The sequence below is a fragment of the Sphingobium sp. TA15 genome (genome assembly GCF_037101235.1).
Taxonomy (GTDB): domain Bacteria; phylum Pseudomonadota; class Alphaproteobacteria; order Sphingomonadales; family Sphingomonadaceae; genus Sphingobium; species Sphingobium indicum.
Window position 1 is genome coordinate 1794124 of record NZ_AP025355.1, and the last position, 56777, is coordinate 1850900.

Annotated in this window: 51 protein-coding genes, 1 tRNA gene and 2 pseudogenes (2 of these 54 only partly in view); 34 read left to right on the top strand and 20 right to left on the bottom strand. The window is 64.1% G+C overall.

Annotated features, from left to right (window positions below; translation table 11 throughout):
* The 10 genes from Sj15T_RS08915 to Sj15T_RS08960 form a co-directional block, all read left to right on the top strand.
* Positions 1-494: the 3' portion of an alpha/beta hydrolase gene (locus Sj15T_RS08915; protein WP_007684191.1), read on the top strand. The gene continues 175 nt to the left of window position 1, outside the view; 494 of the gene's 669 nt are visible here — the last part of the coding sequence; the start codon falls outside the window, past its left edge; it ends in the stop codon at positions 492-494.
* Positions 495-644: 150 nt separating this feature from the next.
* Positions 645-836 (top strand): YezD family protein, encoded by a 192-nt coding sequence (locus Sj15T_RS08920; protein WP_007684190.1) that lies wholly within the window; start codon positions 645-647, stop codon positions 834-836.
* Between the two features lie 176 nt (positions 837-1012).
* Positions 1013-3496, top strand: a complete 2484-nt coding sequence (locus Sj15T_RS08925) for a TonB-dependent receptor (protein WP_013040692.1) — start codon at positions 1013-1015, stop codon at positions 3494-3496.
* Positions 3497-3662: 166 nt separating this feature from the next.
* Positions 3663-4535: a 3-methyl-2-oxobutanoate hydroxymethyltransferase gene (gene panB / locus Sj15T_RS08930; RefSeq protein WP_013040693.1), complete on the top strand. Its 873-nt coding sequence runs from the start codon at positions 3663-3665 to the stop codon at positions 4533-4535.
* A gap of 74 nt (positions 4536-4609) precedes the next feature.
* The gene (locus Sj15T_RS08935) at positions 4610-5308 is read left to right on the top strand and encodes a tetratricopeptide repeat protein (protein WP_013040694.1); all 699 of its coding nucleotides are present in this window, start codon (positions 4610-4612) and stop codon (positions 5306-5308) included.
* Between the two features lie 8 nt (positions 5309-5316).
* Positions 5317-6666 carry a PQQ-binding-like beta-propeller repeat protein gene (locus Sj15T_RS08940; RefSeq protein ID WP_193377918.1) on the top strand — a complete coding sequence of 450 codons (1350 nt, stop codon included), beginning with the start codon at positions 5317-5319 and terminating at the stop codon, positions 6664-6666.
* Positions 6667-6811: 145 nt separating this feature from the next.
* Positions 6812-8182: a ribosome biogenesis GTPase Der gene (gene der / locus Sj15T_RS08945; protein ID WP_007684185.1), complete on the top strand. Its 1371-nt coding sequence runs from the start codon at positions 6812-6814 to the stop codon at positions 8180-8182.
* A complete protein-coding gene (locus tag Sj15T_RS08950; RefSeq protein WP_013040696.1) occupies positions 8169-8384 on the top strand; it encodes a sulfurtransferase TusA family protein in 216 nt (71 codons plus the stop codon). The genes der and Sj15T_RS08950 overlap by 14 nt, the downstream gene beginning before the upstream one ends.
* Before the next feature lie 73 nt (positions 8385-8457).
* Entirely contained in the window at positions 8458-8901 is a 444-nt protein-coding gene (locus Sj15T_RS08955; RefSeq protein WP_013040697.1) for an Hpt domain-containing protein, read from the top strand.
* 142 nt (positions 8902-9043) lie between these two features.
* A complete protein-coding gene (locus tag Sj15T_RS08960) occupies positions 9044-10063 on the top strand; it encodes an LLM class flavin-dependent oxidoreductase (RefSeq protein WP_041385995.1) in 1020 nt (339 codons plus the stop codon).
* On the opposite strand, the gene Sj15T_RS08965 is transcribed toward Sj15T_RS08960, so the two are convergent.
* Positions 10031-11152 (bottom strand): acyltransferase, encoded by a 1122-nt coding sequence (locus Sj15T_RS08965; RefSeq protein ID WP_007684181.1) that lies wholly within the window; start codon positions 11150-11152, stop codon positions 10031-10033. The two genes, Sj15T_RS08960 and Sj15T_RS08965, sit on opposite strands and share 33 nt — an antisense overlap.
* A gap of 147 nt (positions 11153-11299) precedes the next feature.
* Here Sj15T_RS08965 and Sj15T_RS08970 point away from each other — a divergent pair, with 147 nt between their 5' ends.
* Entirely contained in the window at positions 11300-12952 is a 1653-nt protein-coding gene (locus Sj15T_RS08970; RefSeq protein ID WP_041386494.1) for an ATP-binding protein, read from the top strand.
* A 4-nt stretch (positions 12953-12956) separates the two neighbouring features.
* Here the strand turns inward: Sj15T_RS08970 and Sj15T_RS08975 are convergent, their stop codons facing one another.
* The 6 genes from Sj15T_RS08975 to Sj15T_RS09000 form a co-directional block, all read right to left on the bottom strand.
* Positions 12957-14408 carry an MATE family efflux transporter gene (locus Sj15T_RS08975; RefSeq protein WP_013040701.1) on the bottom strand — a complete coding sequence of 484 codons (1452 nt, stop codon included), beginning with the start codon at positions 14406-14408 and terminating at the stop codon, positions 12957-12959.
* Between the two features lie 85 nt (positions 14409-14493).
* The gene (locus Sj15T_RS08980) at positions 14494-17304 is read right to left on the bottom strand and encodes a valine--tRNA ligase (RefSeq protein WP_013040702.1); all 2811 of its coding nucleotides are present in this window, start codon (positions 17302-17304) and stop codon (positions 14494-14496) included.
* Positions 17305-17385: 81 nt separating this feature from the next.
* A complete protein-coding gene (locus Sj15T_RS08985; protein WP_013040703.1) occupies positions 17386-19443 on the bottom strand; it encodes a S9 family peptidase in 2058 nt (685 codons plus the stop codon).
* A 219-nt stretch (positions 19444-19662) separates the two neighbouring features.
* Complete coding sequence (locus tag Sj15T_RS08990) at positions 19663-20154, bottom strand: DUF2497 domain-containing protein (protein ID WP_013040704.1); 492 nt, start codon at positions 20152-20154, stop codon at positions 19663-19665.
* Between the two features lie 69 nt (positions 20155-20223).
* Complete coding sequence (locus Sj15T_RS08995) at positions 20224-21690, bottom strand: TolC family outer membrane protein (protein ID WP_013040705.1); 1467 nt, start codon at positions 21688-21690, stop codon at positions 20224-20226.
* A gap of 20 nt (positions 21691-21710) precedes the next feature.
* A complete protein-coding gene (locus Sj15T_RS09000; RefSeq protein WP_007684154.1) occupies positions 21711-22343 on the bottom strand; it encodes a protein-L-isoaspartate O-methyltransferase in 633 nt (210 codons plus the stop codon).
* A gap of 200 nt (positions 22344-22543) precedes the next feature.
* On the opposite strand from Sj15T_RS09000, the gene Sj15T_RS09005 reads away from it, so the two are divergent.
* Positions 22544-22617 (top strand) — tRNA-Cys (locus tag Sj15T_RS09005).
* Between the two features lie 473 nt (positions 22618-23090).
* Here the strand turns inward: Sj15T_RS09005 and Sj15T_RS09010 are convergent.
* Complete coding sequence (locus tag Sj15T_RS09010; protein ID WP_013040707.1) at positions 23091-24770, bottom strand: amidohydrolase; 1680 nt, start codon at positions 24768-24770, stop codon at positions 23091-23093.
* Between the two features lie 297 nt (positions 24771-25067).
* Positions 25068-27947 carry a TonB-dependent receptor gene (locus tag Sj15T_RS09015; RefSeq protein ID WP_013040709.1) on the bottom strand — a complete coding sequence of 960 codons (2880 nt, stop codon included), beginning with the start codon at positions 27945-27947 and terminating at the stop codon, positions 25068-25070.
* Between the two features lie 51 nt (positions 27948-27998).
* Between Sj15T_RS09015 and Sj15T_RS09020 the strand changes: the two genes are divergently transcribed.
* Positions 27999-28748 (top strand): hypothetical protein, encoded by a 750-nt coding sequence (locus Sj15T_RS09020; RefSeq protein ID WP_148225555.1) that lies wholly within the window; start codon positions 27999-28001, stop codon positions 28746-28748.
* Between the two features lie 85 nt (positions 28749-28833).
* On the opposite strand, the gene pcaD is transcribed toward Sj15T_RS09020, so the two are convergent.
* The 5 genes and pseudogenes from pcaD to Sj15T_RS09045 form a co-directional block, all read right to left on the bottom strand.
* Complete coding sequence (gene pcaD, locus Sj15T_RS09025) at positions 28834-29622, bottom strand: 3-oxoadipate enol-lactonase (RefSeq protein WP_013040711.1); 789 nt, start codon at positions 29620-29622, stop codon at positions 28834-28836.
* A 65-nt stretch (positions 29623-29687) separates the two neighbouring features.
* Positions 29688-29768: pseudogene (locus Sj15T_RS09030) on the bottom strand (succinyl-CoA--3-ketoacid-CoA transferase); the annotation flags it as partial.
* 9 nt (positions 29769-29777) lie between these two features.
* Complete coding sequence (locus tag Sj15T_RS09035; protein ID WP_013040713.1) at positions 29778-30668, bottom strand: dioxygenase; 891 nt, start codon at positions 30666-30668, stop codon at positions 29778-29780.
* Positions 30669-30689: 21 nt separating this feature from the next.
* Positions 30690-30980, bottom strand: coding sequence for a muconolactone Delta-isomerase (gene catC / locus Sj15T_RS09040; protein WP_013040714.1), 291 nt, complete (start codon positions 30978-30980; stop codon positions 30690-30692).
* A gap of 3 nt (positions 30981-30983) precedes the next feature.
* Positions 30984-32150 (bottom strand): muconate/chloromuconate family cycloisomerase, encoded by a 1167-nt coding sequence (locus Sj15T_RS09045; protein WP_041385997.1) that lies wholly within the window; start codon positions 32148-32150, stop codon positions 30984-30986.
* A gap of 100 nt (positions 32151-32250) precedes the next feature.
* Between Sj15T_RS09045 and Sj15T_RS09050 the strand changes: the two genes are divergently transcribed.
* The 5 genes from Sj15T_RS09050 to Sj15T_RS09070 all read left to right on the top strand — a co-directional run bounded on the left by Sj15T_RS09050 (position 32251) and on the right by Sj15T_RS09070 (position 36544).
* A complete protein-coding gene (locus tag Sj15T_RS09050; RefSeq protein WP_013040716.1) occupies positions 32251-33162 on the top strand; it encodes a LysR family transcriptional regulator in 912 nt (303 codons plus the stop codon).
* A 123-nt stretch (positions 33163-33285) separates the two neighbouring features.
* On the top strand, positions 33286-34536 hold the full coding sequence (gene andAc / locus Sj15T_RS09055; protein WP_013040717.1) for an anthranilate 1,2-dioxygenase large subunit AndAc: 1251 nt from the start codon (positions 33286-33288) through the stop codon (positions 34534-34536).
* A complete protein-coding gene (locus tag Sj15T_RS09060; protein WP_013040718.1) occupies positions 34533-35009 on the top strand; it encodes a nuclear transport factor 2 family protein in 477 nt (158 codons plus the stop codon). The genes andAc and Sj15T_RS09060 overlap by 4 nt, the downstream gene beginning before the upstream one ends.
* 10 nt (positions 35010-35019) lie before the next feature.
* The gene (locus tag Sj15T_RS09065) at positions 35020-35328 is read left to right on the top strand and encodes a non-heme iron oxygenase ferredoxin subunit (protein WP_013040719.1); all 309 of its coding nucleotides are present in this window, start codon (positions 35020-35022) and stop codon (positions 35326-35328) included.
* Position 35329: 1 nt separating this feature from the next.
* Entirely contained in the window at positions 35330-36544 is a 1215-nt protein-coding gene (locus tag Sj15T_RS09070) for an FAD-dependent oxidoreductase (protein ID WP_013040720.1), read from the top strand.
* A 141-nt stretch (positions 36545-36685) separates the two neighbouring features.
* Here Sj15T_RS09070 and Sj15T_RS09075 read toward each other — a convergent pair whose 3' ends face one another.
* Both Sj15T_RS09075 and Sj15T_RS09080 read right to left on the bottom strand, forming a co-directional pair.
* Positions 36686-37696 carry an AraC family transcriptional regulator gene (locus tag Sj15T_RS09075; protein ID WP_148225556.1) on the bottom strand — a complete coding sequence of 337 codons (1011 nt, stop codon included), beginning with the start codon at positions 37694-37696 and terminating at the stop codon, positions 36686-36688.
* A 388-nt stretch (positions 37697-38084) separates the two neighbouring features.
* Positions 38085-38264 (bottom strand): annotated as a pseudogene (locus Sj15T_RS09080) (transposase); the annotation flags it as partial.
* Positions 38265-38578: 314 nt separating this feature from the next.
* On the opposite strand from Sj15T_RS09080, the gene Sj15T_RS09085 reads away from it, so the two are divergent.
* The 8 genes from Sj15T_RS09085 (at position 38579) to Sj15T_RS09120 (ending at position 45196) form a co-directional block, all read left to right on the top strand.
* A complete protein-coding gene (locus Sj15T_RS09085; RefSeq protein WP_013040723.1) occupies positions 38579-39235 on the top strand; it encodes an isochorismatase family protein in 657 nt (218 codons plus the stop codon).
* A 45-nt stretch (positions 39236-39280) separates the two neighbouring features.
* The gene (locus Sj15T_RS09090; RefSeq protein WP_013040724.1) at positions 39281-40102 is read left to right on the top strand and encodes an alpha/beta hydrolase; all 822 of its coding nucleotides are present in this window, start codon (positions 39281-39283) and stop codon (positions 40100-40102) included.
* Positions 40103-40124: 22 nt separating this feature from the next.
* The gene (locus Sj15T_RS09095) at positions 40125-40373 is read left to right on the top strand and encodes a XapX domain-containing protein (protein WP_013040725.1); all 249 of its coding nucleotides are present in this window, start codon (positions 40125-40127) and stop codon (positions 40371-40373) included.
* Entirely contained in the window at positions 40370-42298 is a 1929-nt protein-coding gene (locus Sj15T_RS09100) for an amidohydrolase (RefSeq protein ID WP_013040726.1), read from the top strand. Before Sj15T_RS09095 ends, Sj15T_RS09100 begins: the two co-directional genes overlap by 4 nt.
* 57 nt (positions 42299-42355) lie before the next feature.
* Positions 42356-42541 carry a hypothetical protein gene (locus Sj15T_RS09105; RefSeq protein ID WP_013040727.1) on the top strand — a complete coding sequence of 62 codons (186 nt, stop codon included), beginning with the start codon at positions 42356-42358 and terminating at the stop codon, positions 42539-42541.
* Positions 42542-42612: 71 nt separating this feature from the next.
* Positions 42613-43041 carry a DoxX family protein gene (locus Sj15T_RS09110; protein WP_013040728.1) on the top strand — a complete coding sequence of 143 codons (429 nt, stop codon included), beginning with the start codon at positions 42613-42615 and terminating at the stop codon, positions 43039-43041.
* Positions 43034-44395 carry an alginate export family protein gene (locus tag Sj15T_RS09115; RefSeq protein WP_013040729.1) on the top strand — a complete coding sequence of 454 codons (1362 nt, stop codon included), beginning with the start codon at positions 43034-43036 and terminating at the stop codon, positions 44393-44395. Before Sj15T_RS09110 ends, Sj15T_RS09115 begins: the two co-directional genes overlap by 8 nt.
* Positions 44396-44500: 105 nt before the next feature.
* Positions 44501-45196 (top strand): YoaK family protein, encoded by a 696-nt coding sequence (locus Sj15T_RS09120; RefSeq protein ID WP_013040730.1) that lies wholly within the window; start codon positions 44501-44503, stop codon positions 45194-45196.
* Positions 45197-45336: 140 nt separating this feature from the next.
* On the opposite strand, the gene Sj15T_RS09125 is transcribed toward Sj15T_RS09120, so the two are convergent.
* Complete coding sequence (locus Sj15T_RS09125) at positions 45337-45948, bottom strand: TMEM175 family protein (RefSeq protein ID WP_253720655.1); 612 nt, start codon at positions 45946-45948, stop codon at positions 45337-45339.
* Positions 45941-46870 (bottom strand): LysR family transcriptional regulator, encoded by a 930-nt coding sequence (locus Sj15T_RS09130; RefSeq protein WP_013040732.1) that lies wholly within the window; start codon positions 46868-46870, stop codon positions 45941-45943. Before Sj15T_RS09130 ends, Sj15T_RS09125 begins: the two co-directional genes overlap by 8 nt.
* 111 nt (positions 46871-46981) lie before the next feature.
* Between Sj15T_RS09130 and Sj15T_RS09135 the strand changes: the two genes are divergently transcribed.
* The 4 genes from Sj15T_RS09135 to Sj15T_RS09150 all read left to right on the top strand — a co-directional run bounded on the left by Sj15T_RS09135 (position 46982) and on the right by Sj15T_RS09150 (position 52315).
* The gene (locus Sj15T_RS09135; protein ID WP_013040733.1) at positions 46982-47680 is read left to right on the top strand and encodes a pirin family protein; all 699 of its coding nucleotides are present in this window, start codon (positions 46982-46984) and stop codon (positions 47678-47680) included.
* A gap of 302 nt (positions 47681-47982) precedes the next feature.
* Positions 47983-50247 carry a TonB-dependent receptor gene (locus Sj15T_RS09140; protein ID WP_013040734.1) on the top strand — a complete coding sequence of 755 codons (2265 nt, stop codon included), beginning with the start codon at positions 47983-47985 and terminating at the stop codon, positions 50245-50247.
* A 5-nt stretch (positions 50248-50252) separates the two neighbouring features.
* Positions 50253-50822 carry a hypothetical protein gene (locus Sj15T_RS09145; protein ID WP_041385999.1) on the top strand — a complete coding sequence of 190 codons (570 nt, stop codon included), beginning with the start codon at positions 50253-50255 and terminating at the stop codon, positions 50820-50822.
* The gene (locus Sj15T_RS09150; protein ID WP_013040736.1) at positions 50819-52315 is read left to right on the top strand and encodes a PepSY-associated TM helix domain-containing protein; all 1497 of its coding nucleotides are present in this window, start codon (positions 50819-50821) and stop codon (positions 52313-52315) included. Before Sj15T_RS09145 ends, Sj15T_RS09150 begins: the two co-directional genes overlap by 4 nt.
* 119 nt (positions 52316-52434) lie before the next feature.
* Here the strand turns inward: Sj15T_RS09150 and Sj15T_RS09155 are convergent, their stop codons facing one another.
* Both Sj15T_RS09155 and Sj15T_RS09160 read right to left on the bottom strand, forming a co-directional pair.
* Complete coding sequence (locus Sj15T_RS09155) at positions 52435-53778, bottom strand: ATP-binding protein (protein WP_013040737.1); 1344 nt, start codon at positions 53776-53778, stop codon at positions 52435-52437.
* Complete coding sequence (locus tag Sj15T_RS09160) at positions 53775-54491, bottom strand: response regulator (protein WP_013040738.1); 717 nt, start codon at positions 54489-54491, stop codon at positions 53775-53777. The genes Sj15T_RS09155 and Sj15T_RS09160 overlap by 4 nt, the downstream gene beginning before the upstream one ends.
* Positions 54492-54649: 158 nt before the next feature.
* Between Sj15T_RS09160 and Sj15T_RS09165 the strand changes: the two genes are divergently transcribed.
* The 4 genes from Sj15T_RS09165 to Sj15T_RS09180 all read left to right on the top strand — a co-directional run.
* Entirely contained in the window at positions 54650-55135 is a 486-nt protein-coding gene (locus Sj15T_RS09165) for a hypothetical protein (RefSeq protein WP_013040739.1), read from the top strand.
* A 69-nt stretch (positions 55136-55204) separates the two neighbouring features.
* Positions 55205-55630, top strand: a complete 426-nt coding sequence (locus Sj15T_RS09170; RefSeq protein WP_013040740.1) for an EF-hand domain-containing protein — start codon at positions 55205-55207, stop codon at positions 55628-55630.
* Between the two features lie 2 nt (positions 55631-55632).
* Positions 55633-56442, top strand: coding sequence for a sterol desaturase family protein (locus Sj15T_RS09175; RefSeq protein ID WP_013040741.1), 810 nt, complete (start codon positions 55633-55635; stop codon positions 56440-56442).
* A gap of 14 nt (positions 56443-56456) precedes the next feature.
* Positions 56457-56777, top strand: the start of a protein-coding gene (locus Sj15T_RS09180; RefSeq protein WP_013040742.1) for a dienelactone hydrolase. Its footprint extends 603 nt past the window's final position; 321 of the gene's 924 nt are visible here — the first part of the coding sequence; the start codon lies at positions 56457-56459; its stop codon lies off the right edge, out of view.

A 56777-nucleotide genomic window follows, 5' to 3' on the forward strand; every position in this document is an offset into this window, starting at 1 on the left:
GGCTGGACGCGGCGATCCGGGCGGCGGACGGGCCGATCGTGCTGGCCGCGCACAGCCTGGGCTGCCTGGCCGTCGCATGGTGGGGCGCTTTGCAGAGCCAGGCCTATGGCTGGCCGGTGACGGGCGCGCTGCTGGTGGCGCCGCCCGATTGCGACCGGATGGAAACGCCCGAGACGATCGGCGGCTTCGGCCCCACGCCCCGCGCCCAACTGCCCTTTCCCTCGATCGTCGTTGCGAGCCGCAACGATCCCTATATCTTCTTCGAACGCGCCCACAGCATCGGCAAGAATTGGGGCAGCAGCTTCGTCGACGCCGGCTATTGCGGCCACATCAACGCGGAATCGGGCCTGGGCGAATGGCGCTTCGGCCAGGCGCTGCTGGAAAAACTGATCGACAATGCGCATGAGCAGGCCTCTGCAATGCGCCAGTTACGCCCCGCCATCCCGCTGGCGCATCAGGAGCGGCGATGGGCGGCGCTGCAGGTCAACGGCTGAAGTTATCGCATCGTTTCCGCGGAAAACCGGCCCTTCGACAGGCTTTCCGCACGATGCTTCCGGGGCGCGACAAGAGAAACTTGAGCGCCCCTTATATTTGCTTTTTTGTCTATCAATATAGTTGAGATAAAGAGCGGCTAAGAGGTGTTTATGAGTGAAAACCGATCCATTGAATTCGCCCGCAACGGCCGCAGCGACGGGCAGCGCCACGACATCGCCGCCAGCATCGAAAAGGTGCGCAGCGTGCTGGAGGCGCTTCGTTTCGGGTCCGTCACGCTGACCGTGCACGACGCGCGCGTCGTGCAGATCGACGTGACGGAAAAGACGCGGCTCACCGCCTGAAACAATAGCGGGGGCGCAAGGAAGATTCAGGGTTGCTGAACAAGGCCTGCAACAAGGGGCCGAATAACAGGTGGCAAGGGGTGGGCCACATTTTCCATTCCCAGACCAACGGCTTTGAGCGGACCACCGCAGAGGCCGCGATCAACATTCACCGGACATCCGGAAGGGGAATTACCATGATTGCGCGTTTTCTGTGGCTCGCCGGCGTGGCGAGCGCATCCATCATCGCGTCCAATGCGTCCGCGCAGGACGCGCCTCAGCCCGCCGCCGACAATAGCGAAAGCGCCGAGCAGGCCACCGGCCGGGGCGAAGTGATCATCGTCACCGCCCGCCGCCGCGCCGAAACCGCGCAGGAAGTGCCGCTGGCGATCTCCGTCATCCGGGGCGACAGCATAGAGGCGACCGGCAATTTCAACGTCGTGAAGCTCCAGCAACTGGCGCCGACGCTTCAGGTCTACACCACCAATCCGCGCAACACGTCGGTCAACATCCGCGGCCTGGGCGTTCCCTTCGGCCTGACCAGCGACGGCTTCGAACAGGGCGTCGGCATCTATGTCGACGACGTCTATAACAGCCGCGTCGCCGCCGCGACCTTCGACTTCCTGGACGTCGCCCAGGTCGAAGTGCTGCGCGGCCCGCAGGGCACGCTCTACGGCAAGAACACCACGGCGGGCGCGATCAACATCACGACCAACCAGCCGACCTTCGATTTCGAAGCGCGCGCCGAACTGACCGTCGGCAACCTCAACTACAAGCAGGCGAAGGCCGCCATTTCCGGCCCGCTGTCGGACACCGTCGCCGCCCGCATCGCGGTGGCCGCGACCAGCCGCCGGGGCACGCTGTACAATGTGACGAGCCAGCGCTGGATCAACGAGCAGGACAATCTGGGCATTCGCGGCCAGTTGCTGTTCAAGCCCAACGACGATTTCAGCATCACTTTGTCGGGCGACTACAGCAAGCAGGACCCGGAATGCTGCGGCACCGTGTTCGTGCGGGTGGGCACGACCCAGCGGCCGATCACGCGCCAATATGATGAGTTGGTCAAGGCGATCAACGCCAATCCCAACCCTGCCTTCCCCGGCCGCAACTATGCGGTGCCCAGCCGCAATCCCTATGACCGGCTGACGGACCTGGACAGCAGCCTGAACGCGGGCAACAAGATCGGCGGCGTGTCGGCGCGGATCAAATGGGATGTCGGCCCCGGCACGCTGACCTCCGTCACCGCCTGGCGCTTCTGGGACTGGAAGCCGGAAAATGACCGCGACTTCACCGGCCTCTCGATCGTGTCCAAATCGCAGAACCCTTCGCAGCAGGACCAGTATAGCCAGGAATTCCGCTATAATTACGAAAGCCAGAAGATCGACTTCGTGGTCGGCCTGTTCGGCTTCAAGCAGCGCATCGACACCCAGGGAACGGAACAGCAGGGCGCGGACGCCAGCCGCTGGAGCCTGACCGGCGCGAATGCGGGGAATCCGAGCATCCTGCAGGGCCTGACCGCCAGCAACACGCAATGGCTCAAGAGCACCAGCGCGGCGCTGTTCGGCCAGCTGAGCTGGAAGGTGACCGACGCCCTCACCATCCAGCCCGGCGCCCGCCTGAACTACGACAAGAAGTCGGGCTTCTATCAGCGGATTGTCACCAACGGCCAAGGCCAGGCCATTTCGTGCGTCACGACGCCGGGCAACCCCCTACCGTCGGTGCTGGCGGCCCAGTGCGGCGTCTACCAGCCGCAGATCAGCGCCCCTTCGGACAGCGCCTGGAATTTCACCTACGACTTCAACGTCAATTACAAGATCGCGCAGGACGTCCTGGCCTATGCGACCTACGCCAAGAGCTTCAAGACGCTGGGCATCAACCAGAACGGCTTGCCGCTCAACGCCGACAATACGGTGAATTTCGATGCGGGCACGGTGAAGCCTGAGTCAGTCAACCACTATGAAATCGGCCTCAAGACCCAATTCTGGGACCGCCGCGCCACCTTCAACCTCACCGCCTTCCGCACGGAGATCAAGAATTTCCAGGCGACGGTGAATGGCGGACAGTTCGGCACGGTGCGCGGATACCTCGCCAATGCGGAAAAGGTGCGGTCGCAGGGCATAGAGGCGGACTTCAAGGTCGTCGTCAGCGATCGCTTCACCGCCTATGCGAACGGCGCTTACACCGACGCCAAGTACAAGAAGTTCACCAATGCCCCCTGCCCGCCCGAACTGTCCGGGGGCACGTTGCAGCCGGCCAATCAGCCCGCCGATTATTCCAATGCGGGTGTTCCCAACACCCTCAGCCCGCGGGCATGCGACATCTCCGGCGACCGCCTGCCCGGCGTGTCGAAATGGGCCTTCTCCTACGGTGCGGAATATAACATTCCGGTCACGCTGCTGGACAAGGATGGCCAGGTCTATCTGGGCGTTGACGGCAATTATCGGTCGCATTGGAACTCCAACGCCTCGCCGTCCATCTATACGGAGGTGAAGGGCTATGCGCTGACCAACTTCCGCGCCGGTTTCCGGGGCGAAGGGTTCGACATCTTCGGCTGGGTCCGCAACGCCTTCGACGTGAACTATATCGAAAATCTCCAGGTCGCGCCGGGCAATACCGGCCTGATCGCCGGCCAGCCTGGCGACCCGCAGACCTGGGGCGGAACGATCAAATTCTCCTTCTGACCTTTTGAAAGAGGTTCACCCCCTGCGGGGAGCGGCACGGCCCTGTCGCTCCCCGCATTTTTCGGGTTCGATGTCAGGATGACGTGCTCCTGCCTGCGCAGGAGCACGTCACTTCCAACATATCGCCCGATTTGCGCCCGCCGCCGCTCTACGGTAGAGCGCAGCCATGTCCACGACCTTCACGCTCGACACGTCGACCAGCCGCGCCAATCCCACGCCCGCGCCGATGAAGCGCCTGACCGTGCCCGCCATCCAGCGGCGCAAGGCCGGGGGCAGGACGGAACAGCCGCTGGTCATGCTGACCGCCTATACGGCGCGGCAGGCGCAGATTCTCGATCCGCATTGCGACATGCTGCTGGTGGGCGATTCGCTGGGGCAGGTGATCTACGGCCTTCCCTCCACCCTGCCGGTCACGCTCGACATGATGATCGCCCATGGCGCGGCCGTTGTGCGGGGCAGCTATCACAGCGTCGTGCTGGTCGACATGCCCTTCGGCAGCTACGAAGCCTCCCCGCAGCAGGCCTTCGCCAGCGCCAGCCGCGTCATGGCCGAAACCGGCTGCGCGGGCGTGAAGCTGGAGGGCGGCGCGGCGATGGCCGAAACCATCGCCTTCCTCAGCCAACGCGGCATTCCCGTGATGGCGCATATCGGCCTCACCCCCCAGGCGGTGAACGCGCTGGGCGGCTATGGCGCGCGCGGCAAGAGCCGGGAGGAGCATGACAAGATCGTCTCAGACGCCCGCGCCGTGGCGCAGGCGGGCGCCTTCGGCATGGTGCTGGAGGGGGTGATGGAGGAGATCGCCGTCACCGTCACCGACAGCGTCGACGTGCCGGTGATCGGCATTGGCGCATCGGCCCATTGCGACGGGCAGGTCTTGGTGGCGGAGGACATGCTGGGCATGTTCGAACGGGTGCCCCGTTTCGTGAAACGCTACGAAAATATCGCGGAAACCATCGGCAACGCCGCCGCCCAATATGCGGCGGATGTCCGGAACCGGCACTTTCCGACCGAAGATCAGGTCTATCGGCCCAAAAAGTAAGTTGCGCGGGAAGCCTGCGCCGCTAAAGATCGCGCCTTCCGCGTGCCTTTTCTGACGAATTTCTGGAGACCCAAGTGGCCCTGACGCCGCAAAACAGCGAAGCCTTCATGCGCGAGGTGGACGAGGCCGTTCGGCAGGACCAGTTGCTGACCTTCTGGCAGCGCTTCGGCCGCTGGATCGTCGCGGCGGTGATCATCGGCCTCGCGGCCTTCGCCGGCTGGCTCTACTGGCAGCATTACACGAAGACGCAGTCGCAGGCCGTGTCGGAGGAAATGGACAAGGTGATCGCCACGGCGGTCGGCGGCGGCACGCCCGAGGCCAAGGAACTGGACAAGTTGACCCAGGCCAGCCAGCCCGGCTTCCGCGCCTCCGCCCTGCTGGTGAAGGCGGGCACGGCGGCGCGCAAGGGCGACAGCAAGGCCGCCATCGCCGCCTATAAGGCGATGGCCGACGACGCTTCGCTCGACCGGCCCTATCGCGACCTGGCGCTGATCCGCCAGACCACGCTGGAGTTTGAAACCCTCCAGCCGCAGCAGGTGGTCGACCGGCTGAAGCCCCTTGCCGTCGAGGGCGCGCCGTGGTTCGGCAGCGCCGGGGAACTGGTCGCCATCGCCTATATGAAGATGCGCAAGCCCGACCTCGCCGGGCCGCTGTTCGCCGCCATGGCGAAGGACAAGGACGTGCCCCAGTCGATCCGTTCACGCGCGCGACAGATGGCGGGCTTATTGGGTGTGGATGCAGTCGAAACGCCGGTCGCGGCGGGACAGGAATGATTGGGCGCATGGGAATGCACAGCATGACGAAATTTTCGGGCGCCGGTCGCGCCGTGACCGTTGCCATGATGATCGCCCTGCTTGCGGGATGCGGCATCGTCGGCGGCAAGAAGGGCGGCCCCAAGACCCCGGTGGTCGGCAAGCGCACCTCGATCCTCAGCAATGAACAGGGGGTGGAGGTCGACCCGACGCTGGCCGACGTGCCCGTGACCCTGCCCGAACCCTATGTGAACGACCAATGGTCGCAGCCGGGCGGCAGCCCCGCCAAGACCATGGGCAATCTGGCGCTGGGCGCTTCGCCCGCGCGGGCATGGACCGTGTCCATCGCGGGCAGCACGCCGCAGGCGCGCCTCGCCTCCGCTCCGGTGGTGGTGGGCGGCAAGCTCTATGTGATCGACGCCGATGCGCGGGTGATCGCGTTCGACGCGAACAGCGGCGCGAAGCTGTGGCAGACCCCGCTCCCCGCCGCGGGCAGCGGCCGCGCCCTGTTCGGCGGCGGCGTCAGCGTCGTCGACGGAAAGCTCTATGCCAGCACCGGCATCGGCGATGTCGCGGCGATCGACGCGAACACAGGCGCCATCCTGTGGAAGAAGCGCCCCGGCGGTCCGCTGCGCGGCGCGCCGACGCTGGCCAACGGCCATGTCTATGTGATGGGGCAGGACAACCAGATCTTCGCCCTCAACCAGAGCGACGGCGAAGTGCAGTGGACCGACAGCGGCACGCTGCAAGTGACCGGCATCTTCGGCGTGGCCGCCCCGGCCGCCGCGCAGGGCACGGTGATCGCGGGATACAGTTCGGGCGAACTCACCGCCTATCGCTATGAAAATGGCCGGACGCTGTGGGGCGACGCCCTGTCGCGCACCAGCATCTCGACCGCCGTGGCGACGCTGACCGACATCGACGCCGATCCGGTTATCGACCGGGGCCGGGTCTTCGCCATCGGCCAGGGCGGCCGCATGGCAAGCTATGAACTGGTGAGCGGCCAGCGGCTTTGGGAAATCAACATCGCGGGCATCTCCACCCCCGCGGTCGTGGGCGAATGGGTGTTTGCGGTGACGAGCGACGCGAAGCTGCTCTGCGTCGCCCGCGCCACGGGCAGGATTCGCTGGATCAGCCAGCTTCGCCGCTGGGAAAAGGAAAAGAAGAAGGACAAGGCGATCCGCTGGACCGGGCCTGTGCTGGCGGGCGGGCGGCTGGTGCTGGTGTCGACCCATGGCGACCTCAACTATGTCGATCCGACGACGGGGAAGATTCAGGCGGAAATCGATCTCGACCGGCCGATGTCGCTGTCGCCGGTGGTGGCGAACAACACGCTCTATATATTGGCGGACGACGGCAAGCTGACGGCGTTTCGCTGACGCGACCGACAGAAGAAGAAGCGTGCTCCTGCGAAGGCGGGAGCCCAGTTCCAACGGCAGGACTGGGCTCCTGCCTTCGCAGGAGCACGCATGTTTTTACGCCTGATGTGCTGACAGGCGACCCAAGAAAGGATACGGGCCTCTCATGCTGCCCACCGTTGCCATCGTCGGACGCCCCAATGTGGGCAAGTCCACCCTTTTCAACCGGCTCGTCGGCAAGAAGCTGGCGCTGGTCGACGACCAGCCCGGCGTGACCCGCGACCGGCGGGAGGGGCAGGCGAACCTGCTGGGCGTCGATTTCACCATCATCGACACCGCGGGTTATGAGGATGAAGACCCGCAGACCCTGCCCGGCCGCATGCGCATGCAGACGCAGGCGGCGGTGGAAAATGCCGATGTCGCGCTGTTCGTCGTCGACGCCCGCGCCGGCATCACCCCGCTGGACGAGGAAATCGCCCGCTGGCTGCGCGAGGGCGACGCCCCGGTCGTGCTGATGGCCAACAAGGCGGAGGGCAAGGCGGGCGACGACGGCGTCATGGAGGCGTTCAGTCTGGGCCTGGGCGACCCCGTCCCCTTTTCCGCCGAACATGGCCAGGGCCTGGCCGACCTCTTCCAGGCGCTGCTCCCCTATATCGACCGCGAGGAGGAGGAAGAGGAGGAAGGCGAACCGGACGAGGCCGATTTCGAATCCGCGCCGCTGAAACTCGCCATCGTCGGCCGCCCCAATGCGGGCAAGTCGACCCTGATCAACCGCCTGCTGGGCGAGAACCGCCTGCTGACCGGCCCCGAAGCAGGCATCACCCGCGACAGCATCGCCGTCGACTGGCAATGGACCGACCCGGACGGCAACGAACGCCCCGTCCGCCTGATCGACACGGCGGGCATGCGCAAGCGCGCCAAGGTGCAGGACAAGCTGGAAAAGCTGGCGGTTTCGGACGGCCTGAACGCTGTGAACTTCGCCGAAGTTGTGGTGCTGCTGCTCGATTCCACCCGCGGGCTGGAGGCGCAGGATCTGCGCATCGCCGACAAGGTGATCGAGGAAGGCCGCGCCCTCGTCGTCGCGCTCAACAAATGGGATACGGTGGAAAACGGCTCGGCCCTCTATCAGGGCATCAAGCAGGCGCTGTCCGACGGCCTCGCGCAGATACGCGGCGTGCCGATCATGACCGTCTCCGCCGCCACCGGCAAGGGGCTGGACGACCTGATCCGCGTCGCCTTCGAAACCCGCACCGCCTGGTCGCAGCGCGTGTCGACCGGCATCCTCAACCGCTGGTTCGAACGCGCGCTGGAGGCGAATCCGCCCCCCGCCCCCGGCGGCAAGCGGATCAAGCTGCGCTACATCACCCAGAACAAGACCCGCCCGCCGACCTTCGTGCTGTTCGGCACGCGGCTGGACGAACTGCCGGAAAGCTACCGCCGCTATCTGGTGAACGGCATCCGCAAGGAACTGGGATTCGGCGCGGTGCCGGTGCGGCTGACGCTGCGCAGCGCCAAGAACCCCTATGCCACCAAGTGAAGCGGCGCATATCGACGCCAGGGGCATGAAATGCCCCTGGCCCGCGCTGCGCGTGGCGCGGGCGATGCGATCCGCCGACGCCGTAACGATCGAGGCGGACGATCCCGTCGCGGCCAAGGAACTGGAGGCGCTGGCGAAGCAACAGGGTTGGGCCTTCACGGCAAAGGCGCCGCATCTCTTCGCTCTCGCTCGGTCGCTTTGACGATCCCACCCGACTTAACCCCCTATTTACGCTCCTCTTCTATATTCCCCACGGCAGAGCAGGGAGTGTCAGGGTGTCATATCAAGAGGCCGAACTGGTCAATTGGACGGATTTTGCCAAATCCCGTTCGGAGCTGGGCGCCGCCTTCCTCCGGATCCTGGGCTATTTCCGCGAAGACGGCGAAAAGGCGATCGGCGCCATCGAGGAGGCCTTTCGCGCCCGCAACGCCGCCGCGCTGGTCGCGCCGGCCCATAAGCTGAAGGGCGAGTCGGCCCAGTTCGGCGCCTATCGGCTCAGCGCCATGGCCGAGAAGATCGAAATGGTCGCCCGCCGCTGCGTCGAAAGCCGGGAAGGCCCGGACGAATTGATCGAGGATGTGGTCGCGCTGCGGCCCTGCTTCACGGAGACGATGGCTCTGCTCGACCGCGACGCCAACCCGCTGGTAGCGCGCCGGCCGCAGGGTTTCGGCCGCCGCATCGACAGTCCGGCCCAGGGATTCGGTCGCGCCGCCGGCTGAATGCTCGGGCCGTTATTTGCGGGCGTTAGGCGCGCCGTGCGCCTGCTGAGGCAGGAGCGCGCAAAGTTTCCCGAAGACCTCCGCATTCCATCCGCCCCGAACCGGCATTGAAATGGAACGAGTCCGCCCCCCATATTCGGCCATGACCCGTTTCTCCGTCCTGGACCTCGTTCCCGTCAACGAAGGCGGCACCGTCGGCGAAGCGCTTGGCCGCGCCGCCGACTTTGCCGCCCATGCCGAAAACCTTGGCTTCCACCGCTATTGGGTGGCGGAGCATCATGGCATGCCGGGCATCGCGTCGGCCGCGACCGCCGTGGTGCTGGCGCATATCGGACGGGCGACCGACCGCATCCGCATCGGCGCGGGCGGCATCATGCTGCCCAATCATGCGCCGCTGCTGATCGCGGAGCAGTTCGGCACGCTGGCGGCGCTCTTTCCCGGCCGCGTCGACCTCGGCCTTGGCCGCGCTCCCGGTTCCGACCAGCGCGTGGCCCAGGCCATGCGGCGGACGCTGACCGGCGGCCCGGACGACTTTCCCCGCGACGTGATGGAATTGCAGGCCTATTTCGCCGGCGACGAGCGCCTAGGCTTCCAGGCGACCCCCGGCGCGGGCGAGGACGTGCCGCTCTGGGTTCTGGGTTCCAGCCTCTATGGCGCGCAACTCGCCGCCGCGCTGGGCCTGCCCTACGCCTTCGCCTCGCACTTCGCGCCCGGCGCGCTGGACGAGGCCGTCGCCATCTACCGCCGCGATTTCCAGCCCTCTGCGCAGCTTGCTCATCCCTATGTGATGGCGGGCTACAATGTCTTCGCAGCCGACACGGCGGAGGAGGCGCGGCTGATCGCCACCTCCATGCAGCAGGCCTTCGTGCGCCTGCGCACCGGCCGGCCGGGCAAGCTGCAACCACCCGTCGCCGGCTATTATGAAAGCCTGCCGCCGCAGGCGCAGGCGATGCTGGCCGATGTGCTGAGCGCTTCCACCATCGGCACCCAGGCCGATCTCGAGCGCGACTTGGCCGCCTTCATCCGCCGCACCCAGGTGGATGAGGTCATCATCGGCGGCCAGATCCATGATTTCGAGGCGCGCAAGCGCAGCCTGGAGATCGCCATGGCGGCGGCCGGTCGAGTGGCGTCAGGCAGCCATCAGGCGGCCGCCGCTCAATAGCTTCGCCAGCCCCGGCGCGGCGCGGCTGAGCAGTGATCCCAACAGGATCACGGCGACCAGCACCAGCAGCGGCTGCACCAGCAGATAGGCGGGATAAAAGGGCGATCCCAGCTTGCCGAACACCACCCCCAGCACCGGCCCGCCCAGCCAGATCAGGATGAGGTGGGAGCAGAAGAGGAAAAAGGCGAAGGGTTCGATCCGCAGCAGCATGCCCCGCGCCGCGCTGGCCGCCAGCGACCAGGCGAAGCGCCAGAAGAACAGCGCCGCCGCGACCCGCACCGCCATGTCCAGCGTCGCCGCGCCGATGCCCGGCGGCAACACGCCCGGATGCAGGGACATATAGAGCTGCGCGCTCATCAGCAGCGCAAAGGGCGCCGCCGCCGCCGTCCAGGGCAGCGCCGCCACCCGGTCGGCCAGCCCCTCGCGCCGCGCCACGATGCCCATGATGAAGAAGAACAGGATGGAGGCGCGCATCAGCACCGGCGGCCCCCATCCCATGATCTGGCACAGCGCCGCCATCGCCGCCACCGCGCCCAACGCCCAGCCCGGCAGGCGGACGAACAGGGGCGCGGCCAGCATGCACAGGAACAGGTCGCGCAGGAACGGCATCTGCACGTTGATGTCGGGATTGCGGCTGACGATGAACAATTCCTGGAACATCCAGCCGGTGGACGATGGCACCGGCGCCGACAGGCCCAGCGCCCAGGCCGCGCCGGACACGAACAGGATCGCCAGCGCATTCCACAGGATCATCGGCAGCAGGATCGTCCGCACCTTCCGCCCGACATGGCGCAGCCAGTCATGGGTCCGCGACGACCCCTCCACCAGCCAGCCGGAAATCAGGCCCAGCAGGGGCACGGCGCTGCGCCCGAAAACCTCCATCAGGCCCCAGCGCAGGCTGTCCTGCGCCGTGCCCCTCAGGCTTTCCAGGTCGTGGCCGTTCAGACCCGTCCAGGCATGGACGTACACCACGCCCAATATGCAGATCACCCGCGCGATGGAAATCGCGTCGGACCGCCGGGCCGCATCGGTCGTCAGCACCCGGGACACAGGATTTTCCCGATTTCCGGCCGATGTTTCAAAAGCCAAGCCTGACACGCATTTCCTCTGACCATCGCGGCGCGGGCCTGGCCGCACCTTCAACATGGGCGAGGGATAAGCAGATTCTTTACCAGTCGCCGGTTAAATCGATCCGACGTGCCGGAATCCCGTCCGGTCGAGGGGAAAAACAGGTTCATGACCCAGATGCACGGTGCAGACCATTTCGCAGGCGCGCATGCCTTCCAGCCTCCGGCCGACGCCATGGGGATGGTCTTCCAGATCGCCGGGTCCAGTTCGCAATTGATCATCGACGCCACGCGCATCGCCGCGCTGTCGCGCGATCCCGATCCTTCGCTCGCCATGGCGGGGCAGGTCGGCAGCCAGGTGAAGATGCGTGTCGGCCATGTCTGGCTGATCGCCAGCGTCCGCGCCATGGCCATGGATCGGCAGGACAGCAACAACATCATCGTCGACATCGACTTTCTGGGCGAAGGCGATGAGGAGAAGCTGACGGGACGCATCTACCGCTTCCGCCGGGGCGTCACCCGTTATCCCACGCCGGGGACGGAGGTCTATCCGGTGTCGAGCGCGGACATGCAGCAGATCTATTCGGCCGACGATCGCCCCCATGTGCAGATCGGCACCGTCTATCCCACGTCCGACACCCGCGCCGCGCTCTATGTGGATTCGATGCTGGGCAAGCATTTCGCGCTGCTGGGTTCGACCGGCACCGGCAAGTCGACCAGCGCCGCCCTCATCCTGCACCGCATCTGCGACCTGTCGCCGCAGGGGCATATCGTGATGATCGATCCCCATGGCGAATATGGCGCCGCCTTCCAGCACAATGGCGCGGTCTATGACGTCAACAACCTGGCCCTCCCCTATTGGCTGATGAATTTCGAGGAGCATTGCGAGGTGTTCGTCACCTCCGAAGGTTCCGAGCGGACGGTGGATTGCGACATCCTCGCCAAATGCCTGCTGGCCGCGCGGTCGAAGAACCGGCTGGCGGAGAGCATCGGCCGGCTGACCGTCGATTCGCCCGTCCCCTATCTGCTGTCGGACCTTACCAACATCCTCCAGAACGAGATGGGGAAGCTGGACAAGGGCACCGGATCGCTGCCCTATATGCGGCTCAAGACCAAGATCGACGAGATCAAGAGCGATCCGCGCTACAGCTTCATGTTCTCCGGCATGCTGGTCGCGGATTCGATGCAGGAATTCATCGCCAAGATCTTCCGCCTGCCCTCCGGCGGCAAGCCGATCTCGATCATCGACGTGTCGTCCATGCCGTCCGACATCACATCCGTGGTGGTGTCGGTGCTGTCGCGGCTGGTGTTCGACTATGCGCTGTGGGCGCGTGACGAGCCGCAACGCCCGATCCTGCTCGTCTGCGAGGAAGCGCATCGCTACATCCCCAGCAGCACCAGCGGCGGCGGCCAGGCCGTGCGCCGCATCCTGGAACGGATCGCCAAGGAAGGCCGCAAATATGGCGTGTCGCTGGGCCTCATCACCCAGCGTCCGTCGGACCTGGCCGAAGGCGTGCTGTCGCAATGCGGCACGATCATCTCGATGCGCCTCAACAACGACCGCGACCAGGCCTTCGTGAAGGCCGCCATGCCCGAAGGCGCGCGCGGCTTCCTCGATTCCATCCCCGCCCTGCGCAACCGGGAGGCGATCATCTGCGGCGAAGGCGTCGCCGTCCCGATCCGCGTGGCGCTCGACAATCTGGAGGAGGAGCGGCGTCCAGCCTCGGGCGATCCGAGCTTCACGGAACTCTGGCGCCAGTCCGGCGGCGAAGCGGACATCCTCGACCGCACGATCACGCGCTGGCGCAGCCAGGGCCGGTAAGCGATTATCCCGCCGGGACGATCCTTCCGGCTGGCTCGCTCTCCGCATTGATGCTTTCGCGGCACTCCTCTTCGTCCACGGGGACGAGGAGCTTCGCCTTGCGCCACCCGCCCTGCAGATAAACCAGGCCGGCCAGCAGGAAGGACGACGCCGACCCTGCGGGGAAGCTCAGCCACAATGCGTCCGCCCCCAGATGCGGATAGCCCAGATGGTAGAAGCCCAGCCGCACCGCGAAGAGGGTGAAGACCAGGATCAGCAGCGGCCGCACCACCACGCCATTGGCCCGCATCACGCCGAACAGGATCATCGTGCCGCCGAACAGCACGAAGCTCCAGCTCGCCAGGAGCTGCATGTGCCAAGCGGCGGCGATGGCGGCTTCGTTCCGTCCCAGGAACAGCGCCAGCAGCGGCGCGTGGAACAGCAGGATCACCGCCACCATCGTGCCGGTGATCAGCAGCAGATAACCCATGCCATATCCGGTGATCCGGCCGATCCGGTCCCATCGCCCCGCGCCGATATTCTGCGCCGCCATGGCGCTGACCGCCGCGCCCATCGCCATGGCCGGCATCTGGAGATAGGTCCAGATCTGCTGGGCCGCGCCATAGGCCGCGGTGACCAGAAACCCCTCCCGGTTGACGAGGCCGATCATCACCAGCCCTGACGCGGACATGACGATCATCTGCAATCCCATGGGCAACCCCTTGCCGAACAGGACGCGCATCTGGTCCGGCGCGGGGCGGAGATAAGCCAGTTCCCGCCCGCGCAGGCGCAACGGCAGATCCTTCGCATAGGTGTAGAGGACAAGGCCGATCAGGCTGACGACGCCCGCCGCCGCCGTTGCCGCGGCCGACCCGCCTATGCCCATCGCCGGGATCGGCCCCAGGCCCAGGATCAGCACCGGGTTCAGGACGAGGTCGACGCCCACGCTCACGAACATGAAGATCAGCGGCGTCCGCGCATCGCCCGTCCCGCGCAGGCCCATCATCATCATGACGCTGAGCAGGGAGGCGGGCATGGCGACGAAGATCACCCGCAAATAGACGAGCGCCAGGTCGAACGCCTCCGCCGGGGTCGCCAACAGCCGCAGCAAGGCGGGCGCGCCGATCCAGCCGCCGGTCGCCACGACCAACCCCAGCAGGGTGCAGAAGCCGACGGCCGATCCGAACGCCCGACGCGCCGCGTCCAGGTCCCCCCGTCCCACCGCCTGCGCGATCATCACCGTCGACGCCATGCCGAAGCCGAAGACGACGGAGAACATCAGGAACATGGTGATGTTCGCATTGGCCGTCGCCGCCAGCGCCTGAGCGCCCAGGAAACGACCCACCCATATGGCGTTGATCGATCCGTTCAGCGACTGGAGGATGTTGGACGCCAATGTCGGGATGGCGAACAGCAACAGGGCCGATGCGATCGGCCCCTGCGTCAGATCCCTGCCGCGCCATTCCCGTGCAACCATGCGTCCCCCTTTTCGGATGGAAACGGGGGCGACCACCCATCGTCCCCGGTTCTTTTTCGGCGCGCCCCGGCCGACGCGCCTGGGATCAGGCGAGTCGTTCCAGCGCCGCCTTCAATCTTTCCGCCTCGGCCGCCTTTTCGGCATGATCCTCCCGCGCCTTGGCGACGGCCTCCGGCTTGGCCTTTTCGACGAAGCTCGGATTGGAAAGGCGCCCGGACAGCGAATCCCGTTCCTTCTCCGCGCCGGCAAGCGCCTTGGCGAGCCGCGCCTTCTCCGCTTCGATGTCGATCACGCCTTCCAGCGGCAGGATGAAGGTCGCCTCGTCGACCACGATCTGCGCCGCGCCGCCGGTGACGCTGTCCCCGAAGGACAGGCTTTCCACTCTGCCCAGGCGCGCCAGTGCGGCCCCCTGGCGGTCGATGCGGCGGCGGGTTTCATCCGACGCGCCGTGCACGACCACGCCCAGCTTCGCGCCCGGCGGCACGTTGAGTTCGGTGCGGGCCGTGCGCATCGCGCCGATCAGGCGGATCAGCCAATCGATCTCCGCCTGCGCCTCGCTGTCCACGGCATGAAGCGCCTGCGGCCAGCGCGCGACGATCAGTTCGCTTTCCCGCGTCCCAGTCAGATTCCATAACTCTTCGGTAATGAACGGCATGAAGGGGTGCAGCATCACCAATATCTGGTCGAACGCCCAGCCCGCGACCGCTCTCGTTTCTTCATCCATCGAGCCTTTGGTCAACTCGATATACCAGTCGCAAAACTGGTCCCAGACGAAGTGGTAGATGGCGTTGGCCGCCGCGTCGAAGCGCAGTTCGGCCATGGCGATGTCGATCGCCTGCACGGTCGCCACCGTCTCCGCGACGATCCAGCGATTGACCGGCGCTTCAGCATGGGGCGCTTCGTGGCTGGTAGAGGCCGCGACGCCGTTGGATTGCAGGAAACGCGCCGCGTTCCACAGCTTCGTCGCGAAGTTGCGATAGCCCTCGACGCGCTTCTCATCCATCTTCACGTCGCGGCCCTGGCTTTCCATCGCCGCCATGAAGAAACGCAGCGCATCCGCGCCGAACCTGTCGATCAGGCCCAGCGGATCGACGACATTGCCCTTGGACTTGGACATTTTCTGCCCGTCGGCGGCGCGCACCAGGCCGTGCAGATAGAGCTTGCGCCAGGGCACGTCACCCATGAACTCCATGCCCTGCATCGCCATGCGCGCATCCCAGAAGAACAGGATGTCGAAGCCGGAGATCAGCAGGTCATTGGGATAATGGCGCTTGAGCGTCTCCGTCTCGTCCGGCCAGCCCAGCGTGCCGAATGGCCAGAGGGCGGAAGAGAACCAGGTATCCAGCACATCGGGGTCGCGATAGAGAACAGCTTTCGCAGGATGATGTCCGATTTCCGCCGCTTCGGTCCTGGAACCGGCAATGACGATCTCGACGCCGTCGCCATAACATTCCCGCGCTTGAGCGAGCATTTCCTCCTCGTTTTCCGCGACGAAGATGTGGGTGCCGAGCGAAGGAACGATAGCCCCGTTATTGGTATGGGGTCCAAACCACGCCGGAATCCGATGCCCCCACCAAAGCTGGCGCGACACGCACCAGGGCTGGATATTCTCCATCCAGTTGAAGAAGGTCTTTTCCCATGTCTTGGGCACGATCTCGATCCGCCCGTCGCGCACCGCCTGCATCGGCGCGATCGCCAGCTTCTCCGCATCGACATACCATTGGTCGGTCAGCCACGGCTCGATCACCACGCCCGAACGGTCGCCAAAGGGCGTCTGAATAGTGCGCGGCTCGGCGTCGGCGACGACCTCCTCGCCCTCCTTGTTCTTGGTGACGTGCGGAACCAGCAGGCCAAGCGCCTTCATCTCCGCCACCACCAGCTCGCGCGCGCCGTCCACGCCGTCCTTGCGGAAGCGGTGCAGGCCCAGGAACCGCTCCGGGATCAGCCCGTCGGCGGTCTGAATCACATTGGCGTCGGCGTCGAACATGTTGAGCATGTCGGCTGCCTTGAAGCCCGCCCGCCTGCCCACTTCGAAATCGTTGAAGTCGTGCCCCGGCGTGATCTTGACCGCGCCCGACCCCAGTTCCGGATCGGCATGCTCGTCAGCCACCACCCTGATCCGGCGGCCCGTGATCGGCTGGAGGATGTCCTTGCCGATCACATCCCTGTAGCGCGAGTCTTCAGGGTGAACCGCGACCGCCATGTCGGCCAGCATCGTTTCCGGCCGCGTGGTCGCGACGACGATATGGTCCGCGCCATCGGCCAGGCGAACGCCGTCGGCCAGCGGATAGCGGAAATGCCAGAAGCCGCCCTTCACCTCCTGCGTCTCCACCTCCAGATCGGAAATGGCCGAGCGGAAGCGCGGATCCCAGTTCACCAGCCTCTTGTCGCGATAGAGCAGGCCGCGCCGGTGCAATTCCACGAACACCTTGATGACGGCCTTCGAAAAGCCCTCGTCCATGGTGAAGCGCTCATTGGCCCAGTCCATGGAGCATCCCAGGCGGCGAAGCTGGCGCGTGATCGCGCCGCCGCTCTCCGCCTTCCACTCCCACACCTTCTCGACGAACTGCTCGCGGGTGTAGTTGGTGCGCTTGTCCTGCCGCGCCTCCATCTGCCGCTCGACCACCATCTGCGTCGCGATGCCCGCATGGTCGGTGCCCACCACCCACAGCGCATCCTTGCCGCGCAACCGTTCGTAACGGATGACGATGTCCTGCAGCGTATTGTCCAGCGCATGGCCGATATGCAGGCTGCCCGTCACGTTCGGCGGCGGGTTGACGATGGTGAAGGGTTCCGCAGAGGGCCGTTCCGGGCGGAACAGCCCCTTCTCCTCCCAATGGGCGTACCAGCGGGATTCGATTTCGGCGGGGTCGAAGGTCTTGGGCAGTTCGGTCATAGGCTGGCCTTTACGCAAGGCGGCGGCGGCGTCAACTTTCCGCCGCCCGAGAGGCGAAAAACCCGCTCAGATGCGGCAACCTTATTTCTTCGTCCACTTGTCCAGCCAGCCCAGCGCCTCGTCATACCATTGCAGCGAGTTGCGCGGCTTCAGCACCCAGTGATTCTCGTCCGGAAACACCAGCAGCCTCGACGGCACGCCGCGCCGCTGCAACGCGGTGAACGCCGCCAGCCCTTGCGTATAGGGGATGCGAAAATCCTTCTCCCCCGTTACCACCAGCATCGGCGTCTTCCATCGGGTCACATGGTTGACGGGGTTCCACTTCTCGAACTCCTGCGGATTCTCATAATAGGGTCCGCCATGTTCCCATTCGTCGAACCACAGCTCCTCCGTTTCATAGGCCATGGCGCGGGCGTCGAACACGCCGTCATGCTGGACCAGGCATTTGAACCCGTCGGGCCAGTTGCCCGCGATCCAGTTCATCATATAGCCGCCATAGCTGGCGCCCAGCGCGCAGCCATTGCCGGCATCGACCTGCGCATCCTTGGCGGCGGCGGCCAGGCCCAGTTTCAGATCCTCCAGCGGCTTGCCGCCCCAATCCTTGTTGATGCTGTCGGTGAAGGCCTGGCCGTAGCCCGTCGAACCGTGGAAATCTACGATCACCGCCGCATAGCCATGGGCCGCGAACGCCTTGGGATTCCAGCGATAGGACCAGCTATCGTTGAAGCTGCCCTGCGGCCCGCCATGGACCAGCATGGCTACCGGCAACTTGCCTGTTACACCCTTCGGCTTCACGATCTGGCCCCAGACGGTGTCGCCGTTCGCGCCCTTGAAGCTGTAGCGCTGGACCGAGACGTCATCGATCCCGGCCAGCTTTTCCGCATTGACGGCGGTAAGGCGCGCCGGCTTGCCCAGCGCCTTTTTGGAGGAATTGGGGGGCATTTTCCAGAAATCGGCGGGCGACTGGATGCTGTCGAGCGCGTAGACGAAGCCGCCCCCGGGCAGCGGCACGACGCTGCCCGCATGGCCCGCCTGCGTCAGCCGCGCCACCTTGCCCGACGCCGCATCCACGCGGAACACCGGATGATCCAGCACATCGTCGGCGGTGACGATTATCCCCTTCCCGTCCGCCTCCCAGGCGATGGAGGCCACCGAGCGGTCCCAATTCCCGGTCAGCGCCTTCGTCTCCCCGGTCGCGATGTCGCGCAGCATCAGCACCAGCCGGTCGCTTTCATAGCCGGGGCGCTTCATCGCCGCATAGGCCAGCCATTTCCCGTCCGGGGAAACGGCGGGCATGGTGTCGGTCGCGTCATTGGCGTCGGTCAGGTTGACCGGGGCCGCCCCGCCATCCGCCGGGACCGCGAAGATGTCGAGATTGGTCGACAGTGGCTCGATCCGCCCCGCTTCGCGCAGCGCGAAGAACAATGTCCTGCCGTCGGCGCTCCAGGCGATTTCCTCGGCTCCGCCGAAGGGCTTGGACGGGCTGTCCCCGACCAGCGCGCCCATGACCGACACCGCCTTGCCGCCCGACAGCGGCATCACGAAGATTTGCGAGCGCTGGCCGTCGGACCATGTGTCCCAATGGCGCGCGAATAGCTGGTCGTAGACGCGGCCGGTGCCAGCGCTTGGGAGCGCGGCAGGCTTTGTGTCGTCAAGGGTCTTCGCCCCCACGGGCCGGTCCGCCCACAGGGCGACCCGGTCGCCCGTGGCGCTGAGCAGAAAGCCGGAAATTCCGCCGGGCGCCCGCGTCACCTGCTCGGCGCTCCCACCTGCTACGGCGACCCGCCAAAGCTGGTCGTCGCCGCTCCGGTTGGACAGATAATAGAGCGATTTCCCGTCCGCCGAAAAGGCCGGCGCGCTTTCATTCTTGTCGGGGGCCGAAGCAATCATGCGCGGCGTTGCGCCCGCCTTGCCCAGGTCCAGCAGATACAGGTCCGTCCGGCCCCTGTTCCCGGCGAGGTCGGTCACGCGCAACTGATAGGCCAGCCATTTCCCGTCCGGCGAAACCGCCGGGGCCGACACGCGGTTCAGGCTGACCATGTCGCTGGGCGTGAATGGCCGGGCAGCGGCGGGCGCGACGGCCAACGCCGATTGGGCCAGGGCCAGAGCGCCAAGTCCCGCTTGCAGAAGATATTTCATGGATGAGCACCCTTGGATCGAGTCGCGCCGCTCTCTCGCGGGCGGCGTCGACGGCTATGGACAAGGGTGTAGGCGGCAATCCCGCCAACGCGCAAGGATCAACCACCCACGCGTAATAAAAGAACAAGAATGCTCAGATCAGGGTGCGTAAAGCATGAATCGCGCACAGGATGAGCAACCGCCCTCCCCGGCCCGCCGAATCGGCCCTCTCCACCCTGCTCAACGCCCGGTGATGCGGGCGATTTCCCTGGCGACCATATCTTCGACCATCTGCGGCAGCCGCGCGTCCAGCCATTCCTTCAGCATCGGCTTCAGCATCGAGCGGACCAGCCCGTCCAGCGTATTGTCCTCGCCATCCTTGGGCGTCACCAGCATTGAGGACAAAGCGGACAGCGAATGCCGGGCCGCGACTTCGCTCTCGACGGACAGGATGGACGCATCCCCCTGCTCGGCAACGGTCTTGGGGGCGCGGGACGTTCGATGGGCGGGCATGGGTTCCTCCACAGCGACCTCGTCGGTCAGTTCCAGCACTTCGTCGCTGGCAGGCTCGGACATCGCCTCCGCAACGGGAACGGCGCGGACCTTGGGCGCCGCCTCGCCCCGCACGCGGCGCGGCAGGGTCTGCACCGCCTCCTCGCCCTCTTCAGCGATGATCCGCTTGATGGACGACAGGATGTCCTCCATCGAGGGTTCCTTGCTCATGTCGCCCATGGTCAACCCCTATTCCAGTCCCCGTTAACGCTATAGCACCAAAGGAACGCCCTTGGGGTTAAAATTGCGTTAAGGCTGCGCCAAACCGGGATCCACATTGGCGTTTTGCGCGGGCGAGTCAACGGTCCGCGTCGATTGCACCTTGGGCGCGGAGTCGAAATCCCAGTCGAACCACTTGCCCTTCACCCGGTCGTAATTGACCATCGGGTCGTAGAGCGTGCCCGCCTCCAGGTTCAGGTCGTCCGCCTCCGCATGGCCCATGGCGGCCAGCAGGCTGAAACCCGCGACATAGGCGTTGCGGCGCGCCGTCACGAGCTGAACCTTGGCGTTCACCGCCTCCTGCTCGGCATTCAAAATGTCCAGGATGGTGCGGCTGCCGACGGAATTTTCCGCCCGCACGCCTTCGAGCGACAGGTTGGCCGCCTCCACCGCCTTCTGGTTCGACTGGATGCTTTCCAGCGACGCCTGCCAGCTTGCATAGGCGGACCGCGTCTGCGCGATCACGCCGCGCTCGACCTCGATCTCTCGCTCCAGAGCCTGGGATTCCAGCGCCTGGTTGCGCCGCACCTGCGCGGCCGGACGGCCGCCCTGATAGAAGGGAATATTGAGCTGGACGCCAGCCGACGCCTGCTTGTTGATCTGCGATCCGGTGGCGCTGCTGGTCAACGTGTCCAGATAGTTGGTGTAGCCCGCCTGGGTGAAGGCGGATACCGTCGGCAGCACCGTGCCCTTGGCGGCGCGCACGTCGAACTGCTGCGCTTCCCTCAGCTTCTGCGCGGCCAGAATGTCGGGATTGTCCTTGAGCGCCACCTGCACGGCGCTTTCCGGGGTCGCGGGCAGGCCCGGCAGGGGCGGCGGCGGCTCCAGATTGTCGGGCGCCTCGCCCACCAGCGCGATGTAATTTTCGCGGGCCGTGATCAGATTGGCCTCCGCATTTTGCAGGTCGGACCGCGCCAGCGCCAGGCGGGATTCGGATTGCGCCACGTCGGTGCGGGTCACGTCGCCCACCTCGAACCGATCGCCGGTCGCCTGCAGATTGACCTCCAGCGCCCGCACATTGGCCTGGTTGAGCGCGACGACCGCGCTGTTGCGGATGACGTCCATATAGGCCGCGACGACCTGCGAGAAGACGCTGGCCTCCGTGCCGCGCAGATCGGCCTGACCGGCGGCGACCCGCGTCTTGGCGGCCCGGACGGCGTTGCGCACGCTGCCCCCGGCATAGAGAGGGACGCTCAACTGCGCGTTCGCGTTCAGCGTGCGCTGCGGCGAAGTGAAGCTGATCGTGGGCTTGAGGATGCTTTCGGAATAGCTGCCGGTCCCATCCAGCGCGGGCCGACCCGCCGCCTTCTGGATCGGCACATTCTCATCCGTCGCCCGCTGCCCGGCGCGCGCTCCCGTCAGGGTCGGGTTCGACCGATAGGCCTTGGCGAGCGCGCCCTGCAACGTTTCCGCATGGGCCGCGCCGCCCAAGGCGGAGGACATCGACAGCAACAGGATGAAGGCGGTGCGCCCCGAAAGCCGAACTTTTGCCGTCATGTCCCCCCCAATAGGCCCTTTCAGAACACAAATCCTTCCGGCGCGGCAAAGCCCGGAAGCACAACCATTTCCATGTCGGCGAGGCGGGAAAGACCCAGCACGCCCGACACCACCCGACCGCTGCACAGGCGGGTGACGCCGCGCTCCACGATACCCGTCACCACCCGCGCGCCATCGGCAAGCTGCTGAACGAGCGCGGCGGGCACTTCCTCCACTGCGCCGTCGATAAACAGCACATCATAGGGCGCATCGGCGGCGGAACCGGCGTTCAGCGGACCGCGAACCACCGCCACGCCGTCTACCGCGATCTCCGGCCCGCCCTCTTCCTCGACCGCGGTGACCTGAGCGCCCAGCCTTGCGAGCAGCGCCGCGCTGTAGCCGGTGGCGGCGCCGATCAGCAGCACCTTGTCGCCCTTGGCGATCTGCGCCTCCTTGAGCAGGCGGCCCGTCACCAGCGGCGGATTGAGCGCGCGCCCGCCGGCGAGCGGGACCGGCCGGTCGACATAGGCCATCGCCCGCCGCTCGGCCGGCACGAATTCCTCGCGCGCCACATGCGCCATCGCCGCGATCACGCGCTGATCGTCCACATCGCTGGTGCGAAGCTGGCTTTCGACCATGGCGGCCCGCATCGATGAAAAATTCTGCTCGGTCACGACAATTCCTCGACTGGAATAGCTTTTAGGGGAGCTGTATTAGGAAAGCAATACAGCAAAGATATTATCGGACCTCTAAATCAGCGGACAAGCCACGCCAAGCGGCTTTGCGCGCCTTGGCACCAGAATCTTGCGCCACAATATCACAGCCCTGCTTGACTTTGCACCAAAAGCCGCACATTTGCGGCCACCCACGACGAGGCCCGATGGCGGAGTGGTGACGCAGCGGACTGCAAATCCGTATACGCCGGTTCGATTCCGGCTCGGGCCTCCATTTCTCCTTCCAGAGCCGTCCAAGGACATCCGTGAAATGGCTCTTTTCCGCCATTTTCTGATATTATCGGCCACGTGAGTTCGGTCGGTCCCACCCCAATCCGAGTACATTGATGGTACGGGTGATGGATCAAAGCCCGGACAGGATGCGCCGGAACGCGCTACGCCCGCCGCAGGTGGAGGCACGACCGCCAGTGTCGGAGGCCCTTCATGCGACTGATCCGCTGCCGACGAATGTCGCTTGCGAACAGCGGATCGAAGCGGTCCCACCAGAGCCGTACCGTCTCATGACATATGTCGATGCCGCGTTCGAAGCTCAGGTCTTCCACATTCCGCAACGACAATGGGTAGCGGACATACAGGAACACCACGAGACGGATCAACTCGGGTGACGAGTTGAAGTGACGAAATGGTCTGCGACGGGCGGCTCATGCCGCCCGTTTCCCTGTTGCCGCCTGCTTTGACAGCCCCTTCTCATTTAGTTGCCCCAGCGGCAAAGACCTGTCTTCCGCCAACATAAGTAGCCACTGCCGCGGCATCGCGGATTTTCGCCACCGGCGCGGTGAGCAGATCGGTGTCGATTACTGCGAAGTCAGCCAGCTTTCCCGGCTCGATCGAACCGCGCACCTTCTCGGCACCGATCATCCTGGCATAGTTTATGGTGAACATCCTGATGAGGCGCTGGCGCGAAGTGATCGCCTCGGCAGGGCCATAGGCGCCGCCGCTGATCGAATCCCGGCTGGCGAAGTAGTACATCGCCCAGAACGGGTTTTCTGGAATCACCGGCGCGTCGGTTCCGCCCGTTACCAGAAGCCCCGCATCCCAGTAGCTCTTGGCCGGCGTCACCCGGTCGGCGCGCTGGCGTCCCCACATCTTCTCTTCCGTGGGGCCAGCCAGATACTGGTGATCCTGCAGCGAAGCGGTGACGTCCAGGGCCTTCATCCGCTTCAGTTCCGCCGGATTGATCACGAAGCCGTGTTCGATGGCCCATAGCTTCCCCTTGATCGGCTTCTCCGCGCTGGCCGCCTCCATCGCGGTGAGTGCCTGGTCGATCCCGGCGTCCCCCGCAGCGTGGATCGCCACCCGCCAGCCATCCCGGTTGAGTTGCATCACGTCGGCCCTGGTCTTCTCGGGCGGAACGACCGCAATGCCGTAATATGTCCCATTCTTGCCGAAGGGCTCGGCGTAGGGCTGGGTAAAGCGCGCCGCCTCAAAGCCGCCGTCCACCATCAGCTTGACGCCACCGATCCGCACCCATTCATCGCCCGCGTCCTGCTGTGGGCCGGTCTTGAGCGCTTCGGCGGTGCCGCCGGCAAATCCGGGGCCGGGGCGCAGCATGGTGTAGCGCAGCGAGAGCGTGCCCGCCTGTTCCATCTTCTGCGCCAGCGCATAGACATCGAGGATCTGCCCCTTGCGGAACGCGCCGGGCACCCGAACCGCAGTGACGCCAAAGCTGTTCATTTTCGTCTGCGTGTCGATCAGTTCCTTTTCGGACAGCGGCGTGGGAGCGGGCATCGGCACCAGCTTCTTCGCATTGTCGACCAGTTCGCCGGTAAGTTCCCCGTCCGGTCCCCGCTCGATCGATCCGCCGGGCGGCACGGGCGTCGCTTTGGTGATGCCGTACTTTTTCAGCGCCGCGCTGTTAAGGAAGATGGAATGTCCGCCGCGCACCACGATGATCGGTACTGTCGTCGATGCCTTGTCGAGATCGGCCCAGGTCGGCTTGCGCTGCTCCTTGAGCTGCGCTTCGTGCCAATCGCTGTTCGAGAGCAGCGGCTTGTCGGTCGGCGCGCCCTGGGCGGCGGTCCGAAGCGCGGCGACCAGTTCATCCATCGTGCGTACATTGACGAGGGCTACATCATCCCCGCCGCCGATGCCGTGGAAGTGGTTGTCGGTCAGCCCGGGAACCACGAACGCGCCATGGAGATCGACGAGGCTGGCCCCCGCCTTCTCGTAAGGCGCCATGTCCGCACGTGTGCCGACCCTGACGAAATGATCGCCCTCCACCGCGAAAGCGTCCACCACCCTGTCCGCGCTATCCGCGGTGAAGGCCTTGGCGTTGACATAAACGGTGACAGCATTGCCTTCACGGGCTGTCGCCGGGGCCGTGAGCGTGGAGGCAGCAAGCAGCAAAGCAGTGCGGATGCGAATCATGGTCAGTCCTTCACTATAAGATCATGGGCATGGCGCACGCGCGCCACTGCGGTGGTGCTGCCGGAGCGCAAGCGCGCGGGATCGAAGTCCAACAGCCTCCCGCCGCGCACGCGCAACCTGCCATCGACCATCCCCCTATCGACATTGGTTGCCCCCCAAACCGGAGAACGGCATCCCGGAGCGCGGCCGGGCGCCATTGGTGCGGCGGCAGGCGCCCTTGAGGAGACAGCCGCCACGGCCACCGCGTCCGGGACTTGCCGCCGCATCATCATGGTCACGCCGTTTCTGTCCACAATGTCACAGCGAGAACCGGACGCCGATCTTGAACGACCGGCCAATCACATCGTAAAAGGCTGGATTGGTGCTCGTCTCGTTGGCGAAGCCGATCGAACCGGATGGGATCATCGGCGGGTCGGTATCGAGGAGATTATTGATCGTGCCGAACAAGGTGAAGCTCGTCCTGCCGGCAGTGATGCCCTGCGAAAGATTGAGACCGAGATAGGCATAGGCAGGGATGTGGTTGTCATTGATCGTGTTGGCCGCTCCGGAGCCTTGGGTGAAAGCGTTGTTGTATACCCCTTTGCCAACCATGCGAACCTGCAGGTTCGCAAGGAAATCCGCGTTGCTATAGGTGATCTCGCCCACCCCGGTGAAATGGGGCACGCCAGGCGCGCGGTTGAACTGACTTACCTGTCCCACGCGATCGGTCGCGCCGGCAGCATCCACCGTAACGAACTTGTCAACATAGCTGGCCAGCGCGCGCAACGCGATGCGGCCAGGCATGAAGCCGGGCTCGAACGCAAAGCGGGCCTCCACGTCGACCCCCGCCGTCTTGAGCGAATTGAGATTGAGCTGCTGCAGGATCGTGTTGCGGATCGTTCCGTCCGGATTGAAGGCAATGCTGGAGCAGAACAGCGTCAACCCGGCCGAACAGCGCGATACCGCCAGTGCCGAGGGGACGCCGGCGATCACGTCCTGGACGTCGATGTCATAGTAATCGACCGAAAGTTGAAAGCCGCGCAGGAAGGCAGGCTCGACAACGAAGCCCATCGTCCAGGTATCGGCTTTCTCCGGGCGCAGATCGGGGTTGCCTTGCTGCACTTCGCGCACCTGTACCACGGTGCCCAGCTTGGAATCGAATACATTGACGAAAGAGCTGCCCCCGTTCTGGAAGAGCTCGGCCAGGTTGGGCGCGCGGATGTCACGCGACCGGGTCGCGCGTAGCCGCAGGCCCGCGAATGGGGTGTAGGAGAGTCCAGCCTTCCACGTCGTCACTGTGCCGCTGGTGGAATAGTCGGTACGCCGCACGGCGGCGTTGAGGTCGAGCGACTTGCCTAGCGGACTGTCGCGCAGAAGCGGCACGACCGCCTCGCCATAGGCTTCCCAAAGGCTGTAGGAACCCACGATCGGCACCTGGTTGCCGATCTGGAACGCGCCGATTGATCCGTTCGCCTGCACCTGCGTGGAAAGCGGATCAGATGTGCCCGCCGCCTCCTCCTTTCGCGTCTCTATGCCCGCCGCGATCGAGACAGGACCGGCCCAGGTCGAAAATATGTCGCCATTGATGTTCAGTGAGGCGACGCGCTGTTCCGTGCGTAGATGGAAGGAGGCCGTGCCGAACGAATAATCATCGACCACGAGCGAACCATCGCCAAAAATATTCTGCGGCTTGCACCCGTCGGCAGGATTGGCGAGCGTCGAGCGGCAGACGATCTGCCCGCCCGGGGCGAACACGGCGTCTATGGCCCGCATATAATTGGCCACGATGCGGTTGTTGGGGCCGCTTGCCACGTCATAGGTGTTCTGGCCGTATTGCACATAGCCGTTGAGCTTCCAGTTCCCGCCGAGATTGGCGCGGAACCCGGTGACGAAGCGCAGCGTCTCGTTCGAGGAATGGACCCGGACCGGACCGGCATCGTTGTTCAGGCGGCCAACGGCAATGGTGTCCAGATTGTTGGTGACCATCGCCTGCCGCACGGATTCGGGCAGATAGGCGTTGTCGCGCCGGATCGTCAGCGTGCCCGCGTCGCGGGACTGTTGAGAAAACCCTCCCGAACTGGACCAGGCGCCGTTGACCTCCGCGAACAGCGTAACCGCATCGGTCAGGTCGAAATCGGCCTTGGCCATGACGATTTTCGCCTCATAGGGCGCGGCGAGTTGCGTGGACCGCGACAGGTGATTGCCCTGATTGCCGCCCCCGATCATCTGCGAACCGAAAACCTGGCCGAAGTCGAACTGGTACGGCGTGCCGCCCGCACCGAATGCCGTGCCGCGCAGCGGGCCACTGGTTATCAGGCCACCCGGCGTCATCAGCGAGGGATAGACTTGCGGGGCAATGATGTAGTTGGGCAGGCCATTGTCCGCATAGGCGGCGTTCGTGATAAGGCCCACTTCGCGTCGACCCCAATCGCGCGAATATTGATTCGGGATTCCTTTGTTGTGGATATAGTCGCCGCCGATCAGGAGGCGCAGGCGACCGCCCATCAAGGTCGTCCCCGCCGCGAGCGAGGCGCGGAACTCGGCATTGTCGCCCTGTTCCGATATGCCGTTCTGTATCGTCCCTTGTACGCCCTCGAGCTTGTCCTTGAGAATGAAGTTGATCACGCCCGCGACCGCGTCCGAGCCCCAGGCGGCGGAGGCGCCGCCCGTCACCGTCTCGGCAGATCCAATGAGAAGCGTAGGAATCAGCTTGAGGTCGACCACGCCGTCGGTGCCGCTCGGCACAAAGCGGCGCCCGTTGACGAGCACGAGGGTCCGGGTCGCGCCAAGACCGCGCAGGTCGGCGGTTACGATCCCACCCCCGCGCGAGTTCACGCCGCTCGTGGTCGGTGTGTTGGTCGGCCGGAAGCTCGGGATCGTGACCAGAACGTCTGCGAGGGAACTTGGCGCGCGGTTCTGAATCTCTTCCGCGCTGATCGTGGTCACAGGTGTCGGCGCGGTGAAACCGGTGCGCGAAATGCGGCTGGCCGTGACGACGATTTCGGAGGCGGCCTCCTCCCCGGCATGGCCGGCAGGTTCCGCAGGATCATTATTTGGGGTGCCTGACTGCAGGGCAGCGGGCGCTTTGATAGCTTCCACGGCGCTCTGCGCATGGCTGGCGCTGCCCCAAAGCAATGCCGACAGTGCAACGCCCGCGCAGGCAAATGATTTCGTGCGTGATTTATTGAAATCTCTCATGCTTAGCCCCTTTTGTTTCTATACAAATAAAGCCATTTGCGGCCGCTTATCTTGATCGGAGCGATCACCCATTTGGATCGTGCGAAAGTGGTTCTTATTCTGATTTTTGGCATTCAGGCGCGGTTGTCATTGCTGCACAGTGCCCCGGCATATGACAATCCGAATTTGGCTGATCGTATGGACGATTGTCCGGTTCTTGCAGATATCGCGGAATGGCACGCCGAAAGCCGGTCGCGTCGCATCGAGGGTCCGGGTATTTTCATGTTCAGCGTTCAGGGCGCGCTGCGTCAAATCGGACGCGGTGCGCTTACGACCTGCCGATTTGGACAGCGCCGGGTGCCGCCAGCTTCAAGCAAAGCGTTCCGGCTTGGGGAGAGCTCAGGCCTGAACTCGGGCAAGGTCCCGTTCTATTTCCCGCACGCGGTCCTTCAGGCGGACGGCAACCGATCCACGGATGGGCTGGCCGGCCAGCAACTTGCGAAATGTGTTGTAGCTGATGCCGAGCGTCTCGCTCAGCTCCGCCGGCTTGCGGCTGGTAACAAGCAATTCAAGCCGGGAAACAAGTTCTTCATCCATCTTGATGAGGGAGTTTTGACGCATTTTCATCCTCTTTCAGCGACGGGGTCTGCCGAGAATATCCGTTGTACAGGCCGCATGCGGCATATGACGCTGGTGCAGGCGAACAGCAGCGCAAGAGAGGAGAACAACGGAATAGGCGCGACACAAAGCCCATTGGATTCATGGGAGAAAGGCGTGCCAGCTTCCGTTGCCAGCCTCACCCCCATCGAAAGGTTCGCATAAGCCTTGGTATTGGCGGCGCTTACCGTCTATCCGGTTCCCGCAGGCGAAACATCCCTTCGTCCCCATCCCGCAGCAATTCGATCAATCATGCCAGGAAGGACTGGCAGGCGTCCGCGAACGCTGCGGATTGTTCCACATTGGAAAGATGCGCGGCGTTCAGCATGACCAGCTCGGCGGCAGGAATGGTGCGTGCCAGCGCTTCGCTGTGCGCGGGCGGCGTCGCAGGATCCTGGCTTCCGCCGACCACAAGGGTCGGGACGGAGATCAGCGCTGCGGTGCGGCGCATGTCCATATCGCGGATGGCGGCGCAGCAACCGGCATAGCCTTCGGGGCTGGTGGCCTGCAACATGGCGCCGACCGTCGCGATGGCATCGGGCGCCGCCTGAGCGAAAGCGGCCGTGAACCAGCGATCAATGGATGCCTGTGCAAGGGGAGCCATGCCCTGTTCGCGGACCAGCGCGATCCGCGCATCCCATGACCCCGGCGGTCCCATGAAGCCGGAGCTGTTGGCGATCACCAATCGTCTCAGCCGTTCCGGCGCACGGATGCCCAGCCATTGACCGATCATACCGCCCAGCGACAGGCCGCAGAAATCAACCCGGTCGATCGCCAGGGCATCGAGCAGTTCGATAACGTCACGGCCGAGGCGATCCAGCGAATAGGCGCCCGCCGGTGCGTCCGATCGGCCATGGCCGCGCTGGTCGTAGCGCAGGATGCGAAAGCGATCTCTCCATGCCCCTATCTGCGAATCCCACATCCCCATGTCAGTGCCGAGCGAGTTGGACAGCAGGAGGACGGGCGCGCCTTCCGGTCCGTCGAAGCGCCATGCGATGCGGCAGCCGTCTCCCGTGGTGATGAAATCGCCGCCGGTCATATGCGCTCCACTGCGACTGCCAGCCCCTGGCCGACGCCGATGCACAGCGTTGCGAGACCGAGCGAACCGCCCGACATGATCGTCATTCCGTCGAACAACAGGCCTTCCAGTGCGACCCGAGGGCTGTCGTAGATCTTGCTGGTCACGGCACAGCCTCAGGCCTTGGCGCGGGCGCGCGTGGAGAAGTTTTCGTCTTCCTTCGACGCTGCGCGCTGGAGTTGGAAATCAAAGGCGATAAAGGCGCTCTTGTCCCGACGATCGGGAACCGGCAGCAGGCCTTCACGCGTGCCGAAGGCGAAATCGTCCGCGGCAAAGGGATCGTCGCCAAAGTTGATCTGGGTGGTCAGCGTCCGATAACCCGGCGCTTCGACGAAGAAATGCACATGTGCCGGGCGATTGCCGTGGCGGCCGATCGCCTTCATAAGCCTGTCGGTCGCCCCTCCAGGAGGAACGCTGTAGCCATTGGGCATCTTGGAATGAAAGGCGTAGCGGCCATCGGCGCCCAGCCTGATGCGGCGGCGGTTGTTGAACGGAGTCTGCTCGCGCGTGGGATCGAAATGCGAATACCAGCCCTGGCTGTTGGCGTGCCAGACATGGACGACGGCGTTCTGGACGGGCTCGCCATCCGGCCCCGTCACGAAGCCGGACATGTGGAGCGTGTCCGTATCGTCAGCATCGTCCGAAAGGTTCGCCTCGCCTTCGACGAGCGGCGCGCCCTCCACATAGAGCGGGCCCTCTATGGTGCGCGGCGTGCCGCCCGATAAGCCGACCTCGCTATCCTTGGCGTCCATGTAGAGGTCGAGGAAATGTTCGATGCCCGCACCGGGAACGATCAGCCCGAATTCTCCCGCGCCCTGCTGAAGGAAGGTGACAGCCTGCCAGAACTCGCTTTCGGAGATGTCGTGCTTCACGATGGCGACCATCACGGCCTCGATCAGATCGCGGACGATGGCTTTCAGGCGGTCATCGCCCCCTTCGGCATTCATGCCGCTGGCGCGGTCCAGCAAGGTCTGGATGGGAGCGGTCTTCACGAAATCGGGTGTCATAGGTCTCTCCTGGGGGCGGCCTTAGCGGTCGTCGTCGCGGATGGATGAAGGATGGCGGCACAGAGCCGTCACGCGGATGGTCATGAAGGGATAGAGAGGGAGGGCGGTGAGGATGTCGTGCAACGCGCCATTGTCGGCGACGTCGAAGATGCTGACGTTGGAATATCGCCCGACGACGCGCCAGATGTGGCGCCATTGTCCGCTCTGCTGCAGCTCCTGCGAATAGGCGCGCTCGGCGGCCTTGAGGGCCTCGAACTTCGCTGGCTCCAAATCCAGCGGCACGTTCACGTCCATTTCGACTTTGAAAAGCATGGTTCAGACCGCCTGGGAAGAAGGAAGAGAGGGAATGGAAATGGTTGCGGACGCGGCATCGCGACGGAAGTGAGCGATCCTGTCCTCGTCCAGCGATACGCCCAGGCCCGGCCCGTCCGGCACCAGCAAGGTGAAGTCCTCGTAGACGAGCGGCTCCTCCAATATCTCCTCGGTCAAGAGGAGGGGGCCGAACAATTCGGTGCCAAAGTCGATCTGCGCAAAGGTCGCAAAGACATGGGCCGAAGCGACGGTCCCCACGGCCGCCTCCAGCATCGTGCCGCCGTATAGCGCGATTCCGGCGGCAGCTGCGATCGCCTGCACCTCCTTCGCCGCGAAGAGCCCGCCGGACTGCTCGATCTTCACCGCGAACACATCTGCGGCGGCGTGGGACGCATAGTCGTAGGCGGCGGCCGGGCCGGTCAGCGCCTCATCCGCCATGATGGGGATGCGCGCGCGCGCGGCAAGGCGCGCCATGCCCGCGCGATTATGGCGAATGATCGGTTGCTCCACCAGGTCGCAACCGATGTCGGCCAGCATGTCGATGCCCGTTCGCGCCGTGGTTTCGGACCAGGCCATGTTGACATCGACGCGCACGCTTGCGCGGTCGCCCAGCGCCTTTTTGATGGCGCCGACATGGGCCACGTCCTCGGCGACCGGGCGCTTGCCGATCTTGAGCTTGAAGGCGTTGTGCCGCCGGGTCGCGATCATCCGCTCTGCCTCGGCGATGTCCTTGTCCGTATCGCCGCTCGCCAGCGTCCACAGCACCGGCAGCCTGTCGCGACGACGGCCGCCCAGCAATTCGCTGACGGGCAGGCCGACACGCTTGCCCTGGGCATCGAGCAGCGCTGTCTCGATCGCGCATTTCGCGAAGTGATTGCCAACGATGTGACGTCCCAGCCGCGCCATCGCCTCGGCCGGCCGCGCAGCGTCGCAACTTTCGAGGATCGGCGCGAAATAGCTGTCGATAACCAGCTTGATGCCTTCTGGACTTTCCGGGCCGTATGAGAGACCGCCGATGGTGGTCGCTTCGCCGACGCCCGTGACGCCGTCGCCGCAATGGATGCGCACGATGCACAGCGTCTGCCGATGCATCGTCGCCATCGCCAGAACATGGGGGCGTATCGTCGGCACATCTACAAGGATCGTTTCAATTCGGGTGATCGTGACCATGCCTCTGCCGTATCGAATCAGTATTGCGATGTCGTAAGCCGCGATCCAGCGAAGGAGAAAGATTGATTTCATCCGATATCATACCCTACAGGTATGATTCATGGAATTGCGTCACCTTCGCTATTTCCTCGCCGTCGCTCAGGAGAGGAATTTCACTCGGGCCGCCGAACGGCTGGGAATCGCCCAGCCGCCGCTGAGCCGGCAGATACGTGAGCTGGAGGAGGCGCTGGGCGTCACCCTGTTCCAGCGCGCCAGCCGGCCGCTGGGGCTGACGGAGGGTGGCAGGCTGTTTCTGGATCATGCAATGCGCGTCGTGGCGGAGATGGAACAGCTTCACGCCGGCATGGCGCGCCATCGCAGCGGCAATCGCAGACGTTTCGTGATCGGGTTCGTCGGATCGAGCATCTATGGGCCGGTTCCCGAACTCATCCGCAAATTCCGGGACGGGGCGACCGACGTGGAAGTCGAGCTGGTCGAAATGAACACGGTAACGCAGATGGCGGCGCTCAAGGACGGCCGGATCGATGCCGGGATCGGACGGCTGGCGTTCGACGATCCCAATATCGCCCGCCATCTCATCATGCGTGAGCGGCTGGTGGTCGCCGTCCCCATCGACCATCAGCTGGCCCGCCACGGCGGCGGCGTGGAGCTGAGGTCGGTCGCGGCCTACGAACTGATCCTCTATCCCAGCGAGCCGAGGCCCAGCTACGCCGATCATGTCCTTGGCCTGTTCCGCAACAATGCGCTCGAACCCCGCCGTATTCGCGAGGTTCGGGAATTGCAGACCGCCCTAGGCCTGGTGGTGGCCCAGGCCGGCATCTGCGTGGTGCCCTCAGCCGTCCGTCGCCTGCGCACAGAGGACGTCGCTTATAGGGACATCGTCGATGAGGACGCAGCCTCGCCCATCTTCCTCAGTTGGCGAGCGACGGATATTTCAGCGGAAATGCAGGCGTTGCGAGAGATTGCGCAGGGATATGCGTGCGCATCATCCGGCAATGAACCGACGCCCTGACCGCTTCTTGCGAGAAGTGGATAACGGTGCGCGCCCGTGCGCTCAGCGGATTGTGACGATCGCCGATCCGCCGGAATAGTCCTCCCGATCGCCGCTAACGGCGCGAACGAGAGAAGTGACCCTATGGATTCTGTCATATTTCCCGCCAGCGATGGCTCGCGGATTCCCTATAAGGTTTTCAGCAGTCAGGAAATCTATGACCGGGAACAGGAGCGCATTTATCGCGGGCCGACCTGGAATTTCCTGGGATTGGCGGCGGAACTGCCGAATTCAGGCGATTTCAAGAGCACATTCGTCGGCGACACGCCCGTCGTCATGACCCGCACCGAGGACGGCGACATTGCCGCCTGGGTCAACCGCTGCGCCCATCGCGGCGCCATGGTGTGCCGACTGGCGCGCGGCAATGCCAAGAGCCATGACTGCGTTTACCACCAGTGGAGCTACGACACGCGCGGCAATCTGATCGGCGTCCCGTTCCGTCGCGGCCAGAATGGCGCGGACGGCATGCCCTCGACCTTCAAGCCGGCGCAGAACGGGCTGCGCCAGCTGCGGGTGGAGGAGTACAGGGGACTGGTTTTCGCGACCTTCAGCGATACGGTCGGCTCGTTTGCCGAATATCTGGGGCCGGAAATGCTGGCCTATGTCGATCGCGTCTTCCACAAGCCGGTCGAGTATCTGGGCTGCACCCGGCAATATTCCAATTCGAACTGGAAGCTGTATCTGGAGAATGTGAAGGATCCCTATCACGCCAGCCTGCTGCACATGTTCCATACCACGTTCAACATCTTCCGCGTAGGCATGAAGGCGCATTGCGAGACGGACAGGAACGACGGCTTGCACAGCATCATCATGGCCATAAAGGAGCAGGCCGATACCGAACTTGCCTACAAGGAACAGGCGATCCGCAGCTATGACGAGGGCTTCCGGCTCGAGGACGACAGCCTGCTCGCCCTGGTTCCCGAGTTCGACCTGGTCGCGACGAACCATATCCAGCCGGTCTTCCCGCAACTAGTCATCCAGCAGATCCACAACACGCTGGTCGCGCGCCAGCTGCTGCCCAAGGGGCCTGACAACTTCGAACTGATCTTCCACTTCTTCGGCTATGCCGACGATACGCCCGAACTGCGCGCCCTGCGGATCAAGCAAGCGAACCTTGTGGGGCCGGCCGGCTATATCTCGATGGAGGACACCGAGGCGACCGAGTTGGTGCAGCAGGGCACGGTGCGCGACGGCAACGCCCATTCGGTGATCGAGATGGCGAAGAACGCTCCATCCACGCAAACCGATACGTTGATTACTGAGAACCTGATCCGCAGCTTCTGGAAGGGCTATCAGAAACTGATGGACTTCCCATCCAGGGAGGTCGCGGCATGAACGAGACCATGATGCTGCGTCTGGACATGCTGGACCTGCTCGACCGCTATGTAGAGGCGATCGACAATGACCGGCTGGAAGAATGGCCGGACTTCTTCGCGGAAGAATGTCTCTACGAGATCATCCCGAAGGAGAATGAGGATCACGGGTTCATCGCACCGATCATCCGGTGCGAAAGCCGGGGCATGTTGCGTGACCGCATCACCTCGCTCCGGCACGCTAACATCTTCGCCCCGGCGATCTACCGTCATTTCACGTCCGGCCTGCGCCTGACAGAGGTGAGCGCGGAAGAGGTGTCGTTCACGGCCAGCTACCTGGTCATAAATTCGAATCAGGCGGGGCAGTCGCTGGTCTACCAGGCCGGACGCTATGCGGCACGGCTAGGGTGCTATGGCGCTGAATGGAAGTTCACGTCCCTGCGCTGCATCTACGACACGTCCCGCGTGCAGACCCTGCTTGCCCTGCCGATCTGAGGAAGAAGACATGAGTGAATGGTTTGACGTGGGGCCGGTCGGACTGGTCGCCGAGGGGGAGGTCGTGGCGGTCGCGGCGGGTGGCAAGCCGGTCGCGCTGTTCATGCAGAATGGCGATCATTTCGCGCTACATGACCTGTGCACCCACGGACAGGCACGTCTGTCCGACGGTTTCGTGGAGGACGGCTGCATCGAATGTCCACTCCATCAGGGCCTTTTCTGCATCGCCAGCGGCGAACCGCGATCGGCGCCCGTGACGGAGGCGGTCAGGGCCTATCCCGTGCGCGTGTCCGGCGACCGAATCCTCGTCGAGGTCTGACATGGTGTCGGCACGAGAGCGGACCCTGATCGTTGGCGGTGGCCAGGCCGGCGGCTGGATTGCCAAGACGCTGCGGTCAGAGGGCTTCGCAGGCCGCATCACCATCGTCGGCGAGGAAATCCATCCGCCTTATGAGCGTCCGCCGCTGTCCAAGACCGTCCTTCTCTCCGCGGAGGCAATCGGCGAAACGGTCCTGCTCTCGTCCGGACAGGCGGCGGCGCTGGACATCGAACTGACGCTGGGCAAGCGGGTGACCGCGCTTGATCGCGCAGCGCGGGTGGCGCGCTGCGCCGATGGCGACGCAATGTCCTATGACATGCTGTTCCTGACCATGGGAAGCCGGCCCCGTGTCCCTGACTGGATGATCGAGGACGATCGCATCCATCTGCTGCGGACGCTCGATGACGCCGCTCGCCTGCGCGAAGGCCTGCGCTCCACGCGACGCCTGCTCGTGATAGGCGGAGGGTGGATTGGACTGGAAACGGCCGCCACCGCCCGCGCCATGGGCATAGACGTTATCGTGGTTCAAGCGACGGACGCCGTCTGCTCGCGATCGCTGCCGCCCGCCGTGTCCCAGTGGCTGCTACACCTGCACCAGCAACGAGGCGTCCGCTTTTGCCTCAGGGAAACCGTGCAGTCTGTCCGCGTCGCTCGCGGACAGGTCGAGATCGAACTGGCAAGCGGTTTGCACCTCAGCGGCGACCGCCTGGTAGTGGGGATCGGCAATCTGCCCAACAGCGAGCTGGCGGCAACGGCGGGTCTTGCGACCAATGATGGCATAATGGTCGATCAAGTCGGGCGCACCGATGACGATCGCATCTTTGCAGCGGGTGACGTAGCCGCCTTTCCCTGCACCTTCGCCAGGAAGACCGTTCGCCGCGAATCCTGGGCCAATGCCCAGAATCAGGCCATTGCAGTCGCACGGACGGCGATGGGATTGGACACCACCTATGAGCAACTGCCGTGGCTCTGGTCCGATCAATATGGGATCAACATCCAGATCGCAGGCCTTCCCGAGGAGGGGATAAGGACCGTCTTCAAGGCCGGTCCGGGCGAGGATGGCGGCAGCTGGCTGGCGCTGGATGAATGCGGCGTGCCGGTCGGTGCGGTGAGCGCCGCCGACCCTCATGGCTTCCGCCCGCTACGCAAGGCCCTCCAGGCGCGATCCGCAGTAGATCTGGACGGCTGGGCGGAAATTTCGTCCTCCGGTGACTAGAAGATGGAATCATCTGATGAGTCCACGGGCGTTGGCCGTCCCGACGCGGTCTCGCTCCGGCATTGGTCTGCACCATCGCAACATTGCTTCTGACCGCCAGCCTGAAAACGGATGAGCGCGCGACGACCGCATGAATCGAAACTACTGCGCGGAGCCGTTGCCGCGCAGCGTGTCTGACGGCTTCTCGCCAAATCTCCGGAGATAGTCGCCCGCGAACCTGCCGAGGTGATTGAAGCCGGCCTCGAACGCCACGCTGGACGCCGTCACGCCTTCGCCGGAACGCAGTTTTTCGCGGGCGATGTCCAGCCGCACGTCCTTCAGATAGCGGATGGGGCTGACGTTGCGGAAGCGCTTGAAACTGTCGAGAAGCGTGCGCACCGGAACCTGAGCCGCCATCGCAATGTCTTCCAGCGTAATGGATTCGGATGCATTGTCGTGGATGAACGTCTCTGCCCGACGCACACTCGCTGGCGCGATCGCACTCGCGCCGCTGCGCTGCTCCAGATAGGGCTGGCCATCCAGCAAAAGGCTGATCAGCAGCCGCTCATACTCCTTGGCGATGATCTGGTGGCCGCGCACCAGTTCGGCCGTGACGACATCGCTGGCGATGAGCGAAAGCTGATTGAGCCAGGGCCTCAGACCCGTGTTCGACAGGTCAATCTCCTTCTTGAAGACCAGATCCCTTATTCCGGTGTGCGACCTCACTGCGGCGGAGCTTATGCGAATAAAAAGTTGCTCGCAGTCAGCGGAAAAAGTGCCTTTCATTTCCTCGCCGGGCGCGATGAGAAGGCCCGATTTGCCGCCGATCCGATAGTCCGTCTGGTTGATCGCCATCTGTGCATGGCCGTCCAGGCAGATGATGGCGAGATGATAGTCGGCGATGCTTGGCACATGAACGTGCATATTGCCGAAGCGTATGGTGCCGATGCCAAGATTGCCGATCGGCAAATGCTCCGCATAGCAGTGCTGTTCGACCCAGCGACCGTGGGGGTTAAGCACATGAGGCTGAAGGATTCGAGAGATTTCGTCGCGAGTATGATCGATGTCGCGCGACTCGAATACGCGGTGCGACCGAAGCCCGATCAGATCGCGTCCAGGCAAAAAATCGTTTCTTGTTGAATCCTGGATCATCCGTGGAAACCCAGAGGTCATGTAGACTGCCCTTTCTCGCGAGAACTCGCGATTTTTATCATAAGGGTTCCTTCCGCTGCGTAGCCAATCTGCAATCTTGTAATGCTAGATTCGTGGCTGCGCGTATTGACCCAGATTTTAACGTCAGATGCAATATCAGCAGTCGGCTATTCCCGGACGTAGTTCCCCCATGAACCGCGAAACCTGCGATATATGGATAGTCGTGACACGCAGGACGGTTTTGCGGCAGGGTACAGGCGTTGGTTTGCCTTGGAAAAAACTGGTCAATTTTGAAGAAGCCCCTTTAGGGTGTGTGGGGATTCAGCCCATGGCGGGCTGCAAATAGCAGCTTTCTCCGCTTCCGGTGCTCACGTACTGAAGTACGCTGCGCGCCGGTTCTCGAAATCCACTATTTTCGCCGCGCCCTGAACTGAATCCCCACACACCCTAGGCGACATGGACAAATTTGGAGCCAGTATCTGGCGGTGGCGAGATGGACCATGCCGAGGAAGCTGTTGGCCAGTCGATCGTAGCGGGTGGCGATGGCGCGGTTGATCCTGAGGTGACCGAACATGCGCTCGATGCGGTCGTCCGAGGGCATCAGCCTGCCTCCAACAAGCAGCTTTGGAACGACCCTTCCGCAGCGCGTCAACCTGCTTCGGCTCTGCAGCGCTAGGTCGATCAGTTGGTGATGGCCGTATCGACGAATGCCCGCGTCGCGAAGATCGTGCAGGGTACGTCGTGACGCGCTGCCGGCGACGGACCGACCGCTCCAACTCAATCGTTCCATTTAATCGAACGATGGGCCAAGATTTATCAGACTGCGAAGCAGTAATCATTCACGCTAGAGCTCCCATCACACCGGAACGAACCGAGTGTCCGAATTTCAGATTGGAGACCGACATGACTGTCAAAGCGACCCCGACCCCTGGCAAATCCCTCATCACGGCCAAGGATCATACCCTCGTCATGATCGACTTTCAGTCGCAGATGGCCTTTGCGACCAAGTCGATCTCAGCCGAGCTTCTGCGCAACAACGCCGCGCTCGTCGCCAATGCCGCTGCTGGCTTCAACGTTTCCACCATCCTGACCACGGTCGCCGTCGACAGCTTTTCCGGCCCGATGTTCAGCGAGATCACCGACGCCTTTCCCGGCCAGCCACTGCTCGACCGCACGTCGATGAACACATGGGAAGACGCCGCCGTCATCGATGAGGTGAACCGCATCGGCAAGGAGCGGATCATCTTCGCGGGACTCTGGACGTCCGTCTGCATCGTAGGCCCCGTGGCGTCGGCGATCGACCAGGGTTTCGACGTCTATTTCATCGCCGACGCCTGCGGCGACATCAGCCAAGAGGCGCATGAGCGCGCCGTCGAGCGCATGATCCAGCTGGGCGCCAAGCCGATGACTTCGCTCCAATATCTGCTCGAACTGCAGCGCGACTGGGCGCGCACTGAAACCTACGACATGACCACCGGGATCGCGAAGAAGTGGGGCGGCGCCTACGGCCTGGGCATCACATATGCCAAGACCATGTTCGGCGCGTCCGAAGCCCACTGATCCAATCGCTCCCTCCGCTTTCCATCATCCCCAGAGGAATTTCACATGAGCAACTTCATCACTGCCGCTGACGGCACCGCCATCTTCTATCGCGATTTCGGTCAGGGCCAGCCCGTCGTCTTTGCCCATGGCTGGCCGCTAAACGCCGACGCATGGGACGGCCAGATGCTGTTCCTCGCCCAGAACGGCTATCGCGTCATCGCCCATGACCGGCGCGGCCATGGCCGATCGGGCCAGCCGGCGACCGGCAACGACATGAACAGCTACGCCGACGATCTGGCGGCGGTCATGGAAGCGCTCGACCTCAAGGATGCCATCCTGGTCGGCCATTCGACGGGCGGCGGCGAGATCACCCGCTATGTCGGCCGGCACGGCACGGCGCGGGTCGCCAAGATGGTGCTGGTCAGCGCGGTGACCCCCGTCATGAAGCGCAGCGAAAGCAACCCGGACGGGCTGCCGCAGGACGTGTTCGACGGCATCCGCAAGGCGGTTCTGGACAATCGCTCCGGATTCTATCTGTCCTTTCCCGACACCTTTTTCGGTTGGGACATCGGCTTTGCCAAGGATGAAGGCATGCGCCTGGCCTTCTGGCAGCAGGGCATGTCGGGCAGCGCCTACGCCCAGTATGAATGCGTGGCGCAATTTTCGGAGACTGATTTCACCTCCGACTTCAAGGGCATCGATGTCCCGGTGCTGATCGTCCATGGCGACGCCGATCATGTCGTGCCGATCGACATCACGGCACGCAAGGCCGTGGAGATCATTCCGAATGCGACCCTGACCGTCTATGAGGGAGCGCCGCACGCCGTGCCGACCATCTTCCAGGACCGTTTGAACGCTGACCTGCTCAGCTTCATCAAGGCCTGATGCCAGGCAAGGGAGAACGGACATGAAAGCCTATATGATTTCCCTGGGTGCCGGACTGCTGGTCGGCGTCGTCTATAGCCTGCTGGGTGTTCGTTCTCCCGCGCCGCCCGTCATCGCGCTGGTCGGGCTCGCCGGAATATTGCTGGGTGAACAACTGATCCCGGTCGGCAGGCGCCTTTCCGACTGGCCCGAACTGGCCCGCTTCGTGAAGAATGACTGCGCCAACCATGTGCTGGGTGATCTGCCCGTCAACGCAAGGCGCGACGCATGATGACCCGCCGCCAGCTGCTGGGCAGCGCCGCCGCCACAACCGCCCTAATGGCCACCACGGAAAGCCTCGCCATGACCCAGACTGATCTCATCCTCACCAACGCCAAGGTCACGACGCTTGATCGCGAAAATCCGCTGGCGCAGGCCGTCGCCATCCGGAACGGCAAGTTCCTGGCCGTCGGCACCGAGCAGGAAGTCCGCGCTGCCGCTGCGCCGGATGCCCGCGTCATTGACGCTGGTGGCCGCCGCTTGATCCCCGGCCTGATCGACAGCCATATTCATGTGATCCGCGGCGGGCTGAACTATAATATGGAGCTGCGCTGGGAAGGCGTGCCGACACTGGCCGACGCGATGGCCATGCTGAAACGCCAAGCCGAAAATACCCCGCCGCCGCAATGGGTGCGCGTGGTCGGTGGATTTACCGAGCATCAGTTCGCCGAAAAGCGCCTGCCGACGCTTGCGGAAATCAATGCCGCCGCGCCGGACACCCCGGTGTTCATCCTCCACCTTTATGACCGCGCGCTGCTCAACGCTGCCGCACTGCGGTCCGTCGGCTATACGAAGGACACGCCCAACCCGCCGGGCGGCGAGATCGTCCGCGATGCGCAGGGCAACCCCACCGGCCTGCTGCTGGCCCAGCCCAATGCGACGATCCTCTATGCGACGCTGGCGAAGGGTCCGAAGCTGCCGCAGGACTATCAGCTCAACTCGACCAAGCATTTCATGCGCGAACTCAACTCGCTGGGCGTGACCAGCGTGATTGACGCAGGCGGCGGATCGCAAAACTATCCCGACGACTATGAAGTGATCGACAAGCTGCACAAGGATGGCGAACTCACGCTGCGGATCGCCTACAACCTCTTCACGCAAAAGCCCAAGGAAGAGCTGAGGGACTTCGCAACCTGGTCGACGCAGATCAAGCCGGGCGACGGCGATGACACCTACCGCCATAACGGCGCGGGCGAGATGCTGGTCTATTCGGCCGCCGACTTCGAGGACTTCCGCGTCGCCCGCCCCGACATGCCGCCGGAGATGGAAGGCGATCTCGAACCCGTCATCCGCCTGCTCGCCGAGCGCCGCTGGCCATGGCGTCTGCACGCGACCTACGACCAGACCATCGCCCGCGCGCTCGACGTGTTCGAGAAGGTGAACCGCGACATTCCCTTGGCTGGCCTCAACTGGTTTTTCGACCATGCCGAGACGATCAGCGAGCGCAATATCGACCGGATCGCCGAATTGGGCGGCGGCATCGCGGTCCAGCATCGCATGGCCTTCCAGGGCGAATATTTCGTCGAGCGCTACGGCGCGAAGGCGGCCGAGGCGACCCCCCCGATCAAGCGGATGATGGACGCCGGCGTGCCGGTGGGCGCGGGCACCGACGCTACACGCGTCGCCAGCTACAACCCCTGGGTATCGCTGAGCTGGCTCGTGACCTCCAAAACAGTGGGCGGCCTGACGCTTTATCCAGCCCGCAACCGGCTCGACCGAGAAACCGCGCTGCGCCTGTGGACCGAGAGAAACACATGGTTCTCAAACGAGGTCGGCAAGAAGGGGCAGATCAAGGCGGGCCAACTAGCCGACTTCGCTTTGCTGTCGGACGATTATTTCTCGGTGCCTGAAGATGAGATCGCGCATCTCCGCTCGGTCCTCACCGTGCTGGGCGGCAGGATCGTCTACGGCGAAGGCAGCTTCGGCCCGCTGGCGCCCGAAGCGCCCAAGGCGATGCCCGACTGGTCACCTGTGGCGACCTTCGGCGGGCACTGGCGTCGAGATGAATCGACACGGAAGATGGCGTCTGCCTGCGGCTGCGCCTCCGCCTGCCAAGTCCACGGCCATAATCATGCGGCGGCGCTAGGCGCGAGCGTGCCGGCCGCCGATGTCCAGAGTTTCTGGGGGATCATGGGCTGCGGCTGCTGGGCCGTCTGACAGAGACAGCGCCCCTCCCATTGGAAGCCCTGACGCCACTCTGTCGGAGATACAGACATGAACCATATCCTTCTCATGATGGCGACCGCGCCGTTCGGCGCGGAACGCACCGGCTATCGGGTGACCGACCTCGACGCTGCGGTCGCCTCCGCCGTTCGCCATGGCGCGACCCGCCTCATCACCAGCTTTCTCGACCCCATCGGCCGCGATGTGGTGGCCCAATGGGCGGGCGCCCATGCGTAGGGCGACCGCCGATCCGCCATCCTCCGCTTCCCCGGCGGCTACATCGCCGAAATCCACGCATCGGTGAAGCCATGACCGGCAGGGATGAGCCGCGCTTCGTCGATGCGATCCTCGACTGGCGCCCCACTTGGTTCCTGGCGCGGCTGGCGCTGGTGGGCGCCTATCTGCTGGGCGGCATCGTCAAGCTCACCGACTGGTCGGCGGCCATTGCCGAGCAGGCGCACTTCGGCATGACGCCGCCCGCCTTCTGGGCGGCGCTGACGATCGTCATCGAGCTTGTCGGGCCGATCCTGATCCTGACAGGCCGCTTCGTGTGGCTGGGCGCGGGGATGCTGGGCGTCTTCACCTTGCTCGCCGCCTTCACCGCTAATGCCTTCTGGACCATGCCGGCGGGTCAGGAGCGCTTCATGGCGACCAACGCCTTCTTCGAACATGTCGGTCTGATCGGCGGCTTTGTGCTGGTAACGCTGGTCGCGGAGCGGAAAGGGCGCGATGCTTAGGATCCTGATCGTTGCCGGGTTGCTGACGGGGGGCGTCGCATCGCCCGTCAGCGCCCAGCAGCGAGAAGCATGGGAAGCGCCAACGCTCAGCATCACCCGCTATGACGAGGACTGGTCGGATTTAGCCGATGCTGGGAAGCGCGCGCATCACTGGACCGGCCCGCTCAAGCATATCCCGCTCGGCGACGACAGCTGGATGACGACCGGCATCGAGCTGCGCGCCCGGAGCGAGTCCTACCAAAACAACCTGTGGGGCGAGGCGGACGCACCGGACGACAGCTATTTATGGCTGCGCGCGCTTCCCTATGCCGATCTCCACGTCGGCAAGGCTCGCGCTTTCGTGCAGCCGATCGTCGCCTACGCGGTTGGCGTATCACCATCCGCCAGCCCCATCGACCAGACCCAGGTCGATCTGCTCCAGGGATTTGGCGAAGTCGATCTCGGCGCCGTCACGGTGCGGGCCGGCCGCCAGATGCTGTCGCTCGGCACGGAGCGGCTTGTCGGCACGCGTTACGGCCCCAATGTCCCGCTGGCCTTTGACGGCGCGAGGGCTGATATCTTGATCGGGCGCGCCAAACTCAGCCTGCTCGCCGCGCGCCCCGTCCAGCCCGGTTCCGGCAGCTTCGATGATGCGAGCTCCAAAACCAAAGCGCTCTGGGGCGCTTATGCAGCCTTGCCGGAGCTAGACATCTATTATCTGGGCTATCGCAATCGGTTCGCCCGCTTCGGTGGCCTGACGGGGCGGGAAGTTCGGCATAGCATCGGCCTTCGGTCCCACGGCGTCCGTCGCGACTGGCACTGGAATGTCGAGGGCGTGGTCCAGCTTGGTCATTTCGAGGGGCAGAGGATTGCCGCCTGGACGCTCGGCACGGAGATTGGCCGCAGCTTTCCTGCGCTTGCCTTCGCCCCGGCCGCGACGTTGCGGCTCAACATCGTCAGCGGCGATGGCAAGGCGGGTGACGATGAGATCGGCACCTTCAACGCTCTCTTCCCCAAGGGCAAATATTTCGGCGAGCTCTCGCCGGTCGGCCCGACCAACATCATCAACCTCAACCCGCGTCTCAGCGGCACCCTTGGCGGCGGCGTCTCCGCAAGCTTCGGCGTGAACGCCTATTGGCGCACCAGCAGCGCAGACGGCATCTACGACATTCCCGGCAACCTGATCCGCAGTGCCGGCAACAGCAAGGCGCGCTTCATCGGCAAGGAAACCGAGGCGACGGTCGCCTGGCAGGCCACGTCCGAATGGGAATTGTCGGCATCGCTCTCGGCTTTTACGCCAGGGGCCTTCATTCGCGAGACCGGCCCGGCGAAGACGATCATCATGCTGGGCCTGGAAAGCAATTTCCGCTTCTGACGATATTCGTTCGACATTATCGAACGTCAGATTCAATCTTATTCGACTGCTTCAATCAAAGAGGGTCAGCTAAACAGTCGGTGTCTGACGTTACCGGAGACCCCTATGACGACCGAAAAAACCGCCACTTCGCCGCTGCCCTGGCTCCTCCTGCTTCTCTCCGTCACGACAGGCCTTGTCGATGCCATCTCGGTTCTGGGTCTCGGAAAAGTCTTCACAGCCAACATGACCGGCAATGTCGTGTTCCTCGGCTTCGCCGCCAGTGGCGCGCCGAGCTTCAAGTTTGCGCCTTATGTCTTCGCCATAACGTCTTTCATGATTGGAGCGTTGATCGCCGGACAGATCGGGAAGCGGCATGCGGGGTCGCCTCTCCGTCGTTGGCTGATCATCGCCGCCTCGGTCGAGGCGATCCTTCTCTGGGTCGCGGCGGGTGTGGCGGTCGGGTTCGACGTGACGACCCAGACCCCTGGTTCCAGCGTCTACATCATCATCGCCCTGACCGGCATCGCCATGGGCTTCCGCAACGCGACGATCCGCCAACTCAAGGTGCCCGACCTTACCACGACCGTCCTCACGCTCACCATCACCGGACTTGCAGCCGACTCCAGCTTCGCCGGCGGAACCAACCCCAACTGGGCTCGGCGCATCGGCAGCGTTGCCGCCATTTTTCTTGGCGCCGCCATCGGCGCTTGGTTTGTCACCCATGGGGGATTGGTCGCACCGCTCATCCTGACGGGCGGGCTGATTTTTGCGGGCACGCTGGCCTGCGCCCTTCATCCCGCCGCGTCCAAGCCGCTCTAGGCTGTATCGACATTCAGCCCTGACGGCCTGCAAATGGCGCTCTTCCGTGCTTCCGGTGCTCACCTACTTTGAGTAGGCTGCGCGCCGGGTCACGGAAAACCACCATTTTCGGCTCGTCATCTTCTGAATGTCGATACAGCCTAATTCTTCAGCGCGCGTTCGATCCTGCGGTCAGGCGCGAGCCAGAAGAGAAGAATGACAATGTAGAGAATTATTGCCACCGACCGCGCGAAGAAGGCGGCCGGCACGGCGATGACATAGAGGGCAAGGCTGATCTTGCCTTTCCAGTCTCGCCCGATGGCTTTCGCTACGGCCGAGTGGGCGCCGTTGCAGGCAATGATCGCGCGCTCGGTCAGTTCGTAACCGACCGCCGCCATCCCCAACACGACGCCATAGGATGCCGTGGCCATCGGGGAGAAGCCGCTCGCATTCAGCCAACGGATGACGAAGGGGACGAGCGACAGCCAGAACAGCAGAAACAGGTTCGCCCACAGCACGCGACCATCGATCCGGTCGGTCGCGTGCATCAGATGGTGATGATTGTTCCAATAGAGCCCGACATTGATGAACGACAGGACGTAAGCAAGCAGGATCGGCAGGCTGTCTGACAGCGCCGCGAGGGTTCCTTCCTGCGGCACCTTGAGTTCGAGCACCATGATCGTGATGATGATCGCGACCACGCCATCGGTGAAGGCCTCCAGCCGTCCCGAACTCATGCCCCGCCCCGGCCGACCTTCGGCAGGGTCAGACATCGCCCATGCCCTCCAGTTCCTTGTCGTCCGCACCGAGCGCCACGAACTGGTCGAGCAGCCAGGAGGCGGCAGGCCCCGGCGGCGAATCGCGGCGCCAGACTCCCGCGAACCGATAGGTTCCGCCGAGATGATCCGGCATGACCAACCGAACCAGCGTGCCATCGATCAGGTCGGACTCAATCATAGGCAACGGCATGTTGCCCCACCCGATCCCCTCGCGCAGCAGGGCGTGCTTGGCGCCCAGATCCGCGAGGCGCCAGGTCTTGGGACTCATCACGGAATAATCCTGACCCTCCGTGAAGCGGGAGCGGTCCGTCAGCACCAGCTGGGTATGCTCGCGTCCGGCCCCGGGCGGGATGCGTTCCATGCGGCCGAGCGGATGATCGGGCGCCGCCACGGGCACCATCGGGACCGATCCGGCGGCAATGCACTCGACGCCTTCCACACCGGCCGCCAACGGCCCGGAAATGCCGATCGCGGCCGTCCGGTCGAGCACCATCGCCGTGATCGCGCCCAAGGCCTCCGCATGCAATCGAAGCTGGACGGTCGGAAATTCCGCCGCGAAACCACGGAGTATCTTGCCCAGGCGCTCGGACGGCACCATGACGTCAACCGCCAGATCCACCTCCGCCTCCAGCCCGTCGAGCAGCCCCTTCACTTTTGCGCGCAACCCGTCAAAGCCGTGCGAAATGAGGCGCGCCTCGGCGAGCAAAGCCCGTCCTGCGACAGTCAGCTGGGGTTTGCGCGTCCCTTCCCGGTCGAACAGAGAGATGCCAAGCTGGGCTTCCAGATTGGCGATGCCATAGCTGATCACCGACACTGCGCGATTAAGCGAGCGCCCGGCGGCGGCGAAGCTACCCGTGTCGACGATGGCGAGGAAGATGCGGAGCTGGTCGAAGGTCGGCGTTCCGGGTGAGTTCATCGTTCCACTTTCTCGAATGAATTGGCGCGATTTATCCCTCTGATCCTCAGTCCCTGCAAGGCGTAAGACAGCTCCAACGACAGCTTGAGGCTGTTTCAAAGGAGACATGACATGATCGAAGTACGACCTTTCGCGCAGCTGGGCGGCGCAAACCATGGCTGGCTGGATGCCAAGCATCATTTCTCGTTCGGCGGCTATCACGATCCAGCACGCATGAACTGGGGCAACCTTCGGGTCTGGAACGACGACACGATCGCGCCGCACACTGGTTTTCCTCCGCATCCGCACCGCGACATGGAGATCATCACCTATGTTCGCGAAGGCGCCATCACGCATGAAGATAGCCTTGGCAACAAGGGCCGGACCGAAGCGGGCGACGTTCAGGTCATGAGCGCTGGATCGGGCGTCCGCCACTCCGAATATAATCTGGAGGATGTCACGACGAAGATCTTCCAGATCTGGATCGTGCCCACCCGCAACGGCGATGCGCCGAGTTGGGGCGCCCGTCCGTTCCCCAAGGGCGATCGTGCCGGTCATTTCGTTACGCTCGCTTCCGGATATGAGAACGACAACGAGGCGCTGCCCATCCGGACCGATGCCCGCATTGTCGCCGCGACGCTGAAGGCCGGCGAAAGCGCCGAATATCCCATCGGCAAGGACCGGAAGGCCTATCTCGTTCCCGCTACCGGCGCGATCAGGATCGACGATGTGCAGGTCAATGCTCGTGACGGTGCCGCGATCCAGGATGTCGATGTGATCCGTGTCATCGCGATCGAGGATAGCGAGATCGTCATGGTCGATGCTGCCTGATCAGCTTTCCGGAGGGCCGAAGTTCCACGAGCCTCAGGCAGCAGCCAACCGGCACCCTGACGGCCTGCAAATGGTTGAAGCGAGTCACGTGCCTCGCTTCAATTTCCGTGCTTCCGGTGCTCACCTACTTTGAGTAGGCTGCGCGCCGGGTCACGGAAAACCACCATTTTCGGCTCGCCATCTTCTGAATGTCGATACAGCCTAGGTAGCTAAGCCCAATCGGAGACGCCCACCCCTTATTTGCGGTTGACTCGCATTAGCATAAAAAATACGGAGGCCCCTATCAACTTGGCGGGGGCATCATGAAATTGAACTGGCTGCTATCGACATCATTGCTCGTCGCGCTTGCGAACCCGTGGCCCGTCTCCGCTGAAGACATCGCACCTGCGGATGAGCCAACTGAAATCATAGTCACCGGCGAGAAGGCCTCGCGTAGTCTGCAAGAAACGACGGCCTCCGTCGGGGTCGTGACAGCCGAGCGCATCGCCGATGAAAATGTCCTCACAATCCAGGAAATCTACCAGCGCACGGCGAATGTCTCCGAGACTTACGGTGCATCCGGTTTCTCGATCCGTGGCATCGACCAGCGCGGGGTATCGGGTGGCGGCGACGCAGCTACGGCTACCGTATTTGTCGACGGCGCACCGGTTCAGCAGGATATTCTGTCCAATGGTCCGACGGACATGTGGGACGTCGCTCAGGTCGAAATCTTCCGCGGTCCCCAATCGACAATTCAGGGTCTGAATGCGCTGGCCGGCGCAGTGCACATTCGTACCAAGGACCCGACTTTTAATTGGAGCGCTAAAGGTCGGGCGCTGGTCTCCTCATTTGACACCACCCAGTTCGCCGTTGCCGGTGGCGGACCGTTGATTATGGACGAGCTTGCCTTCCGCATTTCCGCCGAAAAGCGGGACTCTGATGGGTACATCTACAATCCGACCCGCCGGGCACCGGAAAACCCGCTGGACTCGATCTCCCTGCGCGGCAAGCTCCTGTGGAAGCCTTCGGCTTTGCCCGGCTTCGAGGCGCGGCTCAACTATCATCACTTCGAAACACAGGGTGGCTATCTGTTCGTCTACGTCGACCGGTCGAATGGCGATTACTTCAAGACACGGACGAACCCCTCGGATTATCCCAACAGCAGCGATGTTGATAACGACCAAGTGACGCTGGACCTGCGCTACGATCTCGGCAGCGGTCTCTCGCTCAGCACGCTCGGCACCTGGACAGACACGAAGTTCATCCGCAAATATGATGGCGATTCCTCGGCTGCCAGCAGGGCCTATAGCGACATCGCTGGCGGGGCAGAGACCTTCACCCAGGAACTGCGCCTCAATTATGAAAGCGGTCGGCTAAGCGGGCTTGTCGGTCTGTTCTATTATTATCGCGATCAATATCGAAAGTCGCATCAGGTGACGCTGGTGCCGACGCCCGCCAGCACGATCATCAATGCGCTAACACCTAGCCTGGGTGCGGCAACGGCGCAGCAGGTGGCGGGGATTTACACTGCCGCGCTGCCAAACATTCCGGTCGATTACACCTCGGATTTTCCTACCCAGGTCGAAACCATGGCCGTGTTTGCTGATGCCCGATATCGGCTGACGGACCAGCTGTCGCTGATCGGCGGCTTCCGCTACGATCATGAGCGCAACAAGATCGGCGGCGAAGCGGTTGCAACCTTCGTCGGCACTTTGCCGAACGCCGCTCTTTACCCGGCTCCCCTGAATAGCGCCATCACCGCCCTGAATGGCTTTGTGCTTGGGCTGGTTGACGACGCCAATGGCTCGGCTCCTGTGGGAACGCGAACGTTCGACGCTTTCCTGCCTAAAGGCGGGATTGAGATGGCATGGACCCCCGACCTCTCGACCGCGTTCGTGGTTCAGCGCGGCTATCGGTCGGGTGGCAGCAGCTTCAACACAGCACGATCACAACTGTTTGCTTACGATCCTGAGTTCACCTGGAATTATGAGTTATCCCTGCGCTCAGCGTGGCTGGACGGCCGGTTAACGGCCAATGCGAACGCCTTCTACATCGACTGGACCGAGCAGCAGACTACCGCAAACTTCGGTAACGGCACCTACGACACGCACACGGTCAATGCCGGCAAGTCGCATGTCTACGGGTTCGAGGTCGAGGTGGCGCATCGCGTCTCATCCGCCTTCGACTGGTATGCGAGCGTCGGCCACACGCGCACGAAGTTCGATGAGTTTGTGACGAACGTCGGGTCGATCACCGACCTCTCGGGGCTCGAATTCCCCTATGCACCCAAATGGACGCTTTCGGCGGGCGCCAATGTGCGGTTCGCTGACGGCTTCAATGCCAATGTCAACGCCAGTTACCGCAGCGCTGTCATGACCGATGTGTCGATCCCGCAGGCGGAGAGCCGCGTCGGCGCTCGCACGCTCGTCAATGCACGGATCGGCTATGCAGCCGGTCACTGGAGCCTGTCCCTGTTCGCCAACAACGTCTTCAATGAGAAGTACGATCAGTACGTCAACGACTATACTGGTTTTGCCGTTATTGGCGCGCCACGCAGCGTGGGCGTGGTGCTGGAAGCCGGGTTTTGAGTGACATGGGGTTTCCGGTCGCTATTGCAGCGATCATCGCAGGCAGCGGGGCGGGTGCATGGTCGCTTCGGCGCGCATGGCAGATCAAAGCAGGCAAAGCGCGGTGGCGCCGGGCAGGCCTGGCATTGCTGGGAGCGACCCTGCTCTGGCCAGCATGGACGCTGGGCGAGGCGCGGGGACCATTTATAGCCGTTACGCTCCTGTCTGTCACGGCGCTCGGCGTCGTTGCCTCCGGGTACACGCAGCGTCCGGCTCGCGCGCAACGCGCTACGCGGGAAGGGCTCGCGCCCGAGCCGGCGGAACGAGCACCCAGCGCCTGGCGCACCACCTTGCGCTGGTCGCTCGCCGGTCCCATCGGCATGGTGGCGGCAATGGGACTGGGGATCAGCTATGCCGTTTGGGCACCCGGCGAAATCCAGACGCGGTTGCTGATCGGCGGTCTGATCGTGCCGCTGGCCTGGGGGGGAGCAATGGCATGGACCCTTGCCGACAGCCGCATTCTACGCGCCGCAGCGGTGTTGGTGGGGACGGCCATTGTCGGCTTCGCTGCGGCCATGCTGAAAGGGCTGGCATGACGACGAGCAGAACAAGGAAGAAAGGCGCGGGTTTCCCATCGCCAGATCTTGTGCGCGCGGTGCTCAAGGGACACAGCGGCCTCGGCCTGGCTTTCGCTGCGCTTCTTTATTTGATCTGCCTGACCGGGACGATCGCCGTATTTGCCAACGAATTTTATCGCTGGGAGAACCCGGACGCCGAACGCATGGAAACCATCTCTGCGGACGCCGTTCAGGCAGCCTATCGTGCTGCGATGGATCGCGCCAAGGGGCCTGTCGAGCATGTCTTTGTCCTGATGCCCAGCAAGGATCGGCCCTGGCCAACCCTGCGGGTCGACACCGAGGATGGCACGCGCACAACCTGGATGGTCGACGGCACGGGGCGCATTACCGGAGAGTTGCGCGAGAGCTGGACGCATTTTCTCACCCGGCTGCACATCAATCTGCACCTACCGCAAAGCTGGGGCATCTTCATTGTCGGGTTGAGCGGCGTCGCACTGCTCTCCTCCCTAATCTCTGGATTGCTTGCTCATCCCCGAATCTTCCGCGATGCCTTTCATCTGCGGCTCGGCGGCTCGCGGCGGGTGCAGGAGGCCGATCTGCACAACCGCATCGGCGTCTGGGCGTTACCCTTTCATATCACAGTCTCGCTGACCGGCGCATTGTTGGGCCTGAGCACTGTCATCATCGGTTCGATCGGGCTTGCCGTGTTTCAGGGTGACACCGCCAAAGTCTATGCCATCTTTACGCCGCCCCATCCGGCAGAAGACACGCGCCCTGCCCAGCCGATCGACCTGCGGCCACTGTTCGCGAAAGTGGCTGAACGGGCGCCGGGTGCTCCCATCAGCTATCTCGTTGTCGAGCATCCGACAGAGCAAGGCGCGGCCGCCATGTTCGAGGTTGAGCGCGGCACATCCCGCATCGCCAACAGCGATGTTTACGCCTTCGACCGCGCAGGAACGCTCTATTACCAGCAACAGGCCGCGCGGAATAATGTCGGCCAGCAGATCCTGGGATCACTTGGACCGCTCCATTTTGGGTGGTTCGGCGGCGGTATCGTCAAGATCGCCTATGGGTTGCTGGGCCTTGGCCTCACCTATCTTGCCGCGGGCGGCGTCCACATCTGGCTGGCCCGGCGGCGCGACAAGGGCAGGCCGGCGCCGGGCTGGGAACGTGTCTGGGCGGCGACTATCTGGGGGCAGCCCCTCGCGCTGACATGCGCGGCCATCACCACGCTGTTTAGCGCCGCTGCAGCTTTGCCGATCTGGGCCTGGGCAGCGGTCAGCCTCGCGGCGCTAGGAGCAGCGGCTGCACTCTCGCCGGCGAGCCTGTCGCGGATCGGTTGCAACGGCACAGGCGCGCTGCTGATCGCTCTTGCAATCGGGCACTCTGTCTTGTTCGGCACCAATGAGGCGATGGCGCTAATCGTCGACGGTTCGCTCGGCCTCCTGGGTGCAGGCTTGTTGGCGGTTTCGACTGTATCCCAAGGGGGCGGGCGGCTGAAAAACGCATGAACGAATGGCAGGCTCGAACGGCGATGTTTGACCGTCTCGAAGGTTCCAAGCCTGATGAACGGGCGTCATTCCCGAAGCGTGCAGCGCGGAAGTGGCCACCGTAAGCCACGACCCTGTGCTTATGAACAGGGGCGCGGGTAGCGCAAGACGACGCGCAGTCCGTTCGGCGCCCTCTGTTCGAAAAACACCTCCGCCCGATCGCGCCCGGCAAGCGCGCGCACGATCGCGAGACCCAGACCCGCGCCCCCGGTTTCGCGGCTACGCGAGGGGTCGAATCGTTGGAAGGGCACGCCGAGACGTGACAGCGCTTCGGCCGGAACCCCTGGGCCATCGTCCTCAACGACAATGTCGACGGCGGCGCCATGGGCCTGCGCCGCGACGGTCACGCAGGTTCCGTGACGAAGCCCGTTTGCGATCAGATTGTCGAGCACGCGCCGCAGCGCCAGCGGCGTTGCCGTGACCGCGAGATCCTCAGGCACTGACAGCAAGGTCACCGAATCGCCGAACTCGATATGAGCATCAACGATCTCGCCCAGGGTTGGACCGAGCAGCACGCGCTCCGGCCGGGTCGGCGGAGCGGTGTCGCGATCTGCCAGGAAGAGCGTATCGTTGACCAGCGCGGTCATCTCGTCGAGGTCGCGCACAGCACGGTCACGATGCCCGGCATCGTCAATGAACTCGGCGCGCAGCCTGAGGCGCGTCATATAGGTGCGAAGATCGTGCGCGATCGCGCCGAGGACCCGCGTGCGTTCGGTGATGAGGGCACGGATCTGCGCCTTCATGTCGTTGAATGCCATCGCGAGTTGCCGGACTTCCCGCGGCCCCGTCACCGGCAGGTCGGACGCGTCGAGATGGTCGGCGAAGCGGCGAACGCCGCGCGAAAGCGCGCCGAGCGGGCGGGTGGTCTGCCGAACGGCGAGCATCAATACGCCGAGCAAGGCCAGCGCGCCCAGTGCACCGATCATAGCGCGTCCCTGGAGATAAGCGCGCAGCTCGTCCGACGGCTGACTGGTAAGGAGCAGGATCTCGCCTTCCCTGAGTCCGATCGCCACCCGGATCGGCGCGAGGAAGCGTGCGGGACGGACGTCATCGCCGATCCACCGGCTCAAACGGGGACGCCGACCGTCGACGCTGACGGCGCGCCCCCGCGCCGCGGACCGATAGCGTCGGGCAAGATCCTCGAGCTCGTCGGAGGAGCGCCAGCGGGCGGGAAGCGCTCGTGCCAGCCTCAACGAATAGAGCCCGCCGTCGAAAGCCTCAACCAGCGCTTCACGCTGGGCAGGCGGCGCGCGATCGAGCGCATCGGCGATTGCTGCGGCTTCTTCCGGCCTGGGTAGGCCATAGGATGGTATGGCATCACTGGAGGCGGGCAACGCTACTACCGCGATCAGCAGTTGAAGCAGAATGAACCCGATCAGCAGGATCGCAGCGAGGCGCAGCGAGAGGTTGGAGCCGATGGTCATGCGCGTTCTACGGGCAGTGTGAACTGATAGCCGCCGCCGCGCACCGTCTTGATAACCGTGTCGCCGCCGGGCGCCTGCGCGAGCTTGCGGCGTAGCCGGCTGAGCTGCACGTCGATTGCCCGGTCGAACGGCCCCGCGCTGCGGCCGCGCGTCCAGTCGAGCAACTGATCGCGGTTCAGCACGCGCTGCGGATGGGTGACGAAGCAGTGCAGCAAGTCGAACTCGCCGGCGGTCAGTTCGACCTCTTCGCCCTCGGGCCCCACGACCGAGCGCGCGCCCAAGTCGAGCGTCCACCCACCGAAGCCGTAGCGCTCATTGGCGAGAGCAGGACTTATCCGGTGCTGGCCGCGCGTCCTGCGCAGGATCGCACGAACCCGCGCAACCAGCTCGCGGGGGTTGAACGGCTTCGGCAGATAGTCGTCGGCGCCTATCTCCAGCCCTACGATCCGATCGACATCGTCCGCTTTGGCTGTGACCATCAGCACGGGAATGTCGCCCGCAGCGCGGAGCCGGCGACAGAGCGAGAAGCCGTCTTCCCCGGGCAACATCACGTCGAGCACGGCAAGGTCGATGCGCCGGCGCTGATTAAGTTGATCGAACTCGAGGGTCGTCCGGCAGCCTACGGCTTCGAAACCTTCCCGGTTGAGCAGGTCGACGACCAGCGCGCGAATCTCGCGATCGTCCTCGACTACGGCAATGCAACTGGTCTCCATCCCATACAGATAACGCCGCTCGGCAGTGGCGTGAACGCATCCCGCGCGTGCGTTACACTCTGTTACGCTTCGTCACTGCTCGGTCGCAGGCGGATTACAGCTTGCCTCCAAAAGCATGTTTACCGCGGCGGATCGTCGCCAGTGCTAGGAGTAAAAGGATGTACACGCATGTTCTGAGCTTTGCCGCGCTTGCCGCTGCTCTTGTCGCAGCCGCCGGTCCAGCCGATGCGCAGGTGCGCCGTGGTCATGTGGTGGCAGGCAGGAGTGCAGCGGGTCACGGCTTCGCGCAGTGGCGCTCGGCATCGCGCCAGCCCGGTTCGGCGACGGTCCGGCGCGGCCTGCAGACCTCCGACGGCCGCGGCTATCGCCACGAGCGCAGCCGTGACCATGGATCCGGCCATTATTCAGCAGATCGCAGCACCCAGTTCAACAACGGGCGCGGCGCAACCACGTCACGCGACGCGAACTGGGGCGACGGCAGCTTCAACGGCAGCCGCACTACCTCGCTCAACAACGGCAACAGTTTCGGCCGTACGACCAGCGCGACCAACAATGGTGACGGCACCGCAAACTATTCGAGCACGCTCACCGGCCCGCAGGGTGCGACTCGCACCGTGAGCGGCACCGTTCCGCACCGTCCCTGACCCACGTCCCCAGCGGCCGCGCCCCATGCTCCCGGGGGCGCGGCCGCGCCTCCATTTGAGGTTCCATATATGAAGAAATTCCTGATCCTGCCGATCGCGCTGCTCGGGTCCAGTCCCGCGCTCGCGCAGATGCAGCGCGATCCCGGTGCCGCGCTCGCCAATGCCGATGCCAATGGCGACGGCGCGATCACCCGCGCCGAATTCCAGCAGTCGCGTGCGGCGCGGTTCGACAAGGCCGACCGCAATCACGACGGCGCGGTCAGCCGCGACGATTTCAAGCGCCTGGCACGCTTCCGGCCCGATGCGGTGGAGCGGCTCAGCGCGTTGATCGCTGAGGCGGATGCCAATGGCGACGGCCGCGTCACCCGCGACGAAATCGGCAAGGCACCGATGCCGATGTTCGACCGCGCCGACGCCAATCAGGACGGCAGGGTCGACCAAGCCGAACTCGCCGCCTTCAAGGCGAAGGCCGCCGAACTCCGCAAGCAGCGCTGACGATGGAAGTCACGCGTTCTGCGCTGTGGCTGGGCACGATGCTGCTGCTGGTGCTGGCCGAAGCCGGCTGGCGGCTGGCCAGCCGGCGGGGCTATGACGGCGCCGCCGCGTTCACCACCCTCTGGCTGGTGCTCGGCAATATCCCGTTCGCGGCGCTGAACGCAGGAGTGGTCGGCTCGGTCTTCATGGCTGCGGCCCGCCGGACGCCGCTTGACTGGCCCGTGAACCACTGGGGGACCTGGGCAGCCGGCTTCATCGCGGTCGAGTTCGCCTATTACTGGTTCCATCGCGCAAGCCACCGTGTCCGCTGGATGTGGGCAACCCATTCGGTGCATCATTCGGCCGAACAGTTCACGCTACTCGCCTCGCTTCGGCTGGGCTGGACCAATCTCTTCTCTGCCGGCTGGCTGGTCTACCTGCCGTTGGTGCTGTTAGGGCTGCCGCCGTTCGTGCTGGTGGCATTGCTCACACTCAACCTGCGCTACCAGTTCTTCCTGCATACCGAGGCGGTGGGACGGCTAGGACCGTTCGAATGGCTGTTCAACACGCCCACCCATCACCGACTGCACCATGCGTCGAACCATGCGTATATCGACAAGAATTACGGCGGCGTGCTGATCCTGTTCGATCGCCTGTTTGGGACGCTCGCGCGCGAGCAAAGCAGCAAGGCGATCCGCTACGGCCTCGCGCATCGCCCCTCGACAGCCAATCCGGTCTGGCTCGTATGTCGCGAGTGGGCAATCATGCTGGCCGAGGCCCGCCACGCACGCGGGCTGCGCGCCAAGATAACCGCGCTTGTCGCGATGCCGTGATTGGAGGCACGATCATGATCCAGACCTTGTTCCACGCTGCTGCGCTGCTGGCGCCGCCAACGGCCTATGCCGCGCCCGTCGATGCGATCGCCACTTGCGACGCCGAGTGGTACGACGCCGCACGCGACCGTGGTGTGCCGGTGCGGATCCGAATGCCGGCCGGTTCACACAGGGCGCCGGTGATCCTGTTCAGTCACGGACTGGGCGGTTCGCTTGATGGCGGGACCAACTGGGCGGCAGCCTGGGCGAAGGCGGGTTTCATCGTCGTCAATCTCCAGCACCAGGGTAGCGACCGCTCCATCATCGGCTCGGGCAGGATCGGCGCGGCGATAGCG

Excerpts from the sequence above, each read along its gene's own strand:
- Sj15T_RS08920 (WP_007684190.1), top strand. The coding sequence starts at position 645 with ATGAGTGAAAACCGATCCATTGAATTCGCCCGCAACGGCCGCAGCGAC.
- Sj15T_RS08925 (WP_013040692.1), top strand. The coding sequence starts at position 1,013 with ATGATTGCGCGTTTTCTGTGGCTCGCCGGCGTGGCGAGCGCATCCATC.
- panB (WP_013040693.1), top strand. The coding sequence starts at position 3,663 with ATGTCCACGACCTTCACGCTCGACACGTCGACCAGCCGCGCCAATCCC.
- Sj15T_RS08940 (WP_193377918.1), top strand. The coding sequence starts at position 5,317 with ATGGGAATGCACAGCATGACGAAATTTTCGGGCGCCGGTCGCGCCGTG.
- der (WP_007684185.1), top strand. The coding sequence starts at position 6,812 with ATGCTGCCCACCGTTGCCATCGTCGGACGCCCCAATGTGGGCAAGTCC.
- Sj15T_RS08950 (WP_013040696.1), top strand. The coding sequence starts at position 8,169 with ATGCCACCAAGTGAAGCGGCGCATATCGACGCCAGGGGCATGAAATGC.
- Sj15T_RS08960 (WP_041385995.1), top strand. The coding sequence starts at position 9,044 with ATGACCCGTTTCTCCGTCCTGGACCTCGTTCCCGTCAACGAAGGCGGC.
- Sj15T_RS08970 (WP_041386494.1), top strand. The coding sequence starts at position 11,300 with ATGACCCAGATGCACGGTGCAGACCATTTCGCAGGCGCGCATGCCTTC.
- Sj15T_RS08975 (WP_013040701.1), bottom strand. The coding sequence starts at position 14,408 with ATGGTTGCACGGGAATGGCGCGGCAGGGATCTGACGCAGGGGCCGATC.
- Sj15T_RS08980 (WP_013040702.1), bottom strand. The coding sequence starts at position 17,304 with ATGACCGAACTGCCCAAGACCTTCGACCCCGCCGAAATCGAATCCCGC.
- Sj15T_RS08985 (WP_013040703.1), bottom strand. The coding sequence starts at position 19,443 with ATGAAATATCTTCTGCAAGCGGGACTTGGCGCTCTGGCCCTGGCCCAA.
- Sj15T_RS08990 (WP_013040704.1), bottom strand. The coding sequence starts at position 20,154 with ATGGGCGACATGAGCAAGGAACCCTCGATGGAGGACATCCTGTCGTCC.
- Sj15T_RS08995 (WP_013040705.1), bottom strand. The coding sequence starts at position 21,690 with ATGACGGCAAAAGTTCGGCTTTCGGGGCGCACCGCCTTCATCCTGTTG.
- Sj15T_RS09010 (WP_013040707.1), bottom strand. The coding sequence starts at position 24,770 with ATGATTCGCATCCGCACTGCTTTGCTGCTTGCTGCCTCCACGCTCACG.
- Sj15T_RS09015 (WP_013040709.1), bottom strand. The coding sequence starts at position 27,947 with ATGAGAGATTTCAATAAATCACGCACGAAATCATTTGCCTGCGCGGGC.
- pcaD (WP_013040711.1), bottom strand. The coding sequence starts at position 29,622 with ATGACCGGCGGCGATTTCATCACCACGGGAGACGGCTGCCGCATCGCA.
- Sj15T_RS09035 (WP_013040713.1), bottom strand. The coding sequence starts at position 30,668 with ATGACACCCGATTTCGTGAAGACCGCTCCCATCCAGACCTTGCTGGAC.
- catC (WP_013040714.1), bottom strand. The coding sequence starts at position 30,980 with ATGCTTTTCAAAGTCGAAATGGACGTGAACGTGCCGCTGGATTTGGAG.
- Sj15T_RS09045 (WP_041385997.1), bottom strand. The coding sequence starts at position 32,150 with ATGGTCACGATCACCCGAATTGAAACGATCCTTGTAGATGTGCCGACG.
- Sj15T_RS09050 (WP_013040716.1), top strand. The coding sequence starts at position 32,251 with ATGGAATTGCGTCACCTTCGCTATTTCCTCGCCGTCGCTCAGGAGAGG.
- andAc (WP_013040717.1), top strand. The coding sequence starts at position 33,286 with ATGGATTCTGTCATATTTCCCGCCAGCGATGGCTCGCGGATTCCCTAT.
- Sj15T_RS09060 (WP_013040718.1), top strand. The coding sequence starts at position 34,533 with ATGAACGAGACCATGATGCTGCGTCTGGACATGCTGGACCTGCTCGAC.
- Sj15T_RS09065 (WP_013040719.1), top strand. The coding sequence starts at position 35,020 with ATGAGTGAATGGTTTGACGTGGGGCCGGTCGGACTGGTCGCCGAGGGG.
- Sj15T_RS09070 (WP_013040720.1), top strand. The coding sequence starts at position 35,330 with ATGGTGTCGGCACGAGAGCGGACCCTGATCGTTGGCGGTGGCCAGGCC.
- Sj15T_RS09075 (WP_148225556.1), bottom strand. The coding sequence starts at position 37,696 with ATGACCTCTGGGTTTCCACGGATGATCCAGGATTCAACAAGAAACGAT.
- Sj15T_RS09085 (WP_013040723.1), top strand. The coding sequence starts at position 38,579 with ATGACTGTCAAAGCGACCCCGACCCCTGGCAAATCCCTCATCACGGCC.
- Sj15T_RS09090 (WP_013040724.1), top strand. The coding sequence starts at position 39,281 with ATGAGCAACTTCATCACTGCCGCTGACGGCACCGCCATCTTCTATCGC.
- Sj15T_RS09095 (WP_013040725.1), top strand. The coding sequence starts at position 40,125 with ATGAAAGCCTATATGATTTCCCTGGGTGCCGGACTGCTGGTCGGCGTC.
- Sj15T_RS09100 (WP_013040726.1), top strand. The coding sequence starts at position 40,370 with ATGATGACCCGCCGCCAGCTGCTGGGCAGCGCCGCCGCCACAACCGCC.
- Sj15T_RS09105 (WP_013040727.1), top strand. The coding sequence starts at position 42,356 with ATGAACCATATCCTTCTCATGATGGCGACCGCGCCGTTCGGCGCGGAA.
- Sj15T_RS09110 (WP_013040728.1), top strand. The coding sequence starts at position 42,613 with ATGACCGGCAGGGATGAGCCGCGCTTCGTCGATGCGATCCTCGACTGG.
- Sj15T_RS09115 (WP_013040729.1), top strand. The coding sequence starts at position 43,034 with ATGCTTAGGATCCTGATCGTTGCCGGGTTGCTGACGGGGGGCGTCGCA.
- Sj15T_RS09120 (WP_013040730.1), top strand. The coding sequence starts at position 44,501 with ATGACGACCGAAAAAACCGCCACTTCGCCGCTGCCCTGGCTCCTCCTG.
- Sj15T_RS09125 (WP_253720655.1), bottom strand. The coding sequence starts at position 45,948 with ATGTCTGACCCTGCCGAAGGTCGGCCGGGGCGGGGCATGAGTTCGGGA.
- Sj15T_RS09130 (WP_013040732.1), bottom strand. The coding sequence starts at position 46,870 with ATGAACTCACCCGGAACGCCGACCTTCGACCAGCTCCGCATCTTCCTC.
- Sj15T_RS09135 (WP_013040733.1), top strand. The coding sequence starts at position 46,982 with ATGATCGAAGTACGACCTTTCGCGCAGCTGGGCGGCGCAAACCATGGC.
- Sj15T_RS09140 (WP_013040734.1), top strand. The coding sequence starts at position 47,983 with ATGAAATTGAACTGGCTGCTATCGACATCATTGCTCGTCGCGCTTGCG.
- Sj15T_RS09145 (WP_041385999.1), top strand. The coding sequence starts at position 50,253 with ATGGGGTTTCCGGTCGCTATTGCAGCGATCATCGCAGGCAGCGGGGCG.
- Sj15T_RS09150 (WP_013040736.1), top strand. The coding sequence starts at position 50,819 with ATGACGACGAGCAGAACAAGGAAGAAAGGCGCGGGTTTCCCATCGCCA.
- Sj15T_RS09155 (WP_013040737.1), bottom strand. The coding sequence starts at position 53,778 with ATGACCATCGGCTCCAACCTCTCGCTGCGCCTCGCTGCGATCCTGCTG.
- Sj15T_RS09160 (WP_013040738.1), bottom strand. The coding sequence starts at position 54,491 with ATGGAGACCAGTTGCATTGCCGTAGTCGAGGACGATCGCGAGATTCGC.
- Sj15T_RS09165 (WP_013040739.1), top strand. The coding sequence starts at position 54,650 with ATGTACACGCATGTTCTGAGCTTTGCCGCGCTTGCCGCTGCTCTTGTC.
- Sj15T_RS09170 (WP_013040740.1), top strand. The coding sequence starts at position 55,205 with ATGAAGAAATTCCTGATCCTGCCGATCGCGCTGCTCGGGTCCAGTCCC.
- Sj15T_RS09175 (WP_013040741.1), top strand. The coding sequence starts at position 55,633 with ATGGAAGTCACGCGTTCTGCGCTGTGGCTGGGCACGATGCTGCTGCTG.